Source organism: Bradyrhizobium sp. CER78 (genome assembly GCF_029846235.1).
Classification (GTDB): Bacteria; Pseudomonadota; Alphaproteobacteria; order Rhizobiales; family Xanthobacteraceae; genus Bradyrhizobium.
On record NZ_JARVWP010000010.1, the window covers coordinates 1 to 56633 of the forward strand.

The window sequence follows — 56633 nt, forward strand, 5'->3', positions numbered from 1 at the left end:
GCTGTGATGAAATCGAGCGGTTCGTGTGTATCCGCCATCGCGAAATGACGTCAGCGTGACGACCGCATCCGTACAAGGGGCACCATGACCAGCACCATCGAGGCTTCCGACGGCGGCTACCGCTTCATGCCCGGCGTCAGTCAATATTCCTGCGGCGTCAGTGCGCTGCCCGGTTATGCCATCGAGCGGGTCAGGTTCGCCGAACCGGTGCCCTTGAGCGCAGGTTTTGAACGGATTGCCGATATCATCAAGGCCGCCGGCCGCCCGCTGACCGCGTTCGGCGCCTGCGAACTGCGCTCACCGGCGCCGTTCACCGAGGACGGGTTCAGGGCCTTCAACGAGATCTACATCAAGACGTTGATCGCCTGGGGCGTGATGCGTGACGGCGTCAATCCGGTGGCGCGCAGCAATGTCTGTCCAAAGCTCGATCCGCCCGCCGAGCCGAGCTTCCACGCCTTCTGCTACACGGTGCCGGCTGCGAAGGATGCGCCTCGCAGCTTCGTGGTTGCCGGCAGCGGCGAGTCGGTCGAGGGCAAGGCCAATTACCGCGATCATACCATCGCGCCCGGCGATACCAGTCCGTCCGGCATTCTGGCGAAAGCAATATTCGTGCTGGGCGAGATCGAACGCCGGATGAGCGCGTTCGGCAGCGCCTGGAAGGACACCACCGCGGCGCAACTTTACACCGTCCACAACCCCTATCCGGTGCTCGAAAGCGAGCTCGGCCGCCGCGGCGTGCTGCGCAACGGCCTGACCTGGCATTTCGATCGGCCGCCGGTGGTCGGGCTCGACTTTGAAATGGATTGCCGGCGCGTGCATCGCGAGCGCGTGGTGTGATGTATCGGTTGCGTGACGCATCAAAAGCGCGTGTGGCTGCATGTGGAAGCGTGCGCCCTTTCTTGACACGGGTCGCGTCAACCGTTTCCCTTCGGCATCGACGTCAGTGGCTGGGTGAACGCGGGTGCAGAACCAATCTGTGATCAGGCGGCGGGATTTGCTGGCGCTGATCGGGACTATCGCCGGCAGTTCGGCGATGTATCACGCGATGACGAGCCTCGGCTTCGCATCCGAGTCCGCCTATAAGGGGCCGCTCAAGCTCACGGGCGACGTGAAGGGCGCTTCGGTGCTGATTCTCGGCGCCGGGCTCGCCGGCATGACGGCGGCGCTGGAACTGCGCAAGGCCGGCTACAAGGTCCAGATCCTCGAATTCAACAACCGCGCCGGCGGCCGCAACTGGTCGATCCGCGGCGGCGACAGCTTTACCGAGCTCGGCGGCTTCAAGCAGACCTGCCAGTTCGAGCAGGGGCTCTATCTCAATCCCGGCCCGTGGCGGATTCCCTATCACCATCGCGCGCTGCTCGATTACTGCCGGCGGCTCAACGTGACGCTGGAACCCTTCATCCAGCTCAACCATAACGCTTATCTGCACGCGACGCGTGCATTCGACGGCAAGCCGCAACGCTTTCGCAGCATCAAGGCGGATTTCCAGGGCGGGGTGGCCGAGCTGCTGGCGAAGGTCAGCCAGCAGGGCAGGCTCGACGAGTTCGTCAGCAAGGAAGATCAGGAGATCCTGCTGCAGGCGCTGCGCGACTGGGGCGCGCTGGATCGCGACTACAAGTACAATGCCAATCTGCGCTCCGCCGACGTCCGCGGCTATGCGCGCGATCCCGGCGGCGGCTTGATGGGCGATCCGTTGCCCAGCGATCCGATCTCGCTCCAGGAGCTGCTGCGCTCGCGGATGTGGCGCTACGTCCAAAGCTTTGCGCACTATGATTTCCAGCCCTCCATGTTCCAGCCGGTCGGCGGCATGGACATGATCGGCAAGGCGTTCACGCGCGAGGTCGGCGATCTCATCCGCTACAACGCCAAGGTCACGCAGATCCAGCAGAACGGCTCGGGCGTCACTGTGAGCTGTGTCGACACCGCCAGTCCCTCCGCGGTGCAGCAGGCGACCGCCGACTGGTGCATCTGCACCATCCCGCTGCCGATCCTGAGCCAGCTGCCTCTGGATGTCGGCGGGCCGATGAAGAACGCGATCGATTCCTTGCCCTACGCCGCCTCGGTGAAGGTCGGGCTGCAGTTCAAGCGGCGGTTCTGGGAGGAGGACGAGGCGATCTATGGCGGCATCAGCTACACCGACCTGCCGATCCGGAATATCGGCTATCCGAACTATGGCTTCAACCGCGGTGGCCGCGGCGTGCTGCTCGGCGCCTATCTGTATGAAGGCGCCAATTCCTTCGAGTTCACGGCGATGACGCCGGCTGAGCGGGTCGCCAGTGCGGTTGAATTCGGCGCCAAGATCCACCCGCAGTACAAGAGCGAGTTCGAGAACGGCGTCGCGGTGGCCTGGCATCGGGTGCCGTTCACGCTCGGCTGCGCCGGGGAATGGACCGAAGCCGGGCGGGCGCAGCATTACCGCAATCTCTGCCAGATCGACGGCCGCATCGCGCTGGCGGGCGAGCACGCGTCGCAGCTGCCGGCCTGGCAGGAGGGCGCGATCCTGTCCGCGCTCGATGCCATTACCCGATTGCACGAACGCGTGGTGAAGTCGTGATGAAGCAGACAGGAACATCTATTGTCGCGGCGCTGCTGCTGCTGTCGGCGACCGCGGCGCCTGGCCAGGACAGCGGGCTGGGCAAGCGCACCTTCTCCTCGGGCTATCGCTTCGTGGAGATGACCGGCGAAGAGCTGTTCGCCAATGTCTGCCAGGGTTGCCACATGCCGGATGCGACAGGCGCGAGTGGTGCCGGTACCTATCCCGCGCTTGCCGGCAACAAGAATCTCGAATCCGGCAGCTATCCGATCTATCTCGTCATTAATGGCCGCCGCGGCATGCCGGCATTCGGCGACATGATGACCGATGGTCAGGTCGCCGCCGTTGTGAATTATCTGCGGACGCACTTCGGCAACAACTATCAGGACGCGGTGACGACCAAGGACGTTCAGGACGCCCGCCGCTGACCACGCAACTCACGGGGAGAGTTTGATGAAATTGATCGGTATTGTGTTGGGCGCCGCGCTGTCGGCGATGGCGACCACGGCCTTCGCTGACGTGGTCAGGCATCCGATTCCCAACTCGACGTTCCCGATCGCGCAGGCCGTGACCGTCACCGGCAACACCACGACGGTCTATGTCAGCGGCCAGGTGCCGCCGGTCGTCAACAAGGATGCCGATGCGTCGAGCCCGCAGGCCTATGGTGACACCAAGACCCAGACCGTCGGTGTGCTCAATCGCATCAAGGCCATCCTGGAAGGCCAGGGGCTTGGCATGGGCGACGTAGTCAAGATGCAGGTGTTCCTGGTCCACAACGCGTCCGCGCCGATGGACTTCAAGGCCTTCATGGAGGGCTATACCCAGTTCTTCGGCGGCAGCCAGCCGAACCTGCCGGCGCGCTCAGTGCTCGGCGTCGCCGCACTCGCCAATCCCGGTTTCCTGGTCGAGATCGAGGTGATCGCGGCCAAGGAAGCCAAATAAGGACTCCAAATAGCGTGCACGAAAGTGCGGAGCCTACGCGCGGAAATTGAAGGACTCGCCGTCTTGCCAAAGCGCGTGTCGCCTGTCTGAATTCATCTCCGATCAGGTGGTGGAATTCTGGGAGAGCACGATGTCGCACAAGGCCCGAAACATGGTTCGATCGCTGCAGTTCGCGGCAGCGCTCGCTCCGATGCTGCTCGCGTCCGGCGCCGGCGCGGAAGGACTGACCGAGCAGCAGCAATTTGCCCGCGGCATCTACCAGGAGCTGGTCGAGATCAACACGACCACCGCGACCGGCGACACCCAGAAGGCGGCGGAGGCGATGGGCGCACGGCTCCGCGCCGCCGGTTTCCCCGAGGCCGACGTGCAGGTGTTCTCGCCGGCGCCGCACAAGGGCAATCTGGTGGCGCGGCTGCACGGCTCCGGCGCGCGCAAGCCGATCCTCCTGGTCGCCCATATCGACGTCGTCCCTGCGCTTCGCGAGGACTGGTCGGTCGATCCGTTCAAGCTCACCGAGCAGGACGGCTATTTCTACGGCCGCGGCTCGAGCGACGACAAATACATGGCCTCCGCCTTCATCACCAATCTGATCCGCTACAAGAAGGAGGGCTACAAGCCCGACCGCGACATCATCGTCGCGCTGGAGACCGACGAGGAGATCCTCGATGCCAACGGTCTCGGCATGCAGTGGCTGATCAAGAACCACCGCGACCTGATCGACGCCGAGTTCGCGCTCAACGAAGGCGGCGGCGTCGGCCTCAAGAACGGCAAGGCGATCCGCAACAGCGTGCAGACCAGCGAGAAGGTCTCGATCGGCTATCAGCTCACCGTCAAGGATAGCGGCGGGCACTCGTCGCTGCCGCGCAAGGACAATGCGATCTATCGCCTCGCGGAGGGCCTGGTGCGGCTCTCCAAATACGACTTCCCGATGAATCTCAACGAGACGACGCGGATCTATTTCACGAAGACCGCCGAGGTCGACAAGTCGCATGCCGACGATATCAAGGCAATCCTGGCGCCGCAGCCCGACCCGGCAGCGCTGGCGCGATTGTCGGAGAATCCCGGCTACAACGCGCAGCTCCGCACCACCTGCGTCGCGACCATGCTGGAGGGCGGCCACGCCATCAACGCGCTGCCGCAGCTGGCAACCGCCAAGGTGAACTGCCGGATCCTGCCCGGCGAGCCGGTCGAAGGTGTTCAGGCGACGATCGAGCGCGTACTCGCCGACAAGAAGATTGCGGTGACCCCGACCGGCAAGGCCGTGCTGAGCCCGCCGTCGCCCTTGAACGAAGAGATCATGGGATCGATCGAGAAGCTGTCGAAGGAGTTCTGGCCGGATGCCGCGATCGTTCCTGTGATGAGCACCGGCGCCACCGACGGCAGCTACCTGCGCAATGCCGGCATTCCGACCTATGGTCATTCCGGGCTCGGCTCCGATGTCGACGACAACCGGAATCATGGCAAGGACGAGCGCGTGCTCGTCAAGTCGTTCTACGAAGGCGAGGAGTATCTCTATCGTCTGGTCAAGATGCTCGCCGGTGGGAAGTGATGGCTGACAACAAGACAAAGTTGCGGGTTGCGGTCGCCGGTCTCGGCGCGATCGGCACCGACGTCGTCAAGGCGCTCGATCAGGGCATCGAGGGCCTGACGCTGGTTGCCGTCTCGGCGAACAGCCCGGACAAGCACCGCGGCTGGGTCGCGGAGCTGAAGTCTGCACCGAAGCTGGTGCCGATCGATGAGCTTGCCGAGGTCGCCGACATCGTCGTCGAGTGCGCGCCGAGCAAGGTGGTGCGCTCGATCGTGGCGCCGGTGGTCGAGCGTGGCAAGACCGCCGTGGTGCTCAGTGTCGGCGCGCTGTTGCAGAACGAGGACCTCGTCGATCTCGCCAGGTCTCATGGCGGCCAGATCATCGTGCCGACCGGCGCGCTGATCGGGCTCGACGCCGTGACCGCGGCTGCGATCGGGACCATTCATTCGGCGAAGCTGGTGACACGGAAGCCGGTCGCGGGTCTCGTCGGAGCGCCGCATCTGGTCGAGAACAACATCCGGATCGAAGGCATCACCGAGCCGCTGCGGATCTTCGAAGGGAGTGCGCGCGAGGCCGCAAAAGGCTTTCCGGCTAATCTCAACGTCGCGGTGGCGCTGTCGCTCGCCGGCATCGGCCCCGACCGCACGAGGGTCGAGATCTGGGCGGATCCGACGGTGACGCGCAACACCCACCGCATCGAGGTCGATTCCGATTCCGCGCGGTTCTCGATGATGATCGAGAATATCCCCTCGGAAAACCCGAAGACCGGCCGCATCACCGCGCTGTCGGTGATCGCCTGCCTGCGCAAGCTGCGCGCGTCGCTGCGGATCGGTACCTGATGAAGATTGCGCCCGACGATCTCTTGCTGATCATCGACGTGCAGAACGATTTCTGCCCCGGCGGCGCGCTGGCGGTTGCCGACGGCGATGCCGTCGTGCCTGTGGTCAACCAGCTTGCCGCGCGCTTCGATCATGTCGTGTTGACGCAGGACTGGCATCCGGCGGGCCACAGCTCGTTTGCGACCTCGCATCCGGGCGTAGCACCATTCTCCTCGATCACCATGCCCTATGGGCCGCAGACGCTTTGGCCGGATCATTGCATCCAGAGAACGGCGGGAGCGGCGTTTCATCCCGGTCTTGCGACCGACCGGGCCGAGCTCGTGATCCGCAAGGGCTTCCGCGCCGCGATCGATTCCTATTCGGCGTTCTTCGAGAACGACCGGACGACGCCGACCGGGCTCGCCGGTTATCTGCGCGAGCGCGGCCTCAAGCGCGTCGTGATGGCCGGCCTCGCGACGGATTTCTGCGTGCAATATTCGGCGCTGGATGCGCGGCGGCTGGGGTTCGAGACCACGGTCGTGCTGCCGGGCTGCCGCGCCATCGACCTCGGCGGTTCGCTTGCGGCCGCCACCGCGGCGATGCGCGAGGCTGGCGTGTCGCTGGTCGAGGAGATCGCCTGAGTCTGGTCCGGCAGGGGCAAAAACCATTGTTTTAACTGACCTTTTGTTCTAATCCCCAGCCGTTGATGACCACTCAGCGGAGCTTTCGTGTCGGGACAGGTTTTGCGGATAGGGACGCGCAAGAGCGCGATGGCGCTCGCGCAGACGGACGAGGTCGCGCGGCTGCTGCGCGCCTCGGCGGGCGACCTTGCCGTCGAGATCGTCAAGTTCGAGACCCGCGGCGACCAGGACCAGACCAGCAAGCTGCTGCGCCACGGGGGCAAGGGCGGCGCCTTCGTCGCCGAGATCCGCGAGGCCATGCGTGCCGGCACGTTGCAGGCCGCGATGCATTCGCTGAAGGATGTGCCGGGCAATGAGGAGACGCCGGGACTCGTCCTCGCGGCTATGCTGAAGCGCGATGCCGCCAATGACAGCCTCGTGCTGCGGCCGGGCCTGTCGCTGGACACGCTCCGCGGCGCACGCGGCAAGGGCTTCATGATCGGAACCAACGCGGTGCGCCGCGCCGCCTATCTGCGCCGGCTGTTTCCGGAAGCGACCGTGATCCATTATCGCGGCGCCGCCGACACGCGCGTTGCAAAACTCGATCGCGGCGACAAGCAGCGGCTGCCCGAGGGCGGCGAGGTGGGGCCGGCGGATGCGCTGGTGATGGCGCGCTCCGGCCTCGAGCGCATCGGCATGACTGCGCGCATCGCCCATGATTTCTCCGTCAACGAAATGCTGCCGGCGGTGGGCCAGGGCATCGTCGCCGTCGAATGCGTCGAGACCGACTGGGCGACGCGGGCGCGGCTTGCCGCGATCGACAACGCGCCGTCGCGGCTGGCTGCCGAGGCCGAGCGCGAGGTGCTTTGGGTGCTCAACGGCCATTGCAATTCGCCGATCGCCGGCCACGCCACGCTCGCGGCAAGCGAGTTGACGCTGCGCGCTTCCGTGCTCGACGAGGCCGGAGCCGGCTTCATCGAGGTGACGCGGAGCGGCCCCGCCGACCGGCCGCGCGAACTCGGCCGCGCCGTCGGCATGGAGCTGCTCGCGAAGGGCGCCGCCGAGGTCATCGCGCGCACCCGGGTCGACGAGTAGCGCCGCGCTCGCGATCGACTTCTCAGGCGATGTCGGCGAAATCGCCGTGCCGGCCCTTGCCGCCTGCGAAGCGGCGGGCGCCGGCCTCGGTCTCGCCAGTCGCAACCGTCGCAAGCCCGAGGCGAAACTCGTTCAGCGTGGCCTGCTCCCAGCTGAGCTCCCATTGCTCGATGGCGGAGAGCCGGTCGCTGCGCAGCGCCGCCTGCGGCAGCCGGCAGAGATCCAGGGCGAGGCTGCGCGCCTCGGTGAGCGCGGTGCCAGGCGCGACCACGCGGTTGGCGAGCCCGATCTGCCTGGCCTCTTCGCCGGAGACGCCACGCCCGGTCAGGATCATGTCCATCGCGCGGCTGTGCCCGATCAGCCGCGGCAGGCGTATGGTGCCGAGATCCATCAACGGCACGCCGAAGCGCCGGCAATAGACCCCGAACGTGGCATCGGATGCCGCGACCCGCAGATCGCACCAGATCGCAAGCTCAAGGCCGCCCGCTACCGCCGGCCCCTCGATTGCGGCGATCACCGGCTTCGACAGCTTCATCCGCGTCGGGCCCACCGGGCCGTCGCCGTTCTCGACGCGGTGGCCGCGATGGCCGGCCGCGGTACGCTTGAGGTCGAAGCCGGCGCAGAACGCGCCGCCTGCGCCGGTCAGGATCGCGACCGATAGCGATGGGTCGCGATCGAACGCGCGGAACGCCTGAGCCAGCCCCTGCGCGGTCTCCGGATTGACCGCGTTGCGCGCCTCGTCATAGCGATCGATGGTCACGATCGCGATTGCCTGCTCGGTTCGGTATTTGACGGTCGGATGGTCCAGCATGGTCAGTCCTCGCTACGCAATGTTGGATTGGGTCAGCGTGCGCCGGTGCGGCTCTCGATGATCTCAGCCAGATTGCGGTGAAAATGTCTGATCGCCCCTTCGAACAGGCCGAAGGTGAAGTGATCATTCGCTCGCGTTGCGAGTCCGCGCTGCGCGGCGCTGGCCATCTCGCGATCTTCGGCCGCGCCCGCGGTAACGAAGTCGCGTCCCTGGGCGACCGCGGCGCGGCCATCCTCCGCGGCGATCTGGTTCGACAGCGTGTAGGTGACGAGACGGGTGCGGTCCACGGCGAGCGGCTCAAGCACCGTCATCAACCGGTTGGTCGGGAAGGTCGACAGCATCACGTTCGGAAACAGGTGATAGACATGCGTCAGCATGCCGGCGGTCCTGCGTTCGCCCGGCGGCACGTTGCGCAGCTTCTCGATGCGCCGATAGGGGAAGCTGATCCGGCTGTTGCGGCCGAAGGCTTCGATCACGTTGAGATTGTCGTACTGCAGCGGATAGAACGTATCCTGGTGCGTCGACCGGATGTGATAGCCTTCGAGGAACCCCTCGGCGACGATCTTCCAGTTGGCCTCGACCTCCTGCGAGACGGTCGAGTACAGCGTCCAGTCGTCGCCGAACAACGCCGGCATGCTGCTCGCGTCGGAGGTTGCGGCGGGATCGTCCTGTGCGATGAACACCAGGCCATCGCGTTCGATGCAGGTGACGGGCACGAGGCCGTGCGTGGTCTTGTCGAGCCCGGGAAAGCCGTATTCGTCGGGAATGCCGCGCAACCGGCCATCGAGGCCGTAGGTCCAGCCGTGATAGCGGCAGGTCAGCGCCTTCTTGCAACCGGCACCGTCGACCAACTGCACGCCGCGATGCCGGCACGCATTGCGGAAGGCGCGCGCAACGCCGTCCGCGCCGCGGATCGCGAGAACAGGCGTCAGCGCCGCATCGCGCGCGACATAGCCGCCGATCTCGGCGAGCACGGCCGACGGACAGAACGGCGTCAGCGTGCGGCGGAACACGTGGTCGATCTCGGCCGCGAAGCGATCCTGCGACAGATAATGCGCGACTGGCTCGTGCCAGACGCCGTCGCTGAGATCGGTCGATTTGGCGTCGATATGCCTGAGGATGCGGTCGACGATCGAGGCTTCGTCCGCGAGCTGTGCCGTCATCGCCGTTCTCCCGCTCGATTGGCCGGGCTTGCCGCCGGTCTGGTCTGGTTCAGGGACAGGCTCGCGCATTGCGCTGCATGCGACAAGCGAAACGAGCTGGGTTCGGATGAATGTCATTCATCCAAAGCCATTTTCCGCGCGACATCGACGGCGGCCGCCCGCTAGGATCGGTCCCATGAGCAGGAACAACCCACGGCCGGGGCGCCGGTCACCGTCGCAGCGGAGGGACGATCTCGCTGCAGCGAGTCTTCGGCCGGCGCATCTGCTGGCGCTGCAGGCGTTCGATGTCGCGGTCAGGCTCGGCAGCTTCAAGGCGGCCGCGGGCGTGTTGAACGTCAGCGCCTCGGCAGTCAGCCATCGCATCCGCAATCTCGAAGTCCATCTCGGCGTCGCGCTGTTTCACCGCGCCCATCGCGTTATCAGGCCGACCCATGCCGGCGAGAAGCTGGCCGCCGCGACCGGCCGCGCCTTTGCATTGCTGGCGCAGGCGGAGTCGGCGGTCGAGGCGGCCGGCCAACGCCGGCTGCGGCTCAAGGTGCTGCCGCAATTCGCCTCGGCCTGGCTGATCCCGCGGCTGTCCGCGTTCCTCACCCGGCATTCCGAGCTTGATCTCGCGATCGAGACCTCGAACCGCAATGTCGATTTCGACACCGAGACGTTCGATGCCGGCATCAGCTTCGGGTCCGACAAGCCGGAAGGCGTCGTGGCGCATCGCCTGATGGAGGTGAGGACCGTTCCGGTCGGTGCGCCGGCACTGGCGCGGCGATTGAAACTGCGCGCGGCGGCAGACCTCGGCCGCGCCGTGCTGATCCATGTCACGACGTTCCCGGCGGCCTGGCCGCTGTGGTTCAAGCACGCCGGCGAGCCGGCGCCGCCCGCAACGCGCGCGATCTCGGTCGACAGCTTTGTGGCCGCGTTGCAGGCCGCAGAACGCGGCGCGGGTGTTGCGCTGGCGCTCGAACCCTTCATCGGCGAAAGCGAGCGGAGCGGTACGATCCGCCGGCTCCTGCCGGTCGGCCACGTCACCGGCAGCTATTGGCTGGTTCATCCGCCCGGCGCGCAACGCAACCGCGCGCTGCAGACGTTCAAGAAGTGGCTGCTGGCTGAACTCGCGAAACCGGACTAGGTGGCTCGCAGCGGCCAGCTACTGATGATCCGGAAGCGAGACGCTGGATCCGCCTGCTTGAACAACGCGATGCGGTCGATCGCGAGCCTCGTGAGATCGATCGCCGCGAACCGCTCGCGCAGCTGCGCCACGATCGGGCCGCGCCGCTCGTTGCTTAGCCGCCCGGTCAGCGTCATGTGGAAGCGGAATTCCTCCATGACGTAAGGGTAGCCCCAGCGGTCGAGATAATCGCGCTGCCGCTCCGTGAGACGTTCGGGTTTGCGCCGCGCGCGATCTTCCGGCGTCAGCGGCGCACGGAAGCTGTCGAATTCGGTGACGCAATCGGCGGCAAGCTGCTGGAGTTCGTCGGAGCGCTTCGCCGGAATCACGGCGATGAAGCCGCTGATCGCATCGACCACAGGCTCGATCACGGGAATGCGCCGCGCGCGGCCGGCGAAGGCAGCACAGGCATCGAGGAGCTCGGACTCGCTCTTGTCGTCGGCGAGCGCGGTCGGCGCCTTCAGCGTGGCATGGAAGCCGTATTTGCGCGGGTCTTCCGTTATCTCGCGCCAGTCGGGCGTAACGCCATCGGGAAACGGCAGGTCGCCGCCATCAACTGCATCGTAGCCGAGCAGCGTTGAGCCGAACCGGTGCAGAGCGCTGTCGGGTGACGGCGCATAGTAGATCGCGTAGCGCGGAGTGTTGGCCATGGCAGGAGACATCGAACCGGGCTACGCCGCCGCAACCGTCTTGCGCGGAGCGAGCGAATGAACGAGGCAGCTCGCATCCGCCAGATGCACCAGCCGGCCCGCCGCGATCACGGCGACGATGCGCGGGCGCAGCGGTACCTTGTCGTCGACGACGATAATGTCGGCGCGGCGGCCGGTGGCAAGCACGCCGCGATCGGCGAGCCCTGCGGCGCGCGCCGGCGCCGAGGAGATCAGGTCCCAGGCTCTGGCAAGCGGCAGGATGCCATCGGCGGCGAGGCGGAACGCTGCGAGCAGCTGCGCCGGATAATAGTAGTCCGACGCCAGCACCGAGCAGAGACCCTGCGCGATCATGTCGGACGCCTTGGTCCAGCCGGTGTGGCTGCCGCCGCGCACCACGTTGGGCGCGCCGAACACGATGAAGTCGCCCGCGGCCGCGGCATCGCGCGCGGTCTCCACGTTGACGGGGAATTCGGCGAGCGTGGCGCCCAGCGCACGAAACTCCTGACGCATCTCCGGGCTGTTGTCGTCATGGGAGAGCATGCGGACATCTGCCGCGCGCGCAGCGGCAGCCAGCCGCGCGATCGAAGCCGGAACCTCGGGACGGCGCGCGACGATCCGGTCGAGCATCTCGTTGACGGCCTCGAGGGAGAGTCCGGCGCGTTCGGCCAGCTGGTTGCGCTTCTTCGGCTTGACGTTGCTGTGGTCGTTGAAGGCGAACAGGTCGATGCGGCCTTCGGTGAGCCACTGAATGATCTCGGCCTCGGCCTCGAGATTGTGGGTCTCGTGGCGCAGGTGGAAGCGCGTGTCGGCGGCGAGCTGCGGCCGCAGCGCCTCGATCGCATCGAGCAGCTTGCGTGCATTCTCCGCGCTGCGCAGGCCGGGCTCCCACGACCAGGTCGTGCCATGAAAGACGGTGGTGATGCCGTTGGCGATCGCCTGCCGATCGCTATCGATCAGTGCCACATCGGTCGGGAAGTCGACGCCCGGGCGCGGCATCATCTGCCGCTCGAACGCATCGCCGTGCAGATCGATGATGCCGGGCAGCACGAGGAGGCCGGAGGCATCGATGTGAAGCGCAGCGCGGCCTTGCTCGGCGTCGAGCGCTCCGATGTCGCGGCCTGAGGTGCGCAGCGAGGTCTCGACCAAGCCACCGTCAACCAGCGTGCGTCCGCCTTCGATGAAAATGTCCGTCACGATGCGGCGCTCCGTTGCTTGTCCAGTGATTGAGATACGGCCTCGGCCTCGTACTTGTCGAGGAATTCCTCGACCGCGAGCTTGCGAAAGTCGGGCAGGACACGACGAAGTGTCTCGTGATCCCAGTCCCACCACGCGAGTGCTGTGAGGCGATCAGCTGTTGTCTCGGAGAAGCGCCGCTTCACCGGGCGTGCCGGATTACCGGCAACGATGGTGTAAGCGGGGACATCCTTGGTCACGATCGCGCCGGCGGCGATGACCGCGCCGGTTCCGATGTTCCGTCCAGCGAGCAGAATCGCGCCGTGACCGATCCATACGTCATGGCCGATATGCACGTGATGCGCACGTCGCCAGTTGAAGAAGTCGGCGTCGTCGCTCTCTCCGGGAAAATAAGCGCTGGCGCGGTAAGTGAAATGCGCCTGAGTCGCGCGATGCATCGGGTGGTTGCCGGGATTGATCCGCGTCATCGCCGCAATCGAGCAGAACTTGCCGATCGAGGTGTAGGTGATCTGGCTGTCGTTCACGACGTAGGAATAGTCATCCATGCTGACTTCAAGCAGGATCGTGCGCGCGCCGACCTCGGTGTATTTGCCGAGCTTGCTCTCGCGAACCGACGCAGTCGGGTCGACGGTCGGCACAACCGAGAGTGTTTTTCCGGCCATCAGGGCCTCCGCAAATCTTTGGCTTTCGGGGGATGCGCGCTCGTCTTCGGGATGCTTGATGACAACATCATGACGTTGCGATGACGGCAAGAGACGGTGAGGAGCGGGTGTGGACGATCGCCGCACCGCGGCGCGGTCGTCACATAATTGTAAAACGCCGGGGATAGCGATGGCCCAACGCGACGCGGTTGGAGCATTACATGCTGGTGGTGGAAGGTTTGACGTGCCGGTTCGGCACAAAAGCCGCAGTCGACAACGCATCGTTTTCGATCGCGCCGGGTAGCTTTGTCGGCGTGATCGGCCGCTCCGGTGCCGGAAAGTCGACCTTGCTGCGGATGATCAACCGCCTCGCCGATCCGACCTCCGGCCGTATCCTGTTCGAAGGCACCGACGTGACCGCGCTGCGCGGCAAGGCGCTGCGGCAGTGGCGGGCGCGTTCGGCGATGATCTTCCAGCAATTCAATCTGGTCGGCCGTCTCGACGTCTTGACCAACGTGCTGATGGGCCGGCTCGCCCAGATCCCGTCATGGCGCTCGCTGGCGCAGGTCTGGCCGGAGCAGGACAGGGCGCTCGCGCTGTCGGCGCTCGAGCAATTCGATATCGCCCAGCTCGCGGCGCAGCGCGCCGACCAGCTCTCCGGCGGCCAGCAGCAGCGCGTCGCGATCGCCCGCGCGCTGGTGCAGGAGCCCGACATCATCCTCGCCGACGAGCCGATCGCCTCGCTCGATCCCCGCAACACCAAGATCGTGATGGATGCGCTGCTGCGCATCAACAAGCATTTCGGCATCACGGTGCTCTGCAATTTGCACTCGCTCGACCTCGCACGGACCTATTGCGACCGCCTGGTCGGGATGGCGGCAGGTCGCGTGGTGTTCGATGGCGCCCCCGTGGCGCTCACCGACCATATCGCCCGCGAGCTCTACGACCTCGAGGCCAATGATGTCATCGGCGCGGCGCCGCTGCCTGCGCCCGAAGGCGCAACTGCTCCGGCGCTCGGCACCGCTGCCGCGGCCTGAGCGTCGCATTACCGAAAATCTGGGTAACCGGGCATTTCGCCCGGCCAACAGGCGTAGCTACCAAAGAGGGGTAACCATGATCACTCGTCGCATCATTCTGGCCGGCGCCGCCGCGCTGGCATTCGCAGGATCGGCTTCGGCCGAGGACTGGAAGGCCAAGTATCCGGAGATCACTTTCGCGGTGATCCCGGCCGAAAACGGCTCCGGCGTCACCGAGCGCTACGGTCCGCTCACCGAGTATCTGTCGAAGGAGCTCGGCATCAAGGTGAACCTGCGCGTCGCCAACGACTACGCGGCGGTCATCGAAGGCCAGCGCGCCGGCAACATCCACATCGGCTATTACGGCCCGGCGTCGTTCGCCCGCGCCCGCCTCACCGGCGTCAAGACCGACGCGTTCGTGATCGACGTCAACGCCGACGGCTCGAAGGGCTACTATTCGGTGTTCTACGTGCTCGCCAAGAGCCCGTACCAGAAGGTCGAGGACCTCAAGGGCAAGAACCTCGGTCTGGTTGATCCGAACTCGACCTCCGGCAACAACATGCCGCGTTTCAAGCTGAACGCGATGGGTATCGATCCGGAGACCTATTTCTCCAAGGTGGTGTTCACCGGCAGCCACGAGAACGCCGTGCTGGCGCTGGCGCAGGGCACCGTCGACGTCGCCGCCAACTGGTGGAATGCCGACGACGATTCCAACCTGACCCGCATGCTCGCCAAGAACATGGTGAAGTCGAGCGACGGCACGCCGCTGAAGAAGGAAGACTTCCGCATCATCGTGAAGTCCGACCTGATCATTAACTCGCCCTACGCCTATCTCGAGAGCCTTCCCGACGACATGAAGGCGAAGATCAAGCAGGCCTTCCTCGACATGCCGAAGAAGGATCCGGAAGCTTTCAAGAAGCTGTCCGACGGCAAGAACCAGCCGTGGCAGCCGGTCACCAACGCCGACTACGACAAGACCATCGAGCTGATCAAGTTCGTCGACGCCCTGCGCAAGAAGGCGTCCTGATCGCACATCGCCGCTGAATTGGGCCGGGTTGAAGAGACCCGGCCCTTTTCGTTCATTCCTCGAGCAGACTGGCCCGCATCGATGGCGACCGCCATTTCCATCCTTCCAGCGCAGCAACTGGCGACGCTGAATGATGCCTATCGCAAGGCGGTCGCGCGCAAGCGGCTGAAGGCGACGGTCGCGGCCGCGGTGTTCTGTGCGGCGCTGTTCATCGCAGCGCTCGGCGCCGATGTGAATCTGCACACGTTCTTCACCTATTTCGGCAACTTCCTCAGCTATTTCGATCGCATCCTGACGCTGGATTCCGGTGCGCGGGTCTGGACCGATCCGCTGGAGTGGTTCTGGGGCCTGAAGAAATGGCTCCGCCTGCTCGGCGAGACCCTGCTGATCAGCTATGTCGGCACCCTGACCGGTGCGGTATTTGCATTTGCGTTGAATTTCTTCGCCGCCCAGAACACCGCGCCGGGTCCGTGGGTGCGCTTCATCATCCGCCGCCTGCTGGAATTCGCCCGCACCGTGCCCGGCATCGTGTTCGCGCTGATCTTCGTGATCGCGTTCGGCCTCGGCCCGATGGCCGGCGTGCTGGCGATCGCGATCCACACCACCGGTGCGCTCGGCAAGCTATTCGCCGAGATCGTCGAGAATGCCGACATGAAGCCGGTCGAGGGCATCCGCTCCACCGGCGCGAGCTGGCTGTCCTGCATGCGCTTTGCCATCCTGCCGCAGGTCTCGGCGGGCTATGCCAGCTACGCGCTGCTGCGCTTCGAGATCAATGTCCGTGAGGCGTCGGTGATGGGCTTCGTCGGCGCCGGCGGCATCGGCCAGGAGCTCGTGGTCGCGATCCGCAAGTTCTACTATTCCGACGTCAGCGCCATCCTCGTCACCATCATCGTCACCGTCTTCATCATCGACATTTCGACCGGCTGGCTGCGCGGCCGGCTGTTCGGCAAGGAGACCCGCCGATGAGCCAGATGCCGCGACCGGACACTGCGGAGCTGCGGGCCAAGTACCCGGGCGTGTTCGAACGTCCCGCATCGGCGCGGCTGGCGATGCCGGCCATGATCGTGGCGGCGCTCGCGATCTTCGTCTACGGCCTGGTCGATCTCGACTTCTCGCCGACCAAGCTGATCACCGGGATGAGCCAGCTCGGCTGGATCACCATGATGATGATCCCGCCGAACCCGGGCTCGTCGTTCCCGCTCTACATGCAGGCGCTCGGCGAGACGCTGTCGATCGCGCTGCTCGGCACTACGCTTGCCGCGCTGCTGGCGTTGCCGGTCAGCCTGTTGGCGGCGCGCAACGTCATCCCCTCCAATCTGATCCGCTTTCCGGTGCGCCGCTTCCTGGATTCGATCCGCGGCGTCGACACGCTGATCTGGGCGCTGGTCTGGATCAACGTCGTCGGCCTCGGACCGTTCGCCGGCGTGCTGGCGATCATGGTCTCCGACTTCGGCGCGTTCGGAAAACTGTTCTCCGAGGCGATCGAGGCCGCGGACCGCAAGCAGGTCGAGGGTATCCGCGCCTCCGGCGGCAACGCGCTGCACGAGATCCGCTTCGGCCTGCTGCCGCAGGTGCTGCCTGTGATTGCCGGGCAGGTGCTCTACTTCATCGAGTCGAACACCCGTTCGGCCACCATCATCGGCATCGTCGGCGCCGGCGGCATCGGCCTTCAACTCGCCGAGCAGATCCGCGTGCTGGAATGGCAGAAGGTGTCGTTCCTGATCCTGATGATCCTGATCGCGGTTGCCGCGATCGACTTCATCTCCAGCAAGCTCCGCTTTGCCATCATCGGTCGGCGTGCGGTGGTCTAGCCTACGCGATTCGCGGCGCGCCTCGATTTCTGCGCCGCGCTATGCGCTGCGACCGTGAAGATGCGCGACGGAGCGCCAGGCGTGATGCGTGAGCGTTTCAAGGCGTCGTACGGCATCGACGCGAGCGATTGCGTCGTCCGCGTTCGTCGTTCCACTGGCCACTGAGCCGAGCGTAGCTTTGCGGTGGTCTCTCCGCACTTCGCCGAGCGCTTTCGCACAGTGTTCCAGATGCGCAAGGGCCTGCTCGGTCGATGTCCCGGCTGTAGCGAGTTCCTTCTCTGGGTTGAGCGACCGCGTCGGCGCAGTTCTCAGCTTGATTTCCGTGGCGCAATCGGAAGCGCCAGGCACGACGGCGACTTCGGCAGCGAGCGATGCCGTGCTACGCATGGCGTCCACGCAGATTTCCACCGCGCGCATGTCCTGGGAGCCGCCGGGGAGCCTGCCGAGTTCGATTTCCTCGCCGAGGGTTTCGGCCAGGCGAGACGCGTGGTCAAGTGCATGCAGTGCGCTGGTGAGGCGCTGCTCCTCATCCTGCGATTCAGGAGGTCCACTTACTTCCGACATGAACTCCTGTGCCTGGCGCAGGGCAGAGGCAGCTTCCGCCGCTGGCGCGGTGTTCCGTCTCGCCGGGACGGAGACGTCTTGAATCGCGGCTGACAGTGTTGTCGCCAATGATCCGCACATCGCTTCAAGCACGCGCGCGACCGTGCGTCGCACGGCCTCCACGGTCGCGATCGGAGTCTCGAGCGCTGCTGGATCCAGGCACCTGGTCAGCGGTGAACCTCGTTCGGGCAGCAGGCGCTCGACGAACCGGGTAAAGCCATTGATTACAGGCAGCAGCACCAGGACGCCGACGACGTTGTAGGCGGTGTGATAGGCTGCAAGCAGCGTTACGCCACCAATGCTGTCTGAGGCGCGGACCAGAAGGGGAATACTCACGGGCAAGAGCGCCAGCGCAATAGCTGCCGCAATCAGCTTGAACAAGATGTACGCGAAGGCCAATCGCTTGGCGGTGCTGCTCGCACCGATTGCCGCCATGGCGGAACTCGTCGCAGTTCCGATGTTCTGCCCAATGATCAGTGCGCATGCCTGGTCCAGGCCGATGGCTCCCGCATAGTGTGCCGAGAGTGTCACCGCAATAGCCGCGGTCGATGATTGCATCACGGCGGTCATCACCAGTCCGACGACGGCCAGCGCCAGCACCCCGTACAAGCCCGCCCACCAGGTGGTGCCGAGAACGGCCGGCAAGTCCGCCGGGTGCAACCGTTCGGCTAGACCTCCCATGCCCTGCTGCAGGGTCGTCAGTGCGAACAGCACCAGCGCGAACCCCGCAAGGGCTGCTCCCGCTGCGGATACACGGCCACCGCCCAGCAGTTTGATCAATGCGCCGACGAAAATCATCGGGAGCGCCGCGGACGTGAGGGAGACGCGAACGCCGATCAGCGCAACAAGCCAGCCGGTTCCCGTGGTTCCGACGTTCGCGCCGAACACGAGGGCCAGCCCTTGCGGAAAGGTCAGCACACCCGCGCTTACCAGACCGATGGTGGTCATGGTCGTTGCGCTGGACGATTGCACGATCGAGGTCACGATGGCGCCCCACAGTGCACCGGATAGCGGGGTCGCCGCTGCCTTGCCGAGGACCGTCCGCAACTTCGATCCGGCGAGTGCCTTAAGGCCGGCGGTCATGACACTCATGCCAAGCAGGAACAGACCAACTCCACCTAAGACCGAAATCGCCGTCGACATGCGCGCTCTCTTCGCAGTGCACCGACAATTGGACCAATCAACCTAAAGCAGCGGCGCCTTGAAGTCAGCAGTAGACGACGGGTCGTCGTCCGCGGATCAAACGGTGGCTTTCAGTCGCGACTGCCCCGTCTGAGTTCTGGCGACGCTGACCGCTGAGCGTTGGAACTGGCAATCGTGGGGCCGCTTGCGTACGGCAGCAGCACCGGCGCGAACTGGATGCCGCCGGACAAAGTTTGCCGCGAGTCCTTGTTCGAGACACATGCGACAATGCCGCTTACTCAATTGCACCGAGCACTTGAAGCATCTCGGGATTGTGAACCTGCGTGTCTGATTAGCCGACAAGAGACTTTCGGTCCGTGCTAAATTTCGGTCGCGCATCAAAAGCGCAATAGGGGCAGCACTTCGATTCAACAGGGAGTGTTCAATGTCAGATCTCGTTGCGATCGTGTACCCATCCGAAGTCAAAGCAGAGGAAGTTCGGCAAAAAATACTCAAGCTTCAGAGCGAGTATCTGATCACGATCAGCGATGCCGTGATCGCAGTTAAAACGGGGGACTCCGTAAAGCTCAATCAGCTCGTAAACACCACCATGACCGGCGCAGCGAGTGGCAGCTTCTGGGGGCTGCTCTTGGGGATGGTCTTCCTGAATCCTCTTCTCGGCGTGGCTCTCGGAGCCGGCGCAGGCGCCTTGAGCGGTGCACTGACCGATTTCGGAATCAGAGACCAGTTCATGAAGGATCTCGCGTCGAAGGTAAAATCGGGAGATGCCGTTCTGTTCCTGCTGATCCAATCCATGACCTCAGACAAGGTTCTCAATGCGATCAAGGACGCAGGAGGGATCGTCCTGACGACCTCGCTCGATGAAAAGAAAGAGCAGCACCTACGCGACACTCTCGCAGCCGCAACTCAGGCCAAGGCTGCCTAGCGAGTGAGCCAAGGCCTGGCGCCAGCGCCATAGCTTGGTCGGGTGCCCGCGAAGGAGGCCGGCTGCAGCCATGCGGGTTCGCGGCCGCTCAGCCGGTTGCCTTCCGCGCTGTCAAAAGCCGGGAGAAATTCATGCGCAAATTGCTTCTATGGGGGCTCGCACTTGGGATTGCTTCGGTGGCGATTACGGCGACCAGCGGTCGTTCGCAATCCGGCCTTATTGCGCCGCTGGGCCTGCGCCAGGCCGCCGACGAGCTTCGTCTCGTGGAAACTGTCCAATTCACCTGGAGGGGCCAGCGCTACTGTTGGTACAGTAGGGGATGGCGCGGTGGTGGCTGGTATCGGTGTGGTTTTGGTTCAAGGCGCGGCATGGGCTGGGGTGGTCCGGCGGGATGGCACGGATGGCGACGGCCGGGCCACCGCCCGGTCACACGGCCTCCAAGACCTGGTCGGCCAGGGATCCAGCGTCCGCAACCACTCCCGCAACCACTCCCTGGCAGGAGCTGATGGCTGCTTTGTCTGAGTCAAGGTGAGACCGCAACGGCAGATGCCGAGGTGCCCGTCCCCAAAACAAGACATCGGGCCTTGCAGGCTCGACCGTCCAGCAAGAGGGTAACGTCAGCCGTTCTCGACCAGGAATTCCACGCGTTCGGCGGCGAAGCGCGAGCGCTTGGTCACCAGCGGCCGGTCCAGCATATCGACGTCGGTGGCGTCGACCACCAGCACCGGCCGTCCCAGCGGCAGATCGAGCCGTGCGGCGTCGGTCGCATCGACGATCGCCGCGGTGATCCGGGTCGAGGCGCGGTGGTAATCCTTCACGCCGTAATGCCCGAGCAGCTTCGTCATCGAGCGAACGTCGGCGAACACGCTGCCGGCATCGGGAAACCGCTCGGCCGACAGCCAGGTGGTGGAGACGCAGATCGGCGTCCGGTCGGCGAGCCGCACCGCTTCGATTCGGATCAGCGGCGCGCCGATCTTCAGGCCGAGCTCGCGCGCGATCTCGCGATTGGCGACATCGCTGCCGGCATCGATCAACTGGCCGCGCGGCTCGTGGCCGCCGGCGCCGACGATCTCCGAAAATCGCGTGCGTGAGCGCAAGGGATAGGCGAGGCGCTGGGCTTCGACATAGGTGCCGCTGCCGCGCTCGGCGCGCACCAGGCCGCGCTCCGCCAATGCGGCGAGCGCGCGCCGCACGGTGTGGCGGTTGACCCGGTAAGTCTCGGCGATCTCCATCTCGCCCGGCAGCTTTTCGCCGGCGGCAAAGCGGCCGTCAGCGATGCCGCGCTCAATGCCGTCGGCGACTTGCCGCCACAAGGCGACGCCGGAACTTTCCTGCATGCTCATCGCGCGGTGATACCAGAAATCTTCGGTTTGTCACGAAACAGTCATGGCGCTCGGTTATCAAGTTGTCTATTATCATAGACAACTTGATACAGGCAAGGTTGCCCAAAGGTTGCACATGAATCCGACCATGAGTTCGACCGGACCAGACAGCAAGCAGGCCCAGCGCAAGGCCGCGATGACCGTGCTGGCGCACTCTGCCGCCGCCGACATCGCAGGCAGGCTGGCGGCGATCGCGATACCGAAGCATGAGAACCTGCGCGAGCCGGAGAACGGCCTCGTGATGATGCGCGGACGGGTCGGCGGCGACGGCGCGCCGTTCAATCTCGGCGAGGCGACGGTGTCGCGCGCGGCGGTGCGGCTTGCGAGCGGCGAGGTCGGCTTCGGCTACACGCTCGGCCGCGATGCGCAGAAGGCGCAGATGATCGCGCTGTGCGACGCCATGGTGCAGTCGGTGGAATTGTCCGGCGAGGTGGAGGCCAAGGTGATCGCGCCGCTGCGCGCGGCTGTGAATGCCGAGCGCAGCCGCAAGGCCGCCGAGACCGCGGCGACGCGGGTTGATTTCTACACGATGGTGCGCGGTGAGGGGTGATGCAATGACGACGATTGCCGAAATGCCCGCAGGCTTTGCCGACAAGGTGCTGTCGGCGCAATCAACGTTCCGTTCCGTGATGGATGCGATGGCACGCCCGGGCAGCGTGCAGCGCGTCGCCGCCAGCGTCGGAACGCCGGCCGGCATGATGCGCGGCGCGGCCGCGATCGCGCTGACGCTGTTCGATCACGACACGCCGATCTGGCTCGACGCCGCGATGTCGGCGACGCCTGACGTCGCCCGCTGGCTCAAGTTTCACGCCAGCGCGCCGGTAGTCGGGGATTCCTCGATCGCGAGCTTTGCCCTGATCGGCGATGCCGTGAACCTGCCGGCGCTGGAGCGCTTCGCGTTCGGCAGCAGCGAATATCCTGATCGCTCGACCACGCTGATCCTGCAGGTCGACAGCCTGACGCAGGGCCCGGCCTTCGAGCTGAAGGGGCCCGGCATCGACGGCAGTGCGGTGTTGCAGGCGATGATCAAGCCGCGCGATTTGTTCCAGCGGCTGTCGATCAATGAAGTCCTGTTCCCGCGCGGCATCGATGTCGTGCTGGTTCATGACGACAATATTGTCGCGATCCCGCGCACCACGCGGCTGATCGCAAGCGGAGTGTGAGCGATGTATGTAGCCGTCAAGGGAGGCGAGCGCGCCATCGAGAATGCTCATCGGCTGCTGGCGCATGAGCGGCGCGGCGATCGCGATGTGCCCGAGGTGACGCTGGCGCAGATCTCCGAACAGCTCGCGCTCGGCGTCGACCGCGTGATGACCGAGGGTTCGCTGTATGACCGCGAGCTTGCGGCGCTCGCGATCAAGCAGGCGCGCGGCGACATGATCGAGGCGATCTTCCTGGTTCGCGCCTTCCGCGCCACGCTGCCGCGGTTCGGCGCGACCGAGCCGGTCAACACCGGCGAGATGCTGGTGCGGCGGCGCATCTCCTCGACCTTCAAGGACGTTCCTGGCGGCCAGATCCTCGGGCCGACCTTCGACTACACCCATCGCCTGCTCGACCCGCAGCTCGCGGAGGGCTTTGTGCCGGAGCAGCCGGCGACCGCCGAGGCGTCGCAGGCGGCAACGCCGCGGGTCACCGACATTCTCGGCCGCGACGGCCTGATCGAGACGTCGCCGCAGGCAGATAGCAATGCACCGGTCGGCGACCTCACCCGTGAGCCGCTGAGCTTCCCGGCCGATCGCGACCTGCGGCTGCAGAATCTGGCGCGCGGTGACGAGGGCTTCCTGCTCGCGCTCGGCTATTCGACGCAGCGCGGTTATGGGCGCAACCACCCGTTCGCCGGCGAGATCCGCTTCGGCGAGGTCGAGGTCGAATTCTTCGCCGAGGATGTCGGCTTCGCGGTGCCGCTCGGCTCCGTCGAGCTGACCGAATGCCAGATGGTCAACCAGTTCAAGGGCTCGACGACCGAGGCGCCGTGCTTCACCCGCGGCTATGGCCTCGCCTTCGGCCAGAGCGAACGCAAGACCATGTCGATGGCGCTGGTCGACCGTGCGCTCCGCGCGCGCGAGCTCGGCGAAGAGGCCGGGGCGCCGGCGCAGGACGAGGAGTTCGTGATGTCGCACTCCGACAATGTCCAGTCGACCGGCTTCGTCGAACATCTCAAGCTGCCACATTACGTCGACTTCCAGTCCGAGCTCGGCCTGCTGCGCAAGCTGCGACAGGAATTCGCCGAGGCCAATCAGGCGGTCGAACTGCAGGAGGCCGCGGAATGAACGCGCCGACATACAACTTCGCCTATCTCGACGAGCAGACCAAGCGGATGATCCGCCGCGCGATCCTCAAGGCGATCGCGATTCCCGGCTATCAGGTGCCGTTCGCGAGCCGCGAGATGCCGATGCCCTATGGCTGGGGCACCGGCGGCGTGCAGGTGACGGCGGCGATCCTCGGCCCCGACGACGTGCTGAAGGTGATCGACCAGGGCTCGGACGACACCACCAACGCGATCTCGATCCGCAAGTTCTTCGGCAAGACCACGGGCGTTGCGACCACGACCTCGACCACGGATGCGACCGTGATCCAGACCCGGCACCGGATTCCCGAGGCGTCGCTGCATGCGGGACAGGTGCTGGTCTATCAGGTGCCGATCCCCGAGCCGCTGCGCTTCCTCGAGCCGCGCGAGACCGAGACGCGGCGCATGCACGCGCTCGCCGAATACGGGCTGATGCATGTCAAGCTTTACGAGGACATCGCGCGCTTCGGCCACATCGCGACCGCCTACGCCTATCCGGTGAAGGTCAACGCGCGCTACGTGATGGACCCGTCGCCGACGCCGAAATTCGACAATCCGAAGATGGACAATTGCGCGGCGCTGCAGCTGTTCGGCGCCGGCCGCGAGAAGCGCATCTACGCGATCCCGCCCTACACCACGGTGGTGTCGCTGGATTTCGAGGATCATCCGTTCACGCGCTATCGCTTCAACGCGCCCTGCGCGCTGTGCGGCGCCGACAATTCCTATCTCGACGAGATCGTCACCGACGACAAGGGCGGGCGGATGTTCGTCTGCTCCGATACCGACTTCTGCGAGCAACGCCAGGCCGCCGGTCATCACGGCACCGAGAGCGCGGCGCCGCACAAGGAGAAGGCGCATGTCTGAGCTTTCGAGCCTCGACAACGACCAGCCGCTGCTGGTGGCGGAGGGGCTTGCCAAGAATTACGGCCGGCTGCCGGCCTGCCGCGACGTCTCGTTCGCGCTCTATCCCGGCGAGGTGCTGGCGATCGTCGGCGAATCCGGTTCGGGCAAGTCGACGCTGCTGCAACTGCTCTCGGCGCAGCTCGCGCCGAGCGCGGGCCGGGTGTCCTACCGGATGCGCGACGGCGTGCTGCGCGATCTCGCCGAGCTCGGCGAAGCGGAGCGGCGCTTCCTGTTCCGCACGGACTGGGGCTTCGTGCACCAGGACCCGGCGCAGGGACTGCGCATGGGCGTCTCGGCCGGCGCCAATGTCGGCGAGCGGCTAATGGCGGTCGGCTGGAATCACTATGGCCGAATCCGCGACACTGCGTCGACCTGGCTCGATCGGGTCGAGATCGATGTCGGCCGCATCGACGATGCGCCGAAGACCTATTCCGGCGGCATGCGGCAGCGCTTGCAGATCGCGCGCAACCTTGTCACCGAGCCGCGGCTGGTGTTCATGGACGAGCCGACCGGAGGTCTCGACGTATCGGTGCAGGCGCGCCTGCTCGACCTGATGCGCAATCTGGTGAGCGAGCTCGGCCTTGCCGCTATCGTCGTCACCCACGATCTCGCGGTGGCGCGCCTGCTGTCGCATCGCGTGATGGTGATGAAGGGCGGCCGCGTCATCGAGACCGGCCTCACCGACCAGGTGCTCGACGATCCCCGCGAGCCCTATACCCAGCTGCTCGTTTCCTCGATTCTGCCGCCATGAGCTTGCCAATGACCGCGATGATCGAACTTGCCAACGCCGAGAAGACCTTCACCATGCATCTGCAAGGTGGCGTCGAACTGCCCGTGGTGCGCGGCGTGTCATTCCACGTCATAGCCGGCGAATGCGTCGTGCTGTCGGGCCCGTCGGGCGCCGGCAAATCCTCGATCCTGAAGATGATCTTCGGCAACTATCGCTGCGACAGCGGCCGGATCGGCATCCGCCACCACGGCAAGGTGATCGACCTCGCCATCGCCGAGCCGCGCCAGGTGCTGAGCATCCGCCGCTCCACCATCGGCTATGTCAGCCAGTTCCTGCGTGCGGTGCCGCGGGTGGCGACCATCGACGTCGTCGCCGAGCCCTTGATCGTCAACGGCGCGGCGCGCGAGGAAGCCCGCGAGCGCGCCGGCAAACTGCTGCGCCGGCTCAACATTCCGGAGCGGCTGTGGACCTTGCCGCCCTCCACCTTCTCCGGCGGCGAGCAGCAGCGCGTCAACATCGCGCGCGGCTTCATCTCGGACCTGCCGATCCTGTTGCTGGACGAGCCGACCGCTTCGCTTGATGCGGCGAATCGCGCAGTGGTGGTCGAGCTGATTGCGGAGAAAAAGACCAAGGGCGTCGCGATGGTCGCGATTGTCCATGACGACGAAATCCGGCATCTGATTGCCGATCGCATCGTCGATGTGACCTCGTTCGCTGCCGCTGCCTGAAGGACCGTTTGAAATGACCGCCAAGCAAGACACCATCATCGGCAACGCCCGGCTGGTCCTCGCCGATCGCGTGATCGAGCAGGGCTGGGTCGCGATTTCTGACGGCAAGATCGCCGAGTTCGGCGAGGGCAGGGCGCCCGGGGCTGCCGAGGACGCCGGTGGCGATCTCCTGATGCCCGGCCTGATCGAGCTGCACACCGACCATCTCGAGATGCACTACGTGCCGCGGCCGAAGGTGTTCTGGAACCCGGTCGCCGCCGTGATCTCCTATGACGGGCAGCTCGCGACCTCAGGCATCACCACGGTGCTGGATTCGCTGCGGGTCTGGCGCGAGGACGGCGCCGAGGACGTCGACGGCCGCGCCGGCGTGCTGGCGGCGGCGATCACAGCCGCGCGCGAAGAGGACCTGCTGCGCGCCGATCACTTCCTGCATCTGCGCTGCGAGGTGCCGATGCCTGACGTCGTCGCCGAGGCCAAGGAGCTGATCGACCGGCCGGACGTGCGGCTGATGTCGCTGATGGACCATACGCCGGGCCAGCGCCAGTTCCGCGATGAGGTCAAGCTGCGCGACTACTACCGCGGCAAGGGCGGCGGCATGACCGACGCCCAGCTCGACGTGCTGTTCGCGCGGCGCTTCGCCTATCAGAAGGAATATGCTGTCGCGAACACCCGCGCGATCGTCGCGCTGGCGCATGAATACAAGATCCCGCTGGCGAGCCACGACGACACCACGGATGAGAACGTGGTCGACGCCGTCAACGACAAGGTCGCGGTGGCGGAATTCCCGACCACGATGGAAGCCGCGCGGGGCTTGCACGCCGCCGGCATCGACATCCTGATGGGTGCGCCGAACGTGGTGCGCGGCGGTTCGCATTCCGGCAACATCGCAGCGGTCGATCTCGCCAATGAGGGTATGCTCGATATCCTGTCGTCGGACTACATCCCGTCCAGCCTCTTGATGGCGGCGCTGCAACTGCCGCGGCATGTGCCTGCGATCGATCTCGCCTCCGCTGTCCGCACCGTGACCAAGACACCGGCCGAAGCGGTTGGCCTCTCCGATCGCGGCGAGATCGCGGTCGGCCGGCGCGCCGACCTGATCCGCGTGCACGTCGCGCGCGATCTGCCTGTCGTGCGCAGCGTCTGGCGCGAAGGGGGGAGGGTCGCGTGACCGATGCGTCCGTGATCGCCGAGCAGCGCACTGCGATCGGGCCGGGCCGGTTGATCCTGGTGGTCGGCCCGAGCGGCGCCGGCAAGGATACGCTGCTTGGGCTCGCGAAAGCGGCCTGCGCCGATGATCGCGGGATCGTGTTTCCCCGCCGGCTGATCACCCGCCAGGCCTCGGCGTCGGAAGACAATGAGGAGATCGGCGCGGAGGCCTTCCAGCGCGCGGCCGCTAGCGACGACTACGCCATGCATTGGGAAGCGCATGGCCATCGCTATGCGCTGTCGCGGGCCATCAACGACGATATCCGCGCCGGGCGCACCGTGGTCGCAAACGTCTCGCGCACGGTGATCGCGGCGGCGCGCCGCAACTACGCCAGTGCCGTTGTCGTGCTGGTCACGGCGCCGCCGGACGTGCTGGCCGCCCGGCTCTCGATGCGGGCCCGCAGCAGCGACGGCCTGCTCGCGCAGCGGCTGGCCCGCACCGTCGACGAAAGCACCTCGACGCCCGATTTCACCATCGTCAATTCCGGCACCGCCGAATATCACGCGCGACAGCTTGTCCGCATCATCAAGGGCGAACGCTGGGACGAATAAAGCGTTTTCGAGCGAAGTGGATGCCGGTTCGCGTGAAGAAAACGCGTCGAAACAAGAACCTAGCCACAAAGGAGAACAGCACTGATGTCGGTGATCTCTACGATCGAGCAGCTTGAGGCGATCTACGGTTTCCCGAACGATGCGTCGACCGTGAAGGTCGCCGATCACGTGACGCCGCTCTATCGTGTGCTCATCGAGAAATCGCCGTTCGTGTCGCTCGCGACCTCGGGCCCCGAGGGGCTCGATTGCTCGCCGCGCGGCGACCTGCCGGGCTTCGTGCGCATTCATGATGCGAAGACGCTGATGATGCCGGATCGCCGCGGCAACAATCGCTGCGATTCGCTGCGCAACATCGTGCGCGATCCCCGCGTCGGGCTGCTGTTCCTGATCCCGGGCTCCGGCAGCACGCTGCGCGTCAATGGCCGCGCCTATGTCACGGCCGAGCCGGAGCTGCTGGCTTCCTTCAAGATGGAAGGCAAGGCGCCGCGCACTGTCATTGTGATGAACGTGGAGGAGATCTACTTCCAGTGCGCCCGCGCGATCGTGCGCTCCGACCTCTGGAATCCGGACAAGCGAATCGATCCGGCAACCCTGCCGACGCCGGGCCAGATCCTTGCCGAGATGAGCGAGCACAGGGTCGGCGGCGAGAAGTACGATCGGGAATGGCCGGAGCGCGCGCGGCAGACGATGTGGTGATCGCCCGGACGGCTGGGATTGAACCTAGGCTTCGGCCCGGTCTTCCCAATCCTCCCAGGTCACGTCGGCATTGATCTCGAGGTAGCGCGACACGGCGACGCCGATGGTCGGGAAGAAGCTGGTCTCGCCGAGCCGCGCCAACAGGCCGAATTTCTTCAGCTTGTCCTTCACGGGATCCTTGAGCTCGGCAAAGCACAGCTCGATCTTCTGTGCGTGCAATGCCTCGTCCAGCTCGGCGAGAACGTCGCCGGCGGTCACGTCGACGCTGGTGACCGGCTCGGCCGCGACCACCAGCCAGCGCACCGGCGTCGGAGATTTCGCCACGGCGTCCAGTGCGCGTTCCCTAAAGAACTCGGCATTGGCAAAGAACAGCGGCGCATCCCACCGGAACAGCACCAGCCCCGGGACCTGACGCGCGCTCGGATATCGTGTGATGTCGTGATAACCCTTCACGCCGGAGGCGCGACCGAGCACGGCGGAATGCGGCCGCCAGCCGTCCCACAGGAACTCGATGATGGCGAGCGCGATGGCGAGGCCTATTCCCGGAATCACGCCCAGCACGGCCACGCCGACAAAACAGACCACCGATAACCAGAACTCCCACTGCTGAATGCGGTAGATTCGCTTGAGGTCGCTGATCTCAAACAGGCTGATCGCGGCGGCGATGACGACGGCCGCCAATGCGGCGTTGGGCAGGTGCTGGAGCAGATTCGGCGCCACTAGCAGCAGAAGGGCGATGGCAAGTGCGCCGATGACGTTGGTCACTTGGGTGCGCGCTCCGGCAGCTTCAGCGACGGGCGTGCGCGAGCTGCTGCTGCTGATCGGAAAGCCCTGAAAAAATCCGGCCGCCAGATTGGCTGCGCCGAGCCCCACCATCTCCTGGTTGGCATCGACGCGATCTCCCAATCTTGCCGCATAGGACCGCGAGAGCACGCTGGTGTCGGCGAATGACACCAGCGCGACCGCGCAACCGCCGATCAGCACCTGCACGATATCGCCGTGGCCGATCCAGGGGATGGCGAATCCCGGCAGGCCCTCGGGAAGCTGCCCTAGAACCTTCACGCCATAGCTTGCCCCGAGACCGAGCACGCCGGTGACGACCGTCGCCGCAACGACGGCAATCAGAATGCTCGGCAACCGCTTGTTCCGCGCGAGCAGCAGGATCGCCGCCAACGTCGCAAGGCCGATCGCGAGAGCAACCCAATTTGTCTTTCCGTCGACGATCGCGCCGACGATCGCCCAAAGGCTGCGCAGCGGTCCGTCGCCGTCGATGGAGAAGCCGAACAGCTTCGGCAGCTGGCTGATCAGCACCGTCAGCGCGATTCCGTTCATGTAGCCATAGCGGATCGGCTTGGAGAGAAGCTCAGTGAGGAAGCCCAACTGCGCGAAGCCCGCCACGATGCATATCGTTCCGGAGACGATCGCCATCATGGCGGCCAAGGTTACCGCGCGCATGGGATCGCCGCCCGACAGCGGAGCGACGACGCCCAGGATGATGGCCGCAAGCGCCGAGTCCGGTCCGAGGACGAGGATACGGCTCGGCCCGAACAGGGCATAGGCGAGGAGCGGGATGATCGTCGCGTAAAGTCCGTAGATGCCGGGCAAGCCCGACGCTTCCGCATAGGCGATGCCGACCGGGACCAGCATGGTCGCGAGCACAAGCCCGGCGAAGATGTCGTGTGGAAGCCAAGCCCCTTGATATCGACGGAGCGTGTCGAGACCTGGCAGCCGGCCGGTCCAATGGTTCATCGCCGGTCACTCCCAACCCCGTTGGAGCTCGCATGCGCTTGACGTGAACTTACTCTATCCTTTCGTCTGCTCCTCGAATGCCTTCAGCGACACCGCCGCGATCTCGCGCAGGGTCTCGCGATTCGCGCCCGATGAGGCCATCACGCACATGCCCGAAGTCACCGCGGAGAGATAGCGCGCAAGCGTGGCTGGATCGACGCTCTCGCCGAGGTCATGTTCGGCCTTGGCGCGGACAAAGCGTTCGCGCAACTGGTCCTCGGTGCGGGTGCGGCGCGCCGCCAGTTCGAACGGAACGTTCGCCGAGCCGGTGCCGCAGGCAAGGCCGCCCTGGACCAGCAGACAGCCGGGCGGGTTGGCGGGGTCGGTCTGGGCGTCCGCATGCTCCATCAGAAATCGTTCGGCGACCTCGTGCGCGGTCGCGGCGTTGAGCACCCTGTCCATCCAGGCGTCGCGCTTTTCGGTGTAGCGGTCGAGCGCAGCCTTCAGCAGGCCTTCCTTGCTGCCGAAGGCGGCATACAGGCTCGGCGGATTGATGCTCATCGCCTCGGTGAGCTGCGCGATCGTCGCGCCCTCGTATCCGTGGCGCCAGAACACGTCCATGGCCCGGTCCAAAGCGGCGTCCGCGTCAAAGGCGCGGGGGCGTCCCATTCCCATTTGTCGTTACTCCGTAAGCCAGGTGCCGCTTCTGTGACGGATTGTCCCTGGCTTATCCTCTTGTTGCACGTGATGTTTTTCCCGCGACTTCCCATTTCCCCATGAATGAGATAATTATTCGTAGTGCTCGATACATAAGTATCTTGCGAACCGGCGTCCAGCTCCACATTTGTAGCGAACACTACAGATATCTGGAGCGCGTGAATGCCCTCGTCAACCCAAAATCCCCGTTCCGGCCGGTTCCGACGCGTCGTCGGCGGTGTCGTAATCGTTGGCGCCCTGGCCGTCGCCGGTTCGATCGCGACCGGCCATTATTTCCATGCCGCGCAGGCGACGGCTGCCGCCGCGGCCCCCGAACCCGCGGTGCCGGTGACCGTCGCCGTGATCCAGCCCCGCCCGACTACCCTGTTCGATGACTTCTCGGGCCGGCTCGAGGCCGTCGACCGCGTCCAGCTTCGGCCGCGGGTGGCCGGCGCAATCCTCTCGACCAACTTCACCGAGGGCGCGCTGGTGAAGTCCGGCGACATCCTGTTCAAGATCGACCCCGCGCCTTACGCGGCCGAGGTCGACCGGGCCCAGGCGCAGCTCGAGGCCGCCAAGGCCCGCGTCGTGTTCACCACGAGCGAGGTCGAGCGCGGCGCACAGCTGGTCGGCAACAACATCGTGACCAAGCGCGACTTCGATCAGCGCGACAACGCCAATCGCGAGGCGATCGCCAACGTCAAGGCCGCCGAAGCCGCGCTGCAGACTGCAAAGCTCAATCTCGATTACACCGAGGTCCGCGCGCCGGTCGACGGCCGGGTCGGCCGGATCGAGGTGACGGTCGGCAATCTCGTCGCGGCAGGGACGTCTTCGCCGGTGCTGACCTCGCTGGTCTCGGTCAATCCGATCTATGCGAGCTTCGATGCGGACGAGGAAGTCGTGCTGCGCGCGCTGAACTCGATCGCGGATGCCTCCGGCAAGCGCGGCAATCTCGATCAGATCCCGGTCGACATGGTGACCTCGGGCGGCCTCAGCGCCAAGGGGCATATCCAGCTGATCGACAACCAGGTCAACGGGCAGAGCGGCACGATCCGCGTCCGCGCCGTGTTCAAGAACGACGACGGCCGCCTGATCCCCGGACAGTTCGCGCGCGTGCGCATGGGCCAGCCCAAGCAGCAGACCCTGGTGCTGATCGACGAGCGCGCCATCGGCACCGACCAGGACAAGAAGTTCGTCATGCTTGTCGGCGACGACAGCCGCGCCGTCTATCGCTCCGTCACGCTCGGCGGCGCGGTCGATGGCCTGCGGATCGTCACCGCCGGCCTGAAATCCGGCGACCGCATCGTCGTCAACGGCTTGCAGCGCGTGCGCCCCGGCGCCCTCCTGAAGATGGAAGTCGCCGAGATGGGCGCGCGCGGTATGCAGCAGGCATCCACTGAAACCAACCAGCACGTCGTGCAGCGCTAGGCGCTGCATGCGGGGGCGGAGCCATGAATCTCTCAAAATTCTTCATCGACCGGCCGATCTTTGCCGGCGTGCTATCGATCCTGATCTTCCTGGCCGGCCTGATCTCGCTGGTGGCGATGCCGATCTCGGAATATCCCGACGTGGTGCCGCCGTCGGTCGTGGTGCGCGCGACCTATCCCGGCGCCAATCCGAAGGTGATCGCCGAGACGGTGGCAACCCCGATCGAGGAGCAGATCAACGGCGTCGAAGGCATGCTCTATATGTCGAGCCAGGCGACCACCGACGGCGCGATGACGTTGACGGTGACGTTCCGGCTCGGCACCGACCCCGACAAGGCGACCCAATTGGTGCAGAACCGCGTGCAGCAGGCCGAGCCGCGCCTGCCGGCCGTGGTGCGCCAGCTCGGCATCATCACCAAGAAGAGCTCGCCCGACCTCACCATGGTCGTGCATCTGCTCTCGCCGAACAACCGCTACGACATGACGTATCTGCGTAACTACGCGGTGCTCAACGTCAAGGATCGGTTGGCGCGGATCGACGGCGTCGGCGATGTCCAGCTCTATGGCGCCGGCGATTATTCGATGCGGGTCTGGGTCGATCCGCAGAAGGCCGCCGAACATAGCCTGACCGCGAGCGACGTCGTGCGCGCGATCCAGGCCCAGAACGTCGAGGCTGCCGCCGGCGTGGTCGGCTCCTCGCCCAGCGTCAAGGGCATCGACCTCCAGCTCTCCGTCAACGCCGAGGGACGGCTGTCGACCGAGGAACAGTTCGGCGACATCGTGGTCAAGACCGGTTCGGCCGGCGAGGTGGTGCGGCTGCGCGACGTCGCGCGGATTGAGCTCGGTGCCTCCGAATACGGCCTGCGCTCGCTGCTCGACAACAAGCAGGCGGTCGCGATCCCGATCTTCCAGGCGCCCGGATCGAACGCGCTGGAGATCTCCGACCATGTCCGCGCGACGATGGCCGAGATCAAGAAGAACATGCCGGAAGGCGTGTCGTACCAGATCGTCTACGATCCGACGCAGTTCGTGCGCTCCTCGATCGAGGCCGTCATCCACACCCTCCTCGAGGCGATCGCGCTCGTCGTGCTGGTCGTGATCCTGTTCCTGCAGACCTGGCGTGCCTCGATCATTCCGCTGATCGCGGTGCCGGTGTCGATCGTCGGCACCTTCGCGGTGATGCATGTGTTCGGCTTCTCGATCAACGCGCTCAGCCTGTTCGGCCTGGTGCTCGCGATCGGCATCGTGGTCGACGACGCCATCGTCGTGGTCGAGAACGTCGAGCGCAACATCGAATCCGGTCTGTCGCCGCGCGACGCCACCAACCAGGCGATGCGCGAAGTGTCGGGCCCGATCATCGCGATCGCGCTGGTCTTGATCGCGGTGTTCGTGCCGCTCGCGTTCATCTCCGGCCTCACCGGGCAGTTCTACAAGCAGTTCGCGCTGACGATTGCGATCTCGACCGTGATCTCGGCGATCAACTCGCTGACGCTGTCGCCGGCGCTGTCGGCGCTGCTGCTGAAGGGGCATCACGAGCCGAAGGACTGGCTGACCCGGGTCATGGAAAAGTCGCTGGGCTGGTTCTTCCGCGGCTTCAACAAGGTCTTCACCAAGTCCTCCGAAAACTACGGCCGTACCGTCACCAAGGTGATCTATGGCAAGGCCGTGGTGATCGGCCTCTACGTGCTATTGATCGGCCTCACCGGCGTGCTGTTCAAGCAGGTGCCGAGTGGATTCGTGCCGGGCCAGGACAAGCAATACCTGGTCGGTTTTGCCCGTCTGCCCGATGGCGCCACGCTCGATCGCACCGAGGAAGTGATCCGCAAGATGAGCGACATCGCGCTGACCCAGCCGGGTGTCGAAAGCTCGGTGGCGTTCCCCGGCCTGTCGATCTCCGGCTTCACCAACTCCTCGAATGCCGGCATCGTGTTCTCGACCCTGAAGCCGTTCGACGAGCGCAAGGATCCCTCGCTCTCGGGTCCGGCGATCGCGGCGGCGCTCAACAAGAAATATGCCGGCATCCAGGATGCCTTCATCGCCATGTTCCCGCCGCCGCCGGTCAACGGCCTCGGCACCATCGGCGGCTTCAAGCTGCAGATCGAGGACCGCGCCGGCCTCGGCTATGAGGCGCTGAACGACGCCACCAAGGCGTTCATGACGGCGATGCAGAAGGCGCCGGAGATCGCCGGTGTGTTCTCGAGCTTCCAGGTCAACGTGCCGCAGCTGTTCGCCGACATCGATCGCACCAAGGCGTTGCAGCTCGGCGTGCCCGTCACCGAGGTCTTCAATACGCTGCAGATCTATCTCGGCTCCTACTACGTCAACGACTTCAACAAATTCGGCCGCACCTATTCGGTCTATGTGCAGGCGGACGCGCCATTCCGCGCGCGCGCCGACGACATCAGGCAGTTGAAGGTGCGCTCGTCGTCCGGCGACATGGTGCCGCTGTCGGCCTTGCTGAAGGTCCGCCAGAGCGCGGGTCCGGAGCGTGCGATCCGCTACAACGGCTTCCTGTCGTCTGACATCAATGCCGCAGCCGCACCGGGCTATTCCTCCGGTCAGGCGCAGGAGGCGGCGACGCGGATCGCGGCCGAGGTGCTGCCGCCCGGCTTCGCCTTCGAATGGACCGACCTGACCTATCAGGAGTTCATCGCCGGCAATTCTGGGATCTGGGTGTTCCCGCTCGCGATCCTCTTGGTGTTCCTGGTGCTCGCCGCGCTCTATGAGAGCCTGGCGCTGCCGCTCTCGATCATCATGATCGTGCCGATGGGGCTCTTGGCCGCGATGTTCGGCGTCTGGCTGTCGAAGGGCGACAACAACGTGTTCACCCAGATCGGCCTGATCGTGCTGGTCGGATTGTCGGCCAAGAACGCGATCCTGATCGTCGAATTCGCGCGCGAGCTCGAATTCGCCGGGCGTTCACCGATCCGCGCCGCGATCGAGGCGAGCCGGCTGCGGCTGCGGCCGATCCTGATGACGTCGATGGCGTTCATCATGGGCGTGTTGCCGCTGGTGCTGTCGACCGGCGCGGGCTCGGAGATGCGGCGCGCGATGGGTGTCGCGGTGTTCTCCGGCATGATCGGCGTCACGGTGTTCGGCCTGTTCCTGACGCCGGTGTTCTATGTGCTGCTGCGCACCGTCACCGGCATGAAGCCGCTGACGCAGCACGGCGAGGCGACCATCCCTGGAAAAGCACACGCGGCATGATGCCGCGTGTGCAGAGCATTTTCGAGCGAAGTGGATACCGGTTCGCGTGAAGAAAACGCGTAAAAAAACGAGAAACGAGAGCTTCGGTTTTGATCGAATCAAAACTGGAGCTCTCGTTCGTGTCAGCTTCGAAAGAATCAGGCTGCGATATCGAGCAGCAGAAGTGAGGAGCCGCGGACCAGGACCTTGCGGCCCGCGGGCGTCAGCTCAAACGCGTCGCCTCGTACTGCGACATAACCGAGCGTGATCAGGCTCTCGACGGCAAACCGGTTCAGCCGTGACGGGTTTGCTGCGGGAGCCCGCAACGCTTTCAGCGCATCCCACTGATCGGGTCTGAGTTCGAATTCTTCGCTCATTGGTCCAGGCACTCCAGAAGTTCTTGGCGTGCGAGATACAGAGCGCAGATGAATTTCGTGCGACCACAACGAGTCAGGATTTCGATTTATGTGGACGCGCCGTCACATCGCCGTGTCATTGGAATATTTCAATTTTTTCGAATCATTGCGGTGCAATAGCGCGTGATTGCGTCACATAGATTAACCGCGCGTGGTCACATAGGTTAATCCGCCAGGATTAACCGGGTTAAAGCGGCTGATTAACCACGCCGCACGCTTGCACCGCCGTCGACCGGCAACGTGACACCGGTCACGAAGTTCGCTTCATCGGAGGCGAGAAACAGCGCCGCATTGGCGACATCCCAGCCGGTGCCCATCTTGTGACGCAGCGGCACCTTGCTGTCACGCTCGGCCTCGACCTCGGCGCGGCTCTTCTTGAACTCGCGTGCGCGCGTGTCCACGGCCATCGGCGTGTTCATCAATCCCGGCAGGATCACGTTTGCGCGAATGCCATATGGCGCATTCTGGTAGGCGAGCTGTTCGGTGAAGGCGATCATCGCCGACTTGGTCGCCTTGTAGGCGACGTAGGGATAGGTCGTGATCGCGGCCATCGACGAGATGTTGATGATCGAGCCGCGCTGCTGCTGGCGCATGATCGGGATCACATGCTTGGCGGCGAGGATGCAGCTCTTCAGGTTGATCGCCACGCAGCGGTCGAACGCCTCCTCGGTGATGTCGAGCAGCTCGGCATCGCCGCCGGAGAGGCTGACGCCGACATTGTTGTGCAGGATATCGACGCTGCCCCAGCGGCCATGCGCATCCGCCACCATCGCCTTGATGTCGGCATTTTTGGTGACATCGGCCTTGAAGGCGACTGACGTGCCGCCCTTGGCTGCGATCAGGTCGACGGTCTCCTGCGCCGAATCCAGATTGTGATCGACGCACAGCACCTTGGCGCCTTCGCGCGCGAAGGTCAGTGCGGTGGCGCGGCCGTTGCCGATGCCCTCGCCGGGGCTCTGGCCGGCGCCGACGACGATGGCGACGCGATCTTGCAGGCGCATGTCACTTCACTCCCGGGATCGGGTACTGCTGCAGTACCTCTTTGTAGGTGGGCTCGTTGTCGATCTGCATGGTGGCGAGCACGCGCACCACGGCGCAATAGAACGCGATGGTCAGAACGAGGTCGGTCATGTGCTCGTCGGACAGCTGCTGCTTGATCTCGGCGAAGGTCGCCTCCGACATCGCGAGCTCGCGCACCATCTCGCGGGCGCCCCTGAGGATCGCTTTCGCCAAGGGGTCGAGCTGCGACGGCTTGCCGTCGGTCTCTGCCATCAGACCTTTGATATCCTCGTCGGTGACGCCGAACTCCTTGCCGATCTTCACATGGTGGGTGAACTCGTACTCGGACTTCTCCAGCCAGCCGACCTGCAGGATCGCGAGCTCGCGCAGCCGCGGGTCGAGCTTGCTCTTGAATCGGATGTAGCCGCCGATGCCGTTGAAGGCGCGTGCCATGTCCGGCGAGTTTACCAGCAGCTTGTGCAGGTTGGTGTTGCGCTTGAGCATGTCGCGATACTCAGGTGCGACCTGATCGGCTTCGAGATAGGGCAGGCGGGCCATTGTTGTTGTCCTTGTTTCGGCGGCTTGCAAGATAAGCGTTGTCGGGAGGCGGCTGTCGCTTCAGCCGTAGAGGGCTTTGTGCTCGCTCTCATAGTTGGCGTAGGAGTCCTTCATGCTGGCGCCGTTCAGCAGCATGGTCGCGACCACGGCGTTGTCGGCGTCGAATACGGTCGAGCGCACCCACATGCTCTCGGTGCGCTTGCTGCCCGAAAGGGCGACGACCTCGCGCTCGACCCAATAGGTCTCGCCGGGGAAGAGCGGCCCGCGCAGCAGCCGGATCTCCTGATCGGCGAACAGCCCGACGGCGGGGCCACGAACGGGCAGCCGGTCCTCGCGCGCGCGGTACTGGAACAGCACGCTCAGCATCTCCATCGGGATGATGGCGCGGCCCCAGGGATTGTACTCCAGCGAATAATAGTCCGAAGGTTCGGTAATCGCCTTGAGCTTGTCGGTCAGCGAGAACGGGTAGAGATCGCCCATGTTCTGGTCGAAATCCATCTTGATCGCCTGCCGCGGCGTCTTCATGCCGACCTTGATGTCGGCGAGGATGACCGGATCGGTCAGCGGCTTCAGTTCGCCGAGCCGGTGGCTGAGCGCGGTCTCGGTGCCATCGCCGTCGATCGAGGCGGTACCACGCAGGATCTCGGTGCCGTCGCGCTTGATCATGCCGATCGTGCAAACGGTCTGGCCCGGTTTCGGCTTCTCGATCTGGGCCTGCACCTCTTCGCCCTCGAACACCGGGTTACGGTAATGCGCGGACAGGCACCCGGTCATGAACCAGGCGCGGCCCCAGATTCGCTCGCCGAGCGGCGCGAACTGGCTGAAATGGGTCGGTCCCTCGATTGTGCCGCCGCGGAAGCCGAGCTTCTGGGCGGTTGCATCGTCGTGAATCGAAGCGTGGGAGTCGTAGGTCTGGGCCTGCAGCATCTGCTTCGGGCTGCGCCAGGGACCCACTAGCAGATTGTCCTTCTCCACGATTTCCGTGGTGAACGCGGATTCGACTTTAATCATCCTTGGTCTCCCTTTGCGCGCCACCGTTTCAAAGATGTCGGGGTTCGGCAAGGCCTCGCAGAGCAACAAGGCCTCGCAGAGCACCAAGGCCTCGCAGAGCGACCAGCCTCACTCGCAACATGAGATATGTTCTGCGGCCATGGAACGGGGCTGTTCATGCATAACAAAATCAGTGCATGCTGATGCATGATCATGCGCACGATAATGAGACCGGTTCGGGCCGGCGCGACGGATCTAAGGGGAGCGCGAGACTGATGGCGTTGATGGAAGTTGGACTGGACGACAAGTACCGATTGGACACAAAGCGAATTTTTCTCTCCGGTACCCAGGCTCTGGTCCGATTGCCCATGTTGCAGCGCGAACGCGACCGCGCGCACGGGCTGAACACCGCCGGTTTCATCTCCGGATACCGCGGCTCGCCGCTCGGCATGTACGACCACGCGCTGTGGCGGGCGAAATCCTTCCTCAAAGAGCACGACATCGCCTTCGTTCCCGGCCTCAATGAGGATCTGGCGGCGACGGCGGTATGGGGCAGCCAGCAGGTCGGCATGTTCCCCGGCGCCAAGGTCGATGGCGTGTTCGGCATCTGGTACGGCAAGGGACCCGGCGTCGACCGTTCGCTCGATGCGCTCAAGCACGCCAATTCCGCCGGCACCTCGCCGAATGGCGGCGTGATCGCGCTGGCCGGTGACGACCATGGCTGCCAGTCCTCCACCCTGGCGCATCAGAGCGAGCAGGTGTTCGCCTCGGCGCTGATGCCGGTGGTCAATCCGGCGACGCTGCAGGACTATCTCGATCTCGGCATCCTCGGTTTCGCGCTGTCGCGCTATTCCGGCTGCTGGGTCGGCTTCAAGGCGATCTCCGAGACGGTGGAAAGCTCGGCCTCGATCGTCAGCGATCCCGATCGCATCAAGATCATCATGCCCGACGATTTCGAGATGCCACCGGGCGGGCTTTCAATCCGCTGGCCGGACCCGCCGCTCGAGGCCGAGCGCAGGCTGCACGGGCCCAAGATGGAGGCGGTCGCCGCCTTCGCCCGCGCCAACCGGTTCGACCGCATCGTGCTGGATTCGAAGCCGGCGCGGCTCGGCATCATGGCGACCGGCAAGGCCTATCTCGATCTGCGCCAGGCGCTCGCCGATCTCGGCATCACCGATGCCGAGGCGCAGGCGCTGGGCTTGCGCATCTACAAGGTGGCGCTGACCTGGCCGCTGGAAGCCAACGGCGCGCGCGCCTTCGCCGAGGGCCTGCAGGACGTGCTGGTCGTCGAGGAGAAGCGTGGCTTCATCGAGGACCAGCTGGTCCGCATCCTCTACAACATGGACGCATCGAAGCGTCCCTCGGTGGTCGGCAAGCGCGACGAGAGCGGTGCGCCGCTGCTGCCCAGCGAGGGCGAGCTGACGCCGACCATGGTCGCGGCCGCCGTCGTGGCGCGGCTGCGCAAGCTCGGCCATCGCAGTCCGCTGCTGGAGCAGCGTTTGGCAAAACTCGAGGCGTTCGATCGTCCGGCCGAGGGCACGGGCGCCGCGAAGCTGTCGCGCACGCCGTATTTCTGCTCGGGCTGCCCGCACAATTCGTCGACCAAGATTCCCGAGGGCAGCCGCGCCATGGCCGGCATCGGCTGTCACGGCATGGCGCTGTCGGTGCCGAACCGCAACACCCAGACCATCTCGCATATGGGCGCGGAGGGCGTGAGCTGGATCGGGCAGGCGCCGTTCACCAGCGAACAGCACGTGTTCCAGAACCTCGGCGACGGCACCTACACCCATTCAGGTCTGCTGGCGCTGCGCGCGGCCGCCGCGGCCGGCGTCAACATCACCTACAAGATCCTCTATAACGACGCGGTCGCGATGACCGGCGGCCAGCCGGCCGAAGGTGGCTTCACGGTGTCGCAGATCGCGCACCAGGTCTGGGCGGAGGGCACCAAGAAACTCGCGATCGTCTCCGACGATCCCGACAAATATCCCGCTAATTATTTCCCGTCCGGCGCCACCATCCATCATCGCCGCGAGCTCGACGCCGTGCAGCGCACCTTGCGCGAGATCGAGGGCCTCACCGTCCTGATCTACGACCAGACCTGTGCGGCCGAGAAGCGCCGCCGCCGCAAGCGCGGGATGTTTCCCGATCCGGCCAAGCGCGTCTTCATCAACGAGCGCGTCTGCGAAGGCTGCGGCGACTGCTCGGTGGCGTCGAACTGCGTCTCGGTGCAGCCGCTGGAAACCGAGCTCGGCCGCAAGCGCCGCATCGATCAGTCGAACTGCAACAAGGATTTCTCCTGCATCGAGGGCTTCTGCCCGAGCTTCGTGATGGTGCAGGATCCCAAGCTGCGCAAGGCTGACCGCACCGCCGCCGATCCCAAGGCGTTGTTCGCCGACCTCCCGGCGCCGCCCGCGGCCGCGCTGGCTGGCCCCTACAACATCCTGATCACCGGCATCGGCGGCACGGGTGTGATCACCATCGGCGCGCTGCTCGGCATGGCCGCGCATGTCGAAGGGCTCGCCTGCTCGACGCTCGACTTCACCGGCCTGTCGCAGAAGAACGGCGCGGTCATGAGCCATGTCCGGTTGGCGCCCGCCTCCGACATGCTGACCACGGTCCGCATCGCGCCCGGCAATGCCAATCTGATCCTCGGCTGCGACCTCGTCGTCGCCACCAGCGTGCCGGCGCTGAGCCGCGCCGAGCGCGGCGTCACCCGCGCCGTCGTCAACGCCGATTTGCTGCCGACCGCGAGCTTCGTGATCGATCCCGATATCGATTTCGAGGCCAGCTCGATGCGCGATGCGCTGAACGGCGCGGTGACGCCTGGCGATCTCGACATCCTCGATGCCACCGGGCTTGCGACCGCGCTGATGGGCGACAGCATCGCCACCAACGCCTTCATGCTCGGCTTCGCGTTCCAGCGCGGCGCGATCCCGCTGTCGCTGGAGGCGATCCTGAAGGCAATCGAGCTCAACGGCGCCGCCATCGAGATGAACAAGACCGCGTTCTCGTGGGGCCGGCTTGCCGCGCACGATCTGCCGCGCGTGGTCAGCGCCGCGCGCTTCAAGAATGCAGGCACAGCGCCGGCAAAGAAGACGCTCGACGAGGCGATCGCGTTCCGCGCCAAGTTCCTCGCCGACTATCAGGATGCGGCCTACGCCAAGCGCTATGTCGACGACGTCGCGCGCGTCCGCTCGGCCGAAGCTGCGGCAGCGCCGGGCTCGCAGGACCTGACCGAGGCTTTTGCAAAAGGCCTGTTCAAGCTGATGGCCTACAAGGACGAATATGAGGTCGCGCGGCTCTATTCAGACGGCGAGTTCAGCAAAGCATTGCGGGAGCAGTTCGAGGGCAATTCCGGTCTGAAGGTCCTGCTGGCGCCGCCGCTGCTGGCGCAGCGCGATCCGGTCACCGGGCGTTTGCAGAAGCGCGAGTTCGGTCCCTGGATATTCAAGGCGTTCGGCCTGCTGGCGGGGCTGAAGGGCCTGCGCGGCACCGCGTTCGACATCTTCGGCTACACCGCCGAGCGCAAGATGGAGCGCGCATTGCCTCTCGAGTATTCGGCGATGATCCTGCGTCATCTCGACGGCAAGAAGCCGCTCGATCTGCCGCGCCTCGTGGCGCTGGCGAAGACTGCAGACCTCGTGCGCGGCTATGGCCACATCAAGGAAGGCAACGTCGCCCGCTATCGCACCGAATGCGCGCGGCTGGAGCGCGCGATCGGCCAGCCGTTGGCGCAGGCGGCGGAATAGGCCAAAGCGTCTTCGGGCGAAGTGGCTACTGGCGTGAAGAAAACGTGTCAGAACAGCATCCAGAGCCCGGTTCCGATTGCATCGGAACGGGGCCCTCCTAAAGCCTGATGAGATTAGGTTGAGCTGGAACGGCGTCGAAGGTTCACCTCTCCCTTGGGAGAGGTCGATTTGCGCAGCAAATCGGGTGAGGGGTTATGGTCTATCGAGAGGGCAAGAGCCTCACCCGGATTGCTTCGCAATCCGACCTCTCCCCAACGGGGAGAGGTGAACCGAGACCGCGCCAAACCGATTCAACCAAAACTTATCCCGCCTTAGGCAGGCCGGGGAACTTTCCGCGGCCGCCTTGGTTGACCCGTAACCCTGCCCGCAACCTGCGGCTGGATTCGCGCGGCCGGGTCCCTACATGATGGCTGTTCTGTTCGAGTGATTTCAGGAGGCCCTTTTGACGGTCCTGAAAAGCGTTTTCGTTGCAACCGTTTGTACCGCGTGCCTGGCTCTGGGCGGCGTGGCGTTGGCCGACGACTACCGCCCGAGCGAGTTCTTTAGCCTTGACCTCTCCCGCGCCGTGCTGTCGCCGAAGCCGCTCGGCCCGCCGGCGCAGTTCGAGCCGGTTCCCGTGGAGGCGAAGACCGATCACGGTTCGGATCAGCATGCGGCCGTTGAACCGAAGGTCGAGGAGCCGAAGGTCGAGCGACAGAAGCCCGTGCGGACGACGAGAGTGACGGAGCCTCGTGAGACGGCGCCGCATGAGCGGAAGCGCCCGGTCGCGCACGTTCCGGCTCGCGCCAAGCTCGCGCGCCGGCATTCCAACCCGCTCAATGCGGAAGCTCGCGACACCAGGATCCAAACCTGGCCGTGCCGCACCGGCGGCATCTGCAACTGGCAGCGGTAAGCCGCGGCGACGTTCTCACTCGGATTTGCTCGCCAACACCCGAACCCGTCATCCTGAGGAGGCGCGTCAGCGCCGTCTCGAAGGATGGACGGCCCGGCTGTGAGACCGGGGCCGTGCATCCTTCGAGACGCGCGCAAGAGCGCGCTCCTCAGGATGACGGGTCTAGCTTTCCGAGCGCCGCGGCGGCTCCAATCCCATCCCCCGAGAGTCATCCCGCCGTCGCAAAACCGTCGGCGGAGAGTCAAGAAACTGTAAGTCCGGAGTCAAACGGCGCAGGCAAAACCCTCGTCAGGATATGGCGAAGGTTACCGAATGCCGACTGCGATCTCCGCGACGCGGCGAGGCCTCACAAGGCGTCAGCTTCTGGTGCGCTCGGCGTCGACGGCCGCGCTGGCGGGATTGGGCGCGCTGGCAAGACCCTATCTGAGCCGTGCGGCGGATCGGCCTTCGATCGCGGGCATCCAGTCCGGCGACGTCGCAAGCGATTCCGCTGTGATCTGGGCCCGCGCCGATCGTACCGCGCGCATGCGCATCGAATGCGCTGCGGTCGAGAGCTTCGCCACCATCCTGCGCACCGCGTCCGCCGACGCGCTGCCCGAGCGCGACTTCACCGCAAAGCTGCTGCTCGATGGCCTGCCGCCGGGCCAGGACCTGTTCTACCGCATCAGCTTCGAGGACCGCGACGGCCTCGTCGGCGAAAGCCGCGTCGGGCATTTCCGCACCGCGCCGGTCGACCGCCGCTCGGTCTCGTTCGTCTGGTCCGGTGACGTCGTGGGGCAGGGCTGGGGCATCGACCCTACGCGCGGCGGCTTGCGCAGCTACCGCACCATGCTGAATGAGCGCCCTGACTTCTTCATTCATTCCGGCGATCACATCTATGCGGATTGCACGGTGCCGCCGCAGCAGGCACTGCCGAACGGCGAGATCTGGCGCAACATCGTCACCGAGGAGAAATCCGTCGTTGCGCACAGCCTCGATGAGTTTCGCGGCAACTACAAATACAACTGGCTCGACGAGAATTTTCGCGCCTTCCACGCCGAAGTGCCTGTCTTTGCGCAATGGGACGACCATGAGGTGGCCGACGACTGGTCGCCCATCGGCACGTCCGATGCGACTGGCTACGACGCGGACGGCAGCTCGCGCCTGGTGGCGCGGGCGCGCCGCGCCTTCCACGAGTTCATGCCGATGCGGCTGATGCCGGAGCGCGACGGCCGGGTCTATCGCAAGATCGCCTACGGGCCGCTGCTCGACGTCTTCATCATCGACATGCGCTCCTACCGCGATTCCAGCTGGAACAAGCAGGGCGATCCGGATCAGGCCTTCATCCTCGGCGACAGCCAGCTCGCCTGGCTGAAGCGTGAGCTGGTGGCGTCGGATGCTGCCTGGAAGGTGATCGCAGCCGATCTGCCGATCGGCCTGGTCAGCCTCGATGCGGTCGCGCTCGGCGATGGTCCACCCGAGCGGCGCGAGCACGAGATCGCCGATCTCCTGTCCTTCATGAAACGCGCCGGCATCCGCAACACGGTGTGGCTCACCGCCGACATGCACTACACCGCCGCGCATCACTATGATCCGAACCGCGCGGTGTTCCAGGAGTTCGAGCCATTCTGGGAGTTCGTCTCCGGTCCGCTGCACGCCGGCACCTGGTCGCCGGGCCAGCTCGACAACACCTTCGGCCCGAAGGCGATGTACCAGAAGGGCTGTTCGGCCGAGCAGGGCGACAACCTCGCGCCGTGCTTCGGGCTGCAATTCTTCGGCCGCGTCGACATCGACGGCAGGACCGGCGTGATGACGGTGACGCTGAAGGACGTCGACAACCACGATCTCTGGTCGGTCGACATCGAGCCGCGGCCGGACGCGCGGCCCGGCCAGATCATGGCGCAGCATATCTAGGTCAGCCTTCAACCCCGTCGCGACATCTTGATTGCCGGGCGCCTTGCCCGAAGGGCCGGTTTGCGGGCAGACTGTCGCTTGGCAGTTCTGCCAATTTCATTCCTTACAGCCGATTTGCTGGCGTGACGTCGTCGATTTCATCGGCGTCCCACGCGTCAGGAGCTATCCATGGAAAATCTGCAAACACAGGGCATCAGCCTGCCGCAGCTCGGTCTCGGCACCTTCCGCATGCAGGGTGATGCCTGCCGTGCGGCGGTCGAGAGCGCGCTCGGGCTCGGTTACCGGCACATCGACACCGCCGAGATGTACGGCAACGAAGAGGCGATCGGAGAGGCGATCGCGGCGGCGAAGGTCGCGCGCAAGGATCTGCATGTCACCACCAAGGTCTGGCACGAGAACCTGGCGCCAGATGCGATCCGCAAGGCGTTTGACGCGAGCCTGAACAAGCTGCGGCTCGATCACGTCGATCTCTACCTGGTGCACTGGCCGTCGAAGACCATGAAGCTGCCGGCCGTGTTCGAGACGCTGATGCGGCTGAAGGAAGAAGGCCGCACTCGCGCGATCGGCGTTGCCAATTTCACCACCGCGCTGCTCAAGACCGTGGTCGAGGACATCAAGGCGCCGATCGCCTGCAACCAGATCGAATATCACGCCATGCTGGACCAGACGCCGGTGCGAAAATATCTCGCGGCGAAATCGATCCCGCTGGTGGCCTATTGTCCGCTCGCGCAGGGCCGTTTCGCGACCGACGAGACGCTGGCGAAGATCGGCCGCAAGCATGATGCGACCGCAGCCCAGGTGGCGCTGAAATGGCTGCTCGATCAGCGCGGCGTTGCGGCGATCCCGAAGGCCTCGCGCGCAGAAAGCCAACAGGCCAATCTCGACGCGCTGAAGCTCAGACTCGACGACGACGATCGCAAGGCAATCGCCGCGCTGCGCAAGGACATGCGCTGCGTCAATCCGGGTTTTGCGCCGGCGTGGGATTGAGCCGTCGACCATCCGATACGAATGTTGAAAAGAAAATGGCTCCGCGAGGAGCCATCTTCCGTTGTGTCGGTCTTTTCGTGTTTGCAGGTCTTCGGTCTCGATTCCTTAGTAGCGATCGCGCCGGATCACGACCGTGCGGTCATGGTCGTGATGCCAGCCGCGATGCCAACCACGGTCATGGCGCATCTCGGCGCGCGCGCCCCAACCACGATCCCAGTGGTGGTGATGGCCGCGCTTGATCACGACGGTCTCGGCGCTCGCGATCGACGGAATGGCCACTGCAAGCGTACCGATCGCCGCAAGAACAAAACCAATCTTTTTCATTTCATCCTCCTCAAATGATGCGAGGAGGAAACCGTGCAGGCATCGAAACGTTCCTCAGGAACCGGCGGAGTTTTCTGAACGGTTGTTCAGGTGGCCTTGCGTAACCACCGCGTCCGACGCATCATCGCGCTATAAAAATCAATGTTCGGGGGGACGTTGCCGTGAGCGGATTTTCACGCCGGGATTTTTTGAAGGCTACGGGATCGGCGGCCGCTAGCGCCATCGCAGGGCCGGCCGCTGCGGCGATGGGGCCGGACGACAAGTTCGACCTCGTGATCAAGAGCGGCGACGTGATCGATCCCAGCCAGTCGCTGCGCGGCAAGCGCGACATCGGCATCCGCTGGGGCTTTATCGAATCGATCGAGGACGAGATTCCGGCTGCGCGCGCCAGCAAAACCATCGACGCGTCGGGCAAGCTGGTGATGCCGGGCCTCGTCGATCTGCACTGCCATGTCTACCCCTATGGATCGGCGATCGGCATTCCCGCCGACGAGCTGGTGCAATTCCAGGGCACCACGACGGTGGTTTCGGCCGGCGATGCCGGCGTCAACAATCTCGCGGCGCTGCGGCGCTTCATCGTGGCGCAGTCGCGGGCGCGGATCTACGCCTTCGTCCACATCGCCAATAACGGCCTGTCGGCTTTCCCGGTGGCCGAGCTCTACAACATCGACAACGCCCAGGTCGAAGCCTGCGCGATGGCGCTCGCCGAGAACCCGGACTTCCTGATCGGGGTCAAGGTGCGGATGTCTGAGAATGTCATCTTCAAGCATGGCATCGAGCCGCTGAAGCGCGGCATCCAGGCCTGCGAGATGTGCGGCTGGCCGGCGCGGATGATGGTGCATATCGGCGGCGTCGAGACCAAGGAGTTGATGTCCGACATCCTCAATCTGCTCCGCCCGGGCGATATCCTGACCCACGCCTATTCGGGCGCGGCGAACATGTCCGGCGCCTTCACCAACATCGTGCAGGACGGCAAGCTGCTGCCGGCGGCGCTCGAGGCCAAGCAGCGCGGCGTGCTGTTCGATGTCGGCCATGGCGGCGGCAGCTTCGATTTCACGGTGGCTGAGATCGCAATTCCGGCGGGCTGCACGCCCGACACGATCTCCTCCGACATCCACGTCTTCTCGGGCAACTCGCCGAGCATCCCGTTCCTGCCGAACGTGATGAGCAAGTTCCTGGCGATGGGCTCCTCGCTGGATCAGGTCGTCGCGATGGCGACCTCGGTGCCGGCGCGGATCATCAACCGGACCCCGAAGATCGGTACGTTGCAGCGCGGCGCGCCGGCCGACGTCGCGATCATGGATCTCGTCGAGGGTCCGGTCACCTTCGTCGACACCCGCAACAACAAGCGCGACGGCAATCTGCAGCTGAAGCCGGTGCAGACCGTGGTCAACGGCGTGCCGTTCGGCCGGCCCTATCAGGCGCCGTTCTCGGTGAGGTAGGCGCGTGGATCGCTAGCCGCGCTTCTCCACATTGCTGCTGCGCGCGGGCACGCCGAACTCCTTGCGACACACCTCGGCGAGCACGGCGACGCCTTCGCGGATCTGGTCGTGCGAAGGGCTGGCGAAGCAGAGGCGGAGCCGGCTGCCGGAATGCGCCTTGCTGGTCGACCATTCCGGGCCTGGATTGATCGAGACGCCGGCGGCCAGCGCCGCCTGGTAGAGCTTCAACGTGTCGACATTGTCGGGCAGCTTGACCCAGAGGAAGATGCCGCCCTTCGGCGCCTCGAATTCCGCCGAGGTGCCGAACTGCTCGTTCAGCGCCTCCATCAGCGTGTCGAGTTTTGCGCGCAGGCCCTTGGTCAGCCGCGGCACATGGGTCGAAAAATGCGGCGCGCAATATTCCGCCAGCACCATCTGCTCCAGCGCGCCCGAGCCGGCGTCGGTCTTCAGCGGCAGCATCCGCGACATGATCTCCCAGGGCGCGACGATGAAGCCGACCCGCAGCGCCGGCGCGATCGACTTCGAGAACGAGCCGATGTGGATCACGCCGCCATGCTTGCTCATGGCATAGATCGCAGGCGGCCGTTCGCCGTTCCAGATCAGGTCGGCGTAGCAATCATCCTCGAAGATCGGCACGCCGTATTCCTTGGACAGCTTCAGCATCTCGGCGCGGCGGCCCTCGGGGAGGATCGAGCCGGTCGGGTTCTGCACGGTCGGGATGGTGTAGATGTATTTCGGCGTGATGCCGCGCCGCTTGTGATCGGCGAGCGCTGCGGCCAGCGCATCGATCCTGATGCCCTCGCCGTCGAGGGGAATGCCGACCGCGTTGACGCCGAGCCGCGTCAGCCGGTTCAGCGAGCCCTGATAGGTCTCCTGCTCGATCAGCACGGTGTCGCCCTTGGCAAGCAGCGTCTGATTGACCAGATCGAGCGCCTGCAGCGAGCCGGAGACGATCATGATCTCGTCCGGCGTGCAGGCTATCCCGGCATCGCGCTTCAGCTTCTCGGTTAGGAATTGGCGCAGCGGCAGATAGCCCTGCGGCCCGTGCGCGAGATTGTAGGTCGCCAGATTCCTGCCCTCGCGCTTCAGCACGGCGTTGACCGCTTCCAGCAGCCCGTCGACCGGGACCTGGTCGGGATCGTTGTTGCCGCCGACGAAGCTGTATTTGGCGAGCCCGGTCCAGCGCGCAGCCGGCGCGGGCAGGCCGGCCGGAAGCAGTGGTGCAAAGTCGAACTGGGCTGAGGTGGACATGGACGTTTCGCTCCGTGTTGTTGTCGTTGAGAAGGCCTCTGAGGGCCTTCCGTGAATCAGTTCTTGCCGGTCAGCCGGATCGGGCGGCCCTGGCTGATGAAGGCATAGTGCCCGGCGCCGACGCTGCCGACCATCAACGCCTCGACCGCCGGTTCCGCGATTTCGCCCGTGGCCGCCCAATCGACCACGAAATTCGCGCCGGTGCCGCCGCGGGTATCGGTCGTGGCGATCGCGACCTCGACAGTCGCAAACGGTTTTAGCGCGATCGGCGATTTGAGGTAGCTCTCCACCATCTTGCCTGATGTGTCGAAATAGGCGATCCGCTTCAGCACCAGGGGCCTGGTCTCGGAGGTGTTGTGCACGCTGAGCGTCACCGAGAAATCGGCCCTGAGCTTGCCCTGGCTCATCGACACGCTGGAATACACCGGCACGTAGAATGCGCCTGTTGCGGTGAGGGCTTCCGAGGGCACTGCGGTCAGCGAGTTCGCAAAATTTTGTTCAATACTTGCCGGGGATTGTGCTAGCGCCTCGGTCATGCGCCCGGTGAGCAGGCAGAGCAGAACTGCCAGAAAAATGCCACCTGCGCGGATGTGACACATTGCTCGGTTGATCCTCACGCCCGGCCCTCTAGGTTGCGGCAACAGGAAGTCTTTGACGCATGCATGAACTGATTCCCGATATCACGCTCTGTATCCTGTTTGCCTGGGGGATTGGGCTGCTCGCCCATTTCTCCCGGCAACCGCTGATACTGGCCTACCTTATCGCCGGCTTTTTCATTGGTCCATTCGGCATGGGCTGGGTCAAGTCCCAGGAATCGATCAGCGTCATCTCCGAGCTCGGCCTGATCTTCATGCTGTTCATGATCGGCCTGGAAATCGACCTCAAGAAGATCATCCGCGCCGGCAAGGTCATCCTGTTCGCCGGCGCCAGCGAGCTGATCGGCGGCTGCCTGATCGGCGTGGCGTTCTTTGCCGGAATCGGGCTTGCGATCGGCGGCGGCAAGTTCGATGCGATCTATCTCTGCGTCGCCTGCGCGCTGTCCTCGACCGTCATCATCGTCAAGGTGCTGTACGAGAAGCGCGAGCTGGATACACTGCCGGGCCGCATCACGCTCGGTGTGCTGGTGCTGCAGGACATCTTTGCGATCCTGTTCCTGGCGGTGCAGCCGAGTCTCGACAATCTGCAGATTAGCGTCGTGCTGCTGTCGATCGCCCGCGTCGCGGTGCTGGTCGCGACCGCGCTGGTGCTGAGCCGCTACGTGCTGCCACGGCTGTTCCACCAGATCGCGCGGCGGCCCGAGCTCGTGCTGCTCGGCGCGCTCGCCTGGTGCTTCCTGATCGGCGAGATCGCCGAACGGCTGCACCTGTCGCGCGAGATGGGCTCATTGGTCGCCGGCGTCTCGATCTCGACCTTTCCCTACGCGCTCGACGTCACCGCCAAGGTCACGACGCTCAGGGATTTCTTCATTACGCTGTTCTTCGTCGCGCTCGGCATGACGATCCCGATCCCGGGGCTACAGGTGATCTGGCTGGCGCTGGTCATCGCGGCGTTCACAGTGGTGAGCCGGCTGGTCACCACGTTCACGCCGCTCTATCTGATGAAGCAGGGCCTGCGCGCCAGCCTGCTGCCGGCGATCAATCTGGCGCAGATTTCCGAGTTCTCGCTGGTGGTGATCCAGACCGGCGTCGCCGCCAACCATATCGGGATCGAAACCGCGAGCGCGGCCTCGTTCGCCTTCGTGGTGCTCGCGGTGCTCTCGACCTTCGCGATAGGCCGCAGCGACCAGATCGTGCGCGGCCTGATCGGTCCCTTGAAGCGCATCGGGCTGCGCGATCTCGACCACGTCGGCGAGGGCCGCGGTGAGGCCGGCCAGGAGGGGGGCCACGGCGAGATCCGGCGCATTGTCATCCTCGGCTTTTTCCGTGCGGCGAGCGCACTGATCAGTCAGATCGAACGGCAGAACCAGTCGCTGCTCGAGCAGATCAGCGTCATCGACTTCAACCCGCTGGTGTTCCGCACCCTGTCCGACCGCGGCATGCACGTGATCTATGGCGACATCAGCAATGTCGATACGCTGGTGCACGCCGGCATCGGCAAGGCCGAGATCATCATCCTGAGCGTGCCGGACTTCCTCCTGGTCGGCGCCGACAATGAGAAGCTGGTGCGCCACGTCCGCGCCCTGAATCCGACCGCGCGGATCGTCGCCACCGCGGACCTGTTGACCGGCGTCGACGACCTCTACGCGGCCGGCGCCGACTATGTGACGGTGACCCGGCTCAGCGACGCCGGCGAGCTCTATTCGGTGATCGAGGCTGCCGACGCCGGCCTGCTCGACGACAAGCGGGCCGAGCTGGACGCCCAGCTCAGCGACCGGCGCGAGGTGCTGCCTTAAGGGGTGCGGCCACTTGCGCAACTGCGCCGTCGGGCGCGCCTTCGCTTTCCGGCGGGTTCAAGTTCAAACAAGATATCAAACAGGAAACGGGTGCCGTCCCTGTGCCTGGTATGCCTGCCGGACGCATGGCGGGTTGCATAATGATACTGGCGCTGACATCGGAACCCGGCTAATCCACTGCCTGCATAAAGCGAGATGTCAGGACAATGGCCGATACGATCCAGGAAGTGCTGCAAGCCTTTGCGAAGGGCGAACTCGTCGTCGTCACCGACGATGACGATCGGGAAGGCGAGGGCGATTTGATCGTCGCGGCGTCGTTCTGCACGGCGGAGAAGATGGCCTTCATCATCCGCCATACCTCCGGCATCGTCTGCGCGCCGATCACCACCGAGGATGCCCGCCGGCTGCGGCTCGACCCGATGGTGGCGCACAACGAATCCAACCACACCACGGCCTTCACCGTCTCGATCGACTACAAGCCCGACGGCGGCACCGGCATCTCGGCCGAGGAGCGCGCCTCCTGCTGCCGCGCGCTCGCCAATCCGAACGCCGGCTCCAATGATTTTGCGCGCCCGGGCCACATCTTCCCGCTGATCGCGCGCGACGGCGGCGTGCTCTTGCGCTCCGGCCATACCGAGGCCGCGGTCGATCTGTGCCGGCTCTCCGGCCTGCCGCCGGTCGGCGTCATCAGCGAGCTGATGAACGACGATGGAACCGTGATGAAGGGCGAGCAGGTCGCGAAGTTCGCCGCCGCCCACAAGCTCAAGCATGTCACGATCGCCGATATGATCGCCTATCGCCAGGCGCGCGAGAAGCTGATCGAGCGGGTCGCGACCTTCACCACCGAAAGCCCGATCGGCCCCCTGCAGGGCTATGCCTATCGCTCGCCGTTCGACGAGATCATGCATGCCGCCTTCGTCTACAACGGCATCGGCGATGGCCGGGACGTGCTGACCCGGTTGCACAAGCCCAACATCGTGAAAGACCTCTTCACCGGGCCGGCGCGGATGGAAGCCGTGCTGCGGCACTTCAAGGATGCCGGCCGCGGCGTCCTGGTATATCTGCGCGACGGTGCCGCCGGTGTTCCGGTCCAGCCGGTGAGCGAGCAGAAGACGGCAGAGGCCGATCGCAACAAGCAATGGCGCGAAGTCGGCGTCGGCGCCCAGATCCTGCGCGATCTCGGCATCACCTCGATCCGGCATCTGACGTCGTCGGTGCACGACTACAAGGGCTTGTCCGGTTTCGGTATCGAGATCGTGTCGAACGAGAAGTTCGACGGCTAATATCCAGTGTCATTCCGGGATGGTGCGCAAGCACCAGACCGCAGGGGCGCAGTTGCGCCCCGGGGAATCTCGAGATTCCGGGTTCACGCTGTCGCGTGCCCCGGAATGACGACAACCCAATTCAATTGCGCTTCGCAGCATAGCGCTTTAATTTATCCGCCAATTTCCGAGTGACGATGCGAAAGGATGTTTCATGAGCGTGCGCCCCCAGGCCAAGGACAAGCCGGCTGCCGCCAGCTTCCAGTGGGATGATCCGTTCCTGCTCGACGACCAGCTCACCGAAGACGAACGCCTGATCCGCGACACTGCGCGGGCCTATGCGCAGGACAAGCTGCTGCCGCGGGTCACCAAGGCCTATCTGGAAGAGAAGACCGATCGCGAGATCTTCAACGAGATGGGCGAGCTCGGCCTGATCGGCGTGACGCTGCCCGAGGAATATGGCTGCGCCAATGCGAGCTACGTGGCCTATGGCCTGGTCGCGCGCGAGATCGAGCGCGTCGATTCCGGCTATCGCTCGATGAACTCGGTGCAGTCGTCGCTGGTGATGTATCCGATCTACGCCTATGGCGACGAAGACCAGCGCAAGAAGTATCTGCCCAAGCTCGCGACCGGAGAATGGGTCGGCTGCTTCGGCCTGACCGAGCCGGATGCCGGTTCCGATCCCGGCGGCATGAAGACCCGCGCCGAGAAGGTCGCCGACGGCTACAAGCTCAACGGCGCCAAGATGTGGATCTCGAACGCGCCGATCGCCGACGTGTTCGTGGTGTGGGCGAAGTCATCAGCGCATGACAATCAGATCCGCGGCTTCATCCTCGAGAAGGGCATGAAGGGCCTGTCGGCGCCGAAGGTCGGCGGCAAGCTCAGCTTGCGCGCATCGATCACCGGCGAGATCGTACTCGACAACGTCGTGGTGCCGGAAAGCGCGTTGCTGCCGAACGTCTCCGGCCTCAAGGGCCCGTTCGGCTGCCTCAACCGCGCCCGCTACGGCATCTCCTGGGGGGCGCTCGGCGCCGCCGAGGACTGCATGCACCGCGCCCGCCAGTACACGCTCGACCGCAAGCAGTTCAACCGGCCGCTCGCCGCCACCCAGCTGGTGCAAAAGAAGCTCGCCGACATGGAGACCGAGATCGCACTCGGCCTGCAGGCGAGCTTGCGCGTTGGCCGTCTGATGGACGAGGGCAAGATGGCGCCCGAGATGATCTCGATCGTCAAGCGCAACAATTGCGGCAAGTCGCTCGACATCGCCCGCATGGCGCGCGACATGCACGGCGGCAACGGCATCCAGATCGAGTATCATGTGATGCGTCATGCCGCGAACCTCGAGACTGTCAACACCTATGAGGGCACGCACGACGTCCACGCGTTGATCCTCGGCCGCGCCATCACCGGCATCCAGGCGTTCTCGTAAGGCGCTTGCTCGTCATTCCGGGGCGCGCCAACGGCGCGAACCCGGAATCTCGCGCCGCGTTCTTTTCCCCCATATCGAGATTCCGGGCCTGGCCCTGTGGGCCATCCCGGAATGACGGTGCAGAGAAAATCCCATGGCCGACAACGACGACATCCCGTTCAACCGCGACTTTCCGCTGAAGCCCGGCGTGGTCGAGCAGGTCCGCCCCGGCGTCCGCCGCGTGCTCTGCAACAATCCGAGTCCGTTCACCTTCACCGGCACGGTCAGCTACATCGTGGGCGAGGGCAAGGTCGCGATCATCGATCCCGGCCCCGACGACGAGGCGCATGCGCAAGCGCTGCTCGACGCGGTCAAGGGCGAGACCGTGACCCACATCCTGGTCACTCATACCCATCGCGACCATTCGCCGAACACGCCGCGGATCAAGGCCGCGACCGGCGCGCCTGTCTATGCCGAGGGGCCGCACCGCGCCTCGCGGCCGCGCTTCGAGAGCGAGAAGCACAATCCGGAATCCGGCGCCGACCGCGATTTCCGGCCCGACGTCGAGGTCAAGCACGGCGACGTCATCGAGGGCGCAGGCTTCGCGCTGGAGGCGGTCGCCACCCCCGGTCACACCGCCAATCACCTGGCGTTCGCGTGGGCCGAGCGCAGCATCAATTTCGTCGGCGACCATGTGATGGGTTGGTCGACCTCGATCGTGGCGCCGCCCGACGGTTCGATGATCGACTACATGGCCTCGCTGGAGCGGCTGGAGCAGCGCCCCGAGCAGCTCTATTTCTCAGGCCATGGCCCGGAGATTCCGGAAGGCCCGCGCTTCGTCCGCTTCCTGGCGCGGCATCGCCGGGCGCGCGAGGCGTCGATCCTGCACCGCCTCGGCAAGGGCGAGGCGGACATCCCGACCATGGTGCGGGCGATCTATATCGGGCTCGATCCGCGCCTCGCCAACGCGGCCGGTTATTCCGTGCTGGCGCATCTGGAAGACCTGGTCGCGCGCGGTGTCGTGGCGACCGATGGCGATCCGGTGATCGGCGGCACTTACCGCATGGTGTAAGGACGCCATCCATTCGTCATTCCGGGGCTCGCGAAGCGAGAGCCCGGAATCCATTTCACGATGGAGCTTGCGGCCCAATGGATTCCGGGCTCGCGCTGACGCGCGCCCTCAGGTGCGCAATTGCGCACCGGGGAATGACGACAATGGTGCTATTTCTTCACCGACTTCGCCGGCGGCGCCTTCGGCGCGACCGGGGCCGCTTTCTTCGCCGGCTTGGAATTGTCGTTTTCGGCGGCGGTGTTGAGATCCTCGATCAGCTTCTTGACCCGTGCGGCGTTGCTGCCGAGATCGGTGTCGAAATAGCGCGACGCGGAGCGGATATCGACGCGCGAATCCTCGTCGTCGGGCGTGACCCGGATCGAGACGTCCTCGCGGAAGCCCATGATCGGCGTGCGCGCCACCGCCTCGATGCGACCGATGCGGCGCGGCGGCTGCGGCGCGCGGGCGTCGATGACCAGCCATTTGCGCCGGTTCACCAGCCGCAGCGTCATCTCATAGGCACGGTCGACCGGGGTTTCCAGTTCGACGGTCTCGATATCGGGATAGGCCGCGCGCTGCTTCTCGGCCGAATAGAGGCCGGCATAGGCAGCGGGATTGGTGCCTTCGCCGGTGCGCAGCCGTGCCAGCGCCTCGAACTTCGGCGGGTCGATCGCGTCGGTGGTGACGTCGTAGATCCGCGGCAGCTTGCGATACTGATAGGTCAGGTAGGCCGGGTAGGCGAGGATCGCGGCGTCGATCAGGAACGCGAGCAGGATCCGGCCCATGCCGCGGGTGCCGTTCTGCCAGATCGCGGCGAAGGCGGCGAGGCCGAGCAGGATCGACAGGCCGGCGAGGCCCAGCGCGCCGAAGAAGGTCGCCAGCGCCGGTTTGACCTCCAGGAACCCGAACCGGACGATCAGGATCGAGACCACCACCGCGACGACGGAAAAGATGGCGAGGTTGCGCGACCAGGTGGCGAGACCGGACACGGGCTCCTGCTGGTAGGGAGCGGAAAACCTGCGCGCCATCGTCGAAAAATCTGCCGGTTGATGTCCCCGGCGACCTCAGCCGCCGCCAATGACCGTGTGAGACCACGGACCTGCGGCGAATTCAAGGGATTTGGGTGGTGCTATTCACCCCCCCCTGGAGGGGGAAGGTCGACGCGAATGAAATGAGCGGCGGGGTGGGGTGATCTCAGCACGGGCACCTGTCCCAACGGAGGGACTGTCACCCCACCTCGGTTCGCATTCCGCTGCGCTTCATGCGAACCGATCCTCCCCCTCCAGGGGAGGATGATAGCTCGCCTACGCCGCGGCGGTCGGGAAGGTGTAGTCCTTGAACTGGTCGCGCAGCGCCGTCTTCAGGATCTTGCCGGTCGCGGTGTGGGGAATGCCGTCGACGAAAGCGACGTCGTCGGGCATCCACCATTTGGCGATCTTGCCGTCCATGAACTTCAGGATGTCCTCGCGCGTGGCGCTCTGGCCCTGCTTGAGCTGCACGATCAGCAGCGGCCGCTCATCCCATTTGGGATGATGGACGCCGATCACGGCGGCTTCCGCGACCGCCGGATGGCCGACCGCGAGGTTTTCCAGATCGATCGAGGAGATCCATTCGCCGCCGGACTTGATCACGTCCTTGGAGCGGTCGGTGATCCGCATGTAGCCGTGCTCGTCCATCGTCGAGACGTCGCCGGTGTCGAAGAAGCCGGCATCATCGAGGATGCTGGCATCGACCCGGAAATAGGCCTTGGCGATCGCGGGACCCGAGACCTTGAGGCGGCCGAAGGTCTTGCCGTCCCACGGCAGCTCCTTGC

At 65.1% G+C, this 56633-nt stretch carries 52 protein-coding genes (1 of these 52 running past the window's edge); 34 read left to right on the forward strand and 18 right to left on the reverse strand.

Annotation, left to right across the window (positions count from 1 at the left end; all coding sequences use genetic code 11):
• Window positions 1-84: 84 nt before the first annotated feature.
• The 8 genes from QDT69_RS21895 (at window position 85) to hemC (ending at window position 7536) form a co-directional block, all read left to right on the forward strand.
• Window positions 85-837, forward strand: a complete 753-nt coding sequence (locus QDT69_RS21895) for a hypothetical protein (protein WP_279708550.1) — start codon at window positions 85-87, stop codon at window positions 835-837.
• A gap of 124 nt (window positions 838-961) precedes the next feature.
• Window positions 962-2554, forward strand: a complete 1593-nt coding sequence (locus tag QDT69_RS21900) for a flavin monoamine oxidase family protein (RefSeq protein WP_279708551.1) — start codon at window positions 962-964, stop codon at window positions 2552-2554.
• Window positions 2554-2961, forward strand: a complete 408-nt coding sequence (locus QDT69_RS21905; protein WP_279708552.1) for a cytochrome c — start codon at window positions 2554-2556, stop codon at window positions 2959-2961. The genes QDT69_RS21900 and QDT69_RS21905 overlap by 1 nt, the downstream gene beginning before the upstream one ends.
• A 25-nt stretch (window positions 2962-2986) precedes the next feature.
• Complete coding sequence (locus QDT69_RS21910) at window positions 2987-3475, forward strand: Rid family hydrolase (protein ID WP_279708553.1); 489 nt, start codon at window positions 2987-2989, stop codon at window positions 3473-3475.
• A 130-nt stretch (window positions 3476-3605) separates the two neighbouring features.
• Window positions 3606-5024 (forward strand): M20/M25/M40 family metallo-hydrolase, encoded by a 1419-nt coding sequence (locus QDT69_RS21915; protein ID WP_279708555.1) that lies wholly within the window; start codon window positions 3606-3608, stop codon window positions 5022-5024.
• Window positions 5024-5842 carry an aspartate dehydrogenase gene (locus QDT69_RS21920; RefSeq protein WP_279708556.1) on the forward strand — a complete coding sequence of 273 codons (819 nt, stop codon included), beginning with the start codon at window positions 5024-5026 and terminating at the stop codon, window positions 5840-5842. The genes QDT69_RS21915 and QDT69_RS21920 overlap by 1 nt, the downstream gene beginning before the upstream one ends.
• Window positions 5842-6462, forward strand: coding sequence for a bifunctional nicotinamidase/pyrazinamidase (gene pncA / locus QDT69_RS21925; protein WP_279708557.1), 621 nt, complete (start codon window positions 5842-5844; stop codon window positions 6460-6462). Before QDT69_RS21920 ends, pncA begins: the two co-directional genes overlap by 1 nt.
• A gap of 102 nt (window positions 6463-6564) precedes the next feature.
• On the forward strand, window positions 6565-7536 hold the full coding sequence (gene hemC / locus QDT69_RS21930) for a hydroxymethylbilane synthase (RefSeq protein WP_279708778.1): 972 nt from the start codon (window positions 6565-6567) through the stop codon (window positions 7534-7536).
• A 22-nt stretch (window positions 7537-7558) separates the two neighbouring features.
• Here the strand turns inward: hemC and QDT69_RS21935 are convergent, their stop codons facing one another.
• Window positions 7559-8347, reverse strand: a complete 789-nt coding sequence (locus tag QDT69_RS21935; RefSeq protein ID WP_279708558.1) for a crotonase/enoyl-CoA hydratase family protein — start codon at window positions 8345-8347, stop codon at window positions 7559-7561.
• A 32-nt stretch (window positions 8348-8379) separates the two neighbouring features.
• Window positions 8380-9510 (reverse strand): SRPBCC family protein, encoded by a 1131-nt coding sequence (locus QDT69_RS21940; protein WP_279708559.1) that lies wholly within the window; start codon window positions 9508-9510, stop codon window positions 8380-8382.
• 175 nt (window positions 9511-9685) lie between these two features.
• On the opposite strand from QDT69_RS21940, the gene QDT69_RS21945 reads away from it, so the two are divergent.
• The gene (locus QDT69_RS21945) at window positions 9686-10636 is read left to right on the forward strand and encodes a LysR substrate-binding domain-containing protein (RefSeq protein WP_279708560.1); all 951 of its coding nucleotides are present in this window, start codon (window positions 9686-9688) and stop codon (window positions 10634-10636) included.
• On the opposite strand, the gene QDT69_RS21950 is transcribed toward QDT69_RS21945, so the two are convergent.
• The 3 genes from QDT69_RS21950 to QDT69_RS21960 are packed head-to-tail and all read right to left on the reverse strand — an operon-like array spanning window position 10633 to window position 13181.
• Window positions 10633-11325: a DUF1045 domain-containing protein gene (locus tag QDT69_RS21950; protein ID WP_279708561.1), complete on the reverse strand. Its 693-nt coding sequence runs from the start codon at window positions 11323-11325 to the stop codon at window positions 10633-10635. The two genes, QDT69_RS21945 and QDT69_RS21950, sit on opposite strands and share 4 nt — an antisense overlap.
• A 21-nt stretch (window positions 11326-11346) precedes the next feature.
• Complete coding sequence (locus QDT69_RS21955; protein ID WP_279708562.1) at window positions 11347-12519, reverse strand: alpha-D-ribose 1-methylphosphonate 5-triphosphate diphosphatase; 1173 nt, start codon at window positions 12517-12519, stop codon at window positions 11347-11349.
• A complete protein-coding gene (locus QDT69_RS21960; RefSeq protein WP_279708563.1) occupies window positions 12516-13181 on the reverse strand; it encodes a chloramphenicol acetyltransferase in 666 nt (221 codons plus the stop codon). Before QDT69_RS21960 ends, QDT69_RS21955 begins: the two co-directional genes overlap by 4 nt.
• 200 nt (window positions 13182-13381) lie before the next feature.
• Here QDT69_RS21960 and phnC point away from each other — a divergent pair, with 200 nt between their 5' ends.
• The 4 genes from phnC to phnE (QDT69_RS21980) all read left to right on the forward strand — a co-directional run bounded on the left by phnC (window position 13382) and on the right by phnE (QDT69_RS21980) (window position 17014).
• The gene (phnC, locus tag QDT69_RS21965) at window positions 13382-14197 is read left to right on the forward strand and encodes a phosphonate ABC transporter ATP-binding protein (protein ID WP_279708564.1); all 816 of its coding nucleotides are present in this window, start codon (window positions 13382-13384) and stop codon (window positions 14195-14197) included.
• A 76-nt stretch (window positions 14198-14273) separates the two neighbouring features.
• Window positions 14274-15203, forward strand: a complete 930-nt coding sequence (gene phnD / locus QDT69_RS21970; RefSeq protein ID WP_279708565.1) for a phosphonate ABC transporter substrate-binding protein — start codon at window positions 14274-14276, stop codon at window positions 15201-15203.
• Window positions 15204-15284: 81 nt separating this feature from the next.
• Window positions 15285-16169, forward strand: a complete 885-nt coding sequence (gene phnE / locus QDT69_RS21975; protein ID WP_279708566.1) for a phosphonate ABC transporter, permease protein PhnE — start codon at window positions 15285-15287, stop codon at window positions 16167-16169.
• Window positions 16166-17014, forward strand: coding sequence for a phosphonate ABC transporter, permease protein PhnE (gene phnE / locus QDT69_RS21980; protein WP_279708567.1), 849 nt, complete (start codon window positions 16166-16168; stop codon window positions 17012-17014). Before phnE (QDT69_RS21975) ends, phnE (QDT69_RS21980) begins: the two co-directional genes overlap by 4 nt.
• Before the next feature lie 39 nt (window positions 17015-17053).
• On the opposite strand, the gene QDT69_RS21985 is transcribed toward phnE (QDT69_RS21980), so the two are convergent.
• A complete protein-coding gene (locus QDT69_RS21985; protein ID WP_279708568.1) occupies window positions 17054-18760 on the reverse strand; it encodes a Na/Pi symporter in 1707 nt (568 codons plus the stop codon).
• A 424-nt stretch (window positions 18761-19184) separates the two neighbouring features.
• On the opposite strand from QDT69_RS21985, the gene QDT69_RS21990 reads away from it, so the two are divergent.
• Entirely contained in the window at window positions 19185-19685 is a 501-nt protein-coding gene (locus QDT69_RS21990) for a DUF1269 domain-containing protein (RefSeq protein ID WP_279708569.1), read from the forward strand.
• Between the two features lie 617 nt (window positions 19686-20302).
• Here QDT69_RS21990 and phnF read toward each other — a convergent pair.
• Window positions 20303-21028 (reverse strand): phosphonate metabolism transcriptional regulator PhnF, encoded by a 726-nt coding sequence (gene phnF / locus QDT69_RS21995; RefSeq protein WP_279708570.1) that lies wholly within the window; start codon window positions 21026-21028, stop codon window positions 20303-20305.
• Window positions 21029-21155: 127 nt separating this feature from the next.
• On the opposite strand from phnF, the gene phnG reads away from it, so the two are divergent.
• The 9 genes from phnG to QDT69_RS22040 all read left to right on the forward strand — a co-directional run bounded on the left by phnG (window position 21156) and on the right by QDT69_RS22040 (window position 28169).
• On the forward strand, window positions 21156-21617 hold the full coding sequence (gene phnG / locus QDT69_RS22000) for a phosphonate C-P lyase system protein PhnG (RefSeq protein ID WP_279708571.1): 462 nt from the start codon (window positions 21156-21158) through the stop codon (window positions 21615-21617).
• A 4-nt stretch (window positions 21618-21621) separates the two neighbouring features.
• Window positions 21622-22230: a phosphonate C-P lyase system protein PhnH gene (gene phnH, locus QDT69_RS22005; protein ID WP_279708572.1), complete on the forward strand. Its 609-nt coding sequence runs from the start codon at window positions 21622-21624 to the stop codon at window positions 22228-22230.
• Between the two features lie 3 nt (window positions 22231-22233).
• Window positions 22234-23337: a carbon-phosphorus lyase complex subunit PhnI gene (locus QDT69_RS22010; RefSeq protein ID WP_279708573.1), complete on the forward strand. Its 1104-nt coding sequence runs from the start codon at window positions 22234-22236 to the stop codon at window positions 23335-23337.
• The gene (locus tag QDT69_RS22015; protein ID WP_279708574.1) at window positions 23334-24218 is read left to right on the forward strand and encodes an alpha-D-ribose 1-methylphosphonate 5-phosphate C-P-lyase PhnJ; all 885 of its coding nucleotides are present in this window, start codon (window positions 23334-23336) and stop codon (window positions 24216-24218) included. The genes QDT69_RS22010 and QDT69_RS22015 overlap by 4 nt, the downstream gene beginning before the upstream one ends.
• Complete coding sequence (gene phnK / locus QDT69_RS22020; protein WP_050423104.1) at window positions 24211-25008, forward strand: phosphonate C-P lyase system protein PhnK; 798 nt, start codon at window positions 24211-24213, stop codon at window positions 25006-25008. The genes QDT69_RS22015 and phnK overlap by 8 nt, the downstream gene beginning before the upstream one ends.
• Window positions 25009-25016: 8 nt before the next feature.
• Window positions 25017-25715, forward strand: coding sequence for a phosphonate C-P lyase system protein PhnL (phnL, locus tag QDT69_RS22025; protein ID WP_279708575.1), 699 nt, complete (start codon window positions 25017-25019; stop codon window positions 25713-25715).
• Window positions 25716-25728: 13 nt separating this feature from the next.
• Entirely contained in the window at window positions 25729-26883 is a 1155-nt protein-coding gene (locus QDT69_RS22030; RefSeq protein WP_279708576.1) for an alpha-D-ribose 1-methylphosphonate 5-triphosphate diphosphatase, read from the forward strand.
• Window positions 26880-27473: a phosphonate metabolism protein/1,5-bisphosphokinase (PRPP-forming) PhnN gene (phnN, locus tag QDT69_RS22035; RefSeq protein WP_279708577.1), complete on the forward strand. Its 594-nt coding sequence runs from the start codon at window positions 26880-26882 to the stop codon at window positions 27471-27473. The genes QDT69_RS22030 and phnN overlap by 4 nt, the downstream gene beginning before the upstream one ends.
• A gap of 84 nt (window positions 27474-27557) precedes the next feature.
• A complete protein-coding gene (locus QDT69_RS22040; protein WP_279708578.1) occupies window positions 27558-28169 on the forward strand; it encodes a pyridoxamine 5'-phosphate oxidase family protein in 612 nt (203 codons plus the stop codon).
• A gap of 24 nt (window positions 28170-28193) precedes the next feature.
• Here the strand turns inward: QDT69_RS22040 and sulP are convergent, their stop codons facing one another.
• Both sulP and QDT69_RS22050 read right to left on the reverse strand, forming a co-directional pair.
• On the reverse strand, window positions 28194-29918 hold the full coding sequence (sulP, locus tag QDT69_RS22045) for a sulfate permease (protein ID WP_279708579.1): 1725 nt from the start codon (window positions 29916-29918) through the stop codon (window positions 28194-28196).
• 54 nt (window positions 29919-29972) lie between these two features.
• Window positions 29973-30572, reverse strand: coding sequence for a TetR/AcrR family transcriptional regulator (locus QDT69_RS22050; protein WP_074126218.1), 600 nt, complete (start codon window positions 30570-30572; stop codon window positions 29973-29975).
• 204 nt (window positions 30573-30776) lie between these two features.
• On the opposite strand from QDT69_RS22050, the gene QDT69_RS22055 reads away from it, so the two are divergent.
• Together QDT69_RS22055 and QDT69_RS22060 are read left to right on the forward strand one after the other, a co-directional pair.
• Complete coding sequence (locus tag QDT69_RS22055) at window positions 30777-32021, forward strand: efflux RND transporter periplasmic adaptor subunit (protein ID WP_279708581.1); 1245 nt, start codon at window positions 30777-30779, stop codon at window positions 32019-32021.
• Between the two features lie 23 nt (window positions 32022-32044).
• On the forward strand, window positions 32045-35227 hold the full coding sequence (locus tag QDT69_RS22060; protein WP_279708582.1) for a multidrug efflux RND transporter permease subunit: 3183 nt from the start codon (window positions 32045-32047) through the stop codon (window positions 35225-35227).
• A gap of 137 nt (window positions 35228-35364) precedes the next feature.
• Here QDT69_RS22060 and QDT69_RS22065 read toward each other — a convergent pair whose 3' ends face one another.
• The 4 genes from QDT69_RS22065 to QDT69_RS22080 form a co-directional block, all read right to left on the reverse strand.
• The gene (locus QDT69_RS22065; protein ID WP_050423097.1) at window positions 35365-35583 is read right to left on the reverse strand and encodes a hypothetical protein; all 219 of its coding nucleotides are present in this window, start codon (window positions 35581-35583) and stop codon (window positions 35365-35367) included.
• 239 nt (window positions 35584-35822) lie between these two features.
• Window positions 35823-36623 carry an SDR family NAD(P)-dependent oxidoreductase gene (locus tag QDT69_RS22070; RefSeq protein WP_279708583.1) on the reverse strand — a complete coding sequence of 267 codons (801 nt, stop codon included), beginning with the start codon at window positions 36621-36623 and terminating at the stop codon, window positions 35823-35825.
• 1 nt (window position 36624) lies between these two features.
• Window positions 36625-37179, reverse strand: coding sequence for a carboxymuconolactone decarboxylase family protein (locus tag QDT69_RS22075; RefSeq protein ID WP_279708584.1), 555 nt, complete (start codon window positions 37177-37179; stop codon window positions 36625-36627).
• Window positions 37180-37239: 60 nt separating this feature from the next.
• On the reverse strand, window positions 37240-38190 hold the full coding sequence (locus tag QDT69_RS22080) for a hypothetical protein (RefSeq protein ID WP_279708585.1): 951 nt from the start codon (window positions 38188-38190) through the stop codon (window positions 37240-37242).
• Window positions 38191-38444: 254 nt separating this feature from the next.
• On the opposite strand from QDT69_RS22080, the gene QDT69_RS22085 reads away from it, so the two are divergent.
• The 4 genes from QDT69_RS22085 to QDT69_RS22100 all read left to right on the forward strand — a co-directional run bounded on the left by QDT69_RS22085 (window position 38445) and on the right by QDT69_RS22100 (window position 45690).
• Window positions 38445-41918, forward strand: a complete 3474-nt coding sequence (locus QDT69_RS22085) for an indolepyruvate ferredoxin oxidoreductase family protein (RefSeq protein WP_279708586.1) — start codon at window positions 38445-38447, stop codon at window positions 41916-41918.
• Between the two features lie 451 nt (window positions 41919-42369).
• Window positions 42370-42810, forward strand: coding sequence for a hypothetical protein (locus QDT69_RS22090; RefSeq protein WP_279708779.1), 441 nt, complete (start codon window positions 42370-42372; stop codon window positions 42808-42810).
• A 312-nt stretch (window positions 42811-43122) separates the two neighbouring features.
• The gene (locus QDT69_RS22095; protein ID WP_279708587.1) at window positions 43123-44703 is read left to right on the forward strand and encodes an alkaline phosphatase D family protein; all 1581 of its coding nucleotides are present in this window, start codon (window positions 43123-43125) and stop codon (window positions 44701-44703) included.
• Between the two features lie 168 nt (window positions 44704-44871).
• Window positions 44872-45690, forward strand: a complete 819-nt coding sequence (locus QDT69_RS22100; protein ID WP_279708588.1) for an aldo/keto reductase — start codon at window positions 44872-44874, stop codon at window positions 45688-45690.
• A 105-nt stretch (window positions 45691-45795) separates the two neighbouring features.
• Here QDT69_RS22100 and QDT69_RS22105 read toward each other — a convergent pair whose 3' ends face one another.
• Complete coding sequence (locus tag QDT69_RS22105; protein WP_146985307.1) at window positions 45796-46014, reverse strand: hypothetical protein; 219 nt, start codon at window positions 46012-46014, stop codon at window positions 45796-45798.
• Window positions 46015-46175: 161 nt separating this feature from the next.
• Between QDT69_RS22105 and QDT69_RS22110 the strand changes: the two genes are divergently transcribed.
• A complete protein-coding gene (locus QDT69_RS22110; RefSeq protein ID WP_279708589.1) occupies window positions 46176-47456 on the forward strand; it encodes an amidohydrolase/deacetylase family metallohydrolase in 1281 nt (426 codons plus the stop codon).
• A 12-nt stretch (window positions 47457-47468) separates the two neighbouring features.
• Here QDT69_RS22110 and QDT69_RS22115 read toward each other — a convergent pair whose 3' ends face one another.
• Together QDT69_RS22115 and QDT69_RS22120 are read right to left on the reverse strand one after the other, a co-directional pair.
• Complete coding sequence (locus tag QDT69_RS22115; protein WP_279708590.1) at window positions 47469-48707, reverse strand: PLP-dependent aminotransferase family protein; 1239 nt, start codon at window positions 48705-48707, stop codon at window positions 47469-47471.
• A gap of 56 nt (window positions 48708-48763) precedes the next feature.
• Entirely contained in the window at window positions 48764-49243 is a 480-nt protein-coding gene (locus QDT69_RS22120) for a DUF3124 domain-containing protein (protein ID WP_279708780.1), read from the reverse strand.
• Window positions 49244-49365: 122 nt separating this feature from the next.
• On the opposite strand from QDT69_RS22120, the gene QDT69_RS22125 reads away from it, so the two are divergent.
• From QDT69_RS22125 to QDT69_RS22140, 4 genes are all read left to right on the forward strand, one after another.
• Complete coding sequence (locus tag QDT69_RS22125; RefSeq protein ID WP_279708591.1) at window positions 49366-51099, forward strand: cation:proton antiporter; 1734 nt, start codon at window positions 49366-49368, stop codon at window positions 51097-51099.
• 206 nt (window positions 51100-51305) lie between these two features.
• The gene (gene ribB, locus QDT69_RS22130) at window positions 51306-52382 is read left to right on the forward strand and encodes a 3,4-dihydroxy-2-butanone-4-phosphate synthase (protein ID WP_050423082.1); all 1077 of its coding nucleotides are present in this window, start codon (window positions 51306-51308) and stop codon (window positions 52380-52382) included.
• 193 nt (window positions 52383-52575) lie between these two features.
• Window positions 52576-53790 carry an acyl-CoA dehydrogenase gene (locus QDT69_RS22135; RefSeq protein ID WP_279708592.1) on the forward strand — a complete coding sequence of 405 codons (1215 nt, stop codon included), beginning with the start codon at window positions 52576-52578 and terminating at the stop codon, window positions 53788-53790.
• Window positions 53791-53923: 133 nt separating this feature from the next.
• The gene (locus QDT69_RS22140) at window positions 53924-54841 is read left to right on the forward strand and encodes an MBL fold metallo-hydrolase (RefSeq protein ID WP_279708593.1); all 918 of its coding nucleotides are present in this window, start codon (window positions 53924-53926) and stop codon (window positions 54839-54841) included.
• A 149-nt stretch (window positions 54842-54990) separates the two neighbouring features.
• On the opposite strand, the gene QDT69_RS22145 is transcribed toward QDT69_RS22140, so the two are convergent.
• Window positions 54991-55848: a DUF1499 domain-containing protein gene (locus QDT69_RS22145; RefSeq protein WP_279708594.1), complete on the reverse strand. Its 858-nt coding sequence runs from the start codon at window positions 55846-55848 to the stop codon at window positions 54991-54993.
• A gap of 276 nt (window positions 55849-56124) precedes the next feature.
• Window positions 56125-56633 carry the 3' portion of a fatty-acid--CoA ligase gene (locus QDT69_RS22150; RefSeq protein ID WP_279708595.1) on the reverse strand. It continues 1120 nt past the right edge of the window, so 509 of the gene's 1629 nt are visible here — the last part of the coding sequence; its start codon lies beyond the right edge, outside the window — the gene reads right to left on this strand; it ends in the stop codon at window positions 56125-56127.

Excerpts from the sequence above, each read along its gene's own strand:
- QDT69_RS21895 (WP_279708550.1), top strand. The coding sequence starts at position 85 with ATGACCAGCACCATCGAGGCTTCCGACGGCGGCTACCGCTTCATGCCC.
- QDT69_RS21905 (WP_279708552.1), top strand. The coding sequence starts at position 2,554 with ATGAAGCAGACAGGAACATCTATTGTCGCGGCGCTGCTGCTGCTGTCG.
- QDT69_RS21910 (WP_279708553.1), top strand. The coding sequence starts at position 2,987 with ATGAAATTGATCGGTATTGTGTTGGGCGCCGCGCTGTCGGCGATGGCG.
- QDT69_RS21915 (WP_279708555.1), top strand. The coding sequence starts at position 3,606 with ATGTCGCACAAGGCCCGAAACATGGTTCGATCGCTGCAGTTCGCGGCA.
- QDT69_RS21920 (WP_279708556.1), top strand. The coding sequence starts at position 5,024 with ATGGCTGACAACAAGACAAAGTTGCGGGTTGCGGTCGCCGGTCTCGGC.
- pncA (WP_279708557.1), top strand. The coding sequence starts at position 5,842 with ATGAAGATTGCGCCCGACGATCTCTTGCTGATCATCGACGTGCAGAAC.
- QDT69_RS21935 (WP_279708558.1), bottom strand. The coding sequence starts at position 8,347 with ATGCTGGACCATCCGACCGTCAAATACCGAACCGAGCAGGCAATCGCG.
- QDT69_RS21940 (WP_279708559.1), bottom strand. The coding sequence starts at position 9,510 with ATGACGGCACAGCTCGCGGACGAAGCCTCGATCGTCGACCGCATCCTC.
- QDT69_RS21945 (WP_279708560.1), top strand. The coding sequence starts at position 9,686 with ATGAGCAGGAACAACCCACGGCCGGGGCGCCGGTCACCGTCGCAGCGG.
- QDT69_RS21950 (WP_279708561.1), bottom strand. The coding sequence starts at position 11,325 with ATGGCCAACACTCCGCGCTACGCGATCTACTATGCGCCGTCACCCGAC.
- QDT69_RS21960 (WP_279708563.1), bottom strand. The coding sequence starts at position 13,181 with ATGGCCGGAAAAACACTCTCGGTTGTGCCGACCGTCGACCCGACTGCG.
- phnC (WP_279708564.1), top strand. The coding sequence starts at position 13,382 with ATGCTGGTGGTGGAAGGTTTGACGTGCCGGTTCGGCACAAAAGCCGCA.
- phnD (WP_279708565.1), top strand. The coding sequence starts at position 14,274 with ATGATCACTCGTCGCATCATTCTGGCCGGCGCCGCCGCGCTGGCATTC.
- phnE (WP_279708566.1), top strand. The coding sequence starts at position 15,285 with ATGGCGACCGCCATTTCCATCCTTCCAGCGCAGCAACTGGCGACGCTG.
- phnE (WP_279708567.1), top strand. The coding sequence starts at position 16,166 with ATGAGCCAGATGCCGCGACCGGACACTGCGGAGCTGCGGGCCAAGTAC.
- QDT69_RS21985 (WP_279708568.1), bottom strand. The coding sequence starts at position 18,760 with ATGTCGACGGCGATTTCGGTCTTAGGTGGAGTTGGTCTGTTCCTGCTT.
- QDT69_RS21990 (WP_279708569.1), top strand. The coding sequence starts at position 19,185 with ATGTCAGATCTCGTTGCGATCGTGTACCCATCCGAAGTCAAAGCAGAG.
- phnF (WP_279708570.1), bottom strand. The coding sequence starts at position 21,028 with ATGAGCATGCAGGAAAGTTCCGGCGTCGCCTTGTGGCGGCAAGTCGCC.
- phnG (WP_279708571.1), top strand. The coding sequence starts at position 21,156 with ATGAGTTCGACCGGACCAGACAGCAAGCAGGCCCAGCGCAAGGCCGCG.
- phnH (WP_279708572.1), top strand. The coding sequence starts at position 21,622 with ATGACGACGATTGCCGAAATGCCCGCAGGCTTTGCCGACAAGGTGCTG.
- QDT69_RS22010 (WP_279708573.1), top strand. The coding sequence starts at position 22,234 with ATGTATGTAGCCGTCAAGGGAGGCGAGCGCGCCATCGAGAATGCTCAT.
- QDT69_RS22015 (WP_279708574.1), top strand. The coding sequence starts at position 23,334 with ATGAACGCGCCGACATACAACTTCGCCTATCTCGACGAGCAGACCAAG.
- phnK (WP_050423104.1), top strand. The coding sequence starts at position 24,211 with ATGTCTGAGCTTTCGAGCCTCGACAACGACCAGCCGCTGCTGGTGGCG.
- phnL (WP_279708575.1), top strand. The coding sequence starts at position 25,017 with ATGACCGCGATGATCGAACTTGCCAACGCCGAGAAGACCTTCACCATG.
- QDT69_RS22030 (WP_279708576.1), top strand. The coding sequence starts at position 25,729 with ATGACCGCCAAGCAAGACACCATCATCGGCAACGCCCGGCTGGTCCTC.
- QDT69_RS22040 (WP_279708578.1), top strand. The coding sequence starts at position 27,558 with ATGTCGGTGATCTCTACGATCGAGCAGCTTGAGGCGATCTACGGTTTC.
- sulP (WP_279708579.1), bottom strand. The coding sequence starts at position 29,918 with ATGAACCATTGGACCGGCCGGCTGCCAGGTCTCGACACGCTCCGTCGA.
- QDT69_RS22050 (WP_074126218.1), bottom strand. The coding sequence starts at position 30,572 with ATGGGAATGGGACGCCCCCGCGCCTTTGACGCGGACGCCGCTTTGGAC.
- QDT69_RS22055 (WP_279708581.1), top strand. The coding sequence starts at position 30,777 with ATGCCCTCGTCAACCCAAAATCCCCGTTCCGGCCGGTTCCGACGCGTC.
- QDT69_RS22060 (WP_279708582.1), top strand. The coding sequence starts at position 32,045 with ATGAATCTCTCAAAATTCTTCATCGACCGGCCGATCTTTGCCGGCGTG.
- QDT69_RS22065 (WP_050423097.1), bottom strand. The coding sequence starts at position 35,583 with ATGAGCGAAGAATTCGAACTCAGACCCGATCAGTGGGATGCGCTGAAA.
- QDT69_RS22070 (WP_279708583.1), bottom strand. The coding sequence starts at position 36,623 with ATGCGCCTGCAAGATCGCGTCGCCATCGTCGTCGGCGCCGGCCAGAGC.
- QDT69_RS22075 (WP_279708584.1), bottom strand. The coding sequence starts at position 37,179 with ATGGCCCGCCTGCCCTATCTCGAAGCCGATCAGGTCGCACCTGAGTAT.
- QDT69_RS22080 (WP_279708585.1), bottom strand. The coding sequence starts at position 38,190 with ATGATTAAAGTCGAATCCGCGTTCACCACGGAAATCGTGGAGAAGGAC.
- QDT69_RS22085 (WP_279708586.1), top strand. The coding sequence starts at position 38,445 with ATGGCGTTGATGGAAGTTGGACTGGACGACAAGTACCGATTGGACACA.
- QDT69_RS22095 (WP_279708587.1), top strand. The coding sequence starts at position 43,123 with ATGCCGACTGCGATCTCCGCGACGCGGCGAGGCCTCACAAGGCGTCAG.
- QDT69_RS22100 (WP_279708588.1), top strand. The coding sequence starts at position 44,872 with ATGGAAAATCTGCAAACACAGGGCATCAGCCTGCCGCAGCTCGGTCTC.
- QDT69_RS22105 (WP_146985307.1), bottom strand. The coding sequence starts at position 46,014 with ATGAAAAAGATTGGTTTTGTTCTTGCGGCGATCGGTACGCTTGCAGTG.
- QDT69_RS22115 (WP_279708590.1), bottom strand. The coding sequence starts at position 48,707 with ATGTCCACCTCAGCCCAGTTCGACTTTGCACCACTGCTTCCGGCCGGC.
- QDT69_RS22120 (WP_279708780.1), bottom strand. The coding sequence starts at position 49,243 with ATGACCGAGGCGCTAGCACAATCCCCGGCAAGTATTGAACAAAATTTT.
- QDT69_RS22125 (WP_279708591.1), top strand. The coding sequence starts at position 49,366 with ATGCATGAACTGATTCCCGATATCACGCTCTGTATCCTGTTTGCCTGG.
- ribB (WP_050423082.1), top strand. The coding sequence starts at position 51,306 with ATGGCCGATACGATCCAGGAAGTGCTGCAAGCCTTTGCGAAGGGCGAA.
- QDT69_RS22135 (WP_279708592.1), top strand. The coding sequence starts at position 52,576 with ATGAGCGTGCGCCCCCAGGCCAAGGACAAGCCGGCTGCCGCCAGCTTC.
- QDT69_RS22140 (WP_279708593.1), top strand. The coding sequence starts at position 53,924 with ATGGCCGACAACGACGACATCCCGTTCAACCGCGACTTTCCGCTGAAG.
- QDT69_RS22145 (WP_279708594.1), bottom strand. The coding sequence starts at position 55,848 with ATGGCGCGCAGGTTTTCCGCTCCCTACCAGCAGGAGCCCGTGTCCGGT.